The 55,441-nt window shown below is 73.9% G+C and carries 53 protein-coding genes and 1 pseudogene (2 of these 54 only partly in view); 30 read left to right on the top strand and 24 right to left on the bottom strand.

Annotated features, from left to right (window positions below; genetic code table 11):
* The 5 genes from LPC08_RS14025 to LPC08_RS14005 all read left to right on the top strand — a co-directional run.
* On the top strand, positions 1-973 hold the 3' portion of the coding sequence (locus tag LPC08_RS14025; RefSeq protein WP_230448865.1) for a feruloyl-CoA synthase. The gene continues 872 nt to the left of window position 1, outside the view; the window shows 973 of its 1,845 coding nt (coding positions 873-1,845); the start codon falls outside the window, past its left edge; the stop codon is at positions 971-973.
* Positions 970-2,589, top strand: a complete 1,620-nt coding sequence (locus LPC08_RS14020) for an acyl-CoA dehydrogenase family protein (RefSeq protein ID WP_230448864.1) — start codon at positions 970-972, stop codon at positions 2,587-2,589. Before LPC08_RS14025 ends, LPC08_RS14020 begins: the two co-directional genes overlap by 4 nt.
* Before the next feature lie 21 nt (positions 2,590-2,610).
* Positions 2,611-3,369 (top strand): SDR family NAD(P)-dependent oxidoreductase, encoded by a 759-nt coding sequence (locus LPC08_RS14015; protein WP_230448863.1) that lies wholly within the window; start codon positions 2,611-2,613, stop codon positions 3,367-3,369.
* Positions 3,370-3,646: 277 nt separating this feature from the next.
* The gene (locus LPC08_RS14010; RefSeq protein ID WP_230448862.1) at positions 3,647-4,678 is read left to right on the top strand and encodes a CobW family GTP-binding protein; all 1,032 of its coding nucleotides are present in this window, start codon (positions 3,647-3,649) and stop codon (positions 4,676-4,678) included.
* Positions 4,679-4,697: 19 nt separating this feature from the next.
* Entirely contained in the window at positions 4,698-5,582 is an 885-nt protein-coding gene (locus LPC08_RS14005) for an amidohydrolase family protein (RefSeq protein WP_230448861.1), read from the top strand.
* 47 nt (positions 5,583-5,629) lie between these two features.
* Here LPC08_RS14005 and LPC08_RS14000 read toward each other — a convergent pair whose 3' ends face one another.
* Together LPC08_RS14000 and LPC08_RS13995 are read right to left on the bottom strand one after the other, a co-directional pair.
* Positions 5,630-6,244: a hypothetical protein gene (locus LPC08_RS14000; RefSeq protein WP_230448860.1), complete on the bottom strand. Its 615-nt coding sequence runs from the start codon at positions 6,242-6,244 to the stop codon at positions 5,630-5,632.
* Between the two features lie 80 nt (positions 6,245-6,324).
* Entirely contained in the window at positions 6,325-7,035 is a 711-nt protein-coding gene (locus tag LPC08_RS13995) for a class I SAM-dependent methyltransferase (protein ID WP_230448859.1), read from the bottom strand.
* Positions 7,036-7,417: 382 nt separating this feature from the next.
* Here LPC08_RS13995 and LPC08_RS13990 point away from each other — a divergent pair, with 382 nt between their 5' ends.
* On the top strand, positions 7,418-8,506 hold the full coding sequence (locus LPC08_RS13990; RefSeq protein WP_230448858.1) for a glycosyltransferase family 4 protein: 1,089 nt from the start codon (positions 7,418-7,420) through the stop codon (positions 8,504-8,506).
* A gap of 8 nt (positions 8,507-8,514) precedes the next feature.
* Here the strand turns inward: LPC08_RS13990 and asd are convergent, their stop codons facing one another.
* On the bottom strand, positions 8,515-9,387 hold the full coding sequence (asd, locus tag LPC08_RS13985) for an archaetidylserine decarboxylase (protein WP_230448857.1): 873 nt from the start codon (positions 9,385-9,387) through the stop codon (positions 8,515-8,517).
* A gap of 41 nt (positions 9,388-9,428) precedes the next feature.
* Here asd and LPC08_RS13980 point away from each other — a divergent pair, with 41 nt between their 5' ends.
* The gene (locus tag LPC08_RS13980; RefSeq protein ID WP_230448856.1) at positions 9,429-11,138 is read left to right on the top strand and encodes an aminotransferase class III-fold pyridoxal phosphate-dependent enzyme; all 1,710 of its coding nucleotides are present in this window, start codon (positions 9,429-9,431) and stop codon (positions 11,136-11,138) included.
* 18 nt (positions 11,139-11,156) lie between these two features.
* On the opposite strand, the gene LPC08_RS13975 is transcribed toward LPC08_RS13980, so the two are convergent.
* Entirely contained in the window at positions 11,157-11,390 is a 234-nt protein-coding gene (locus LPC08_RS13975) for a hypothetical protein (RefSeq protein WP_230448855.1), read from the bottom strand.
* Between the two features lie 151 nt (positions 11,391-11,541).
* On the opposite strand from LPC08_RS13975, the gene LPC08_RS13970 reads away from it, so the two are divergent.
* Entirely contained in the window at positions 11,542-12,552 is a 1,011-nt protein-coding gene (locus tag LPC08_RS13970) for an NAD(P)-dependent oxidoreductase (protein ID WP_230448854.1), read from the top strand.
* Between the two features lie 89 nt (positions 12,553-12,641).
* Here the strand turns inward: LPC08_RS13970 and LPC08_RS13965 are convergent, their stop codons facing one another.
* A complete protein-coding gene (locus tag LPC08_RS13965; RefSeq protein WP_230448853.1) occupies positions 12,642-13,220 on the bottom strand; it encodes a nucleotide exchange factor GrpE in 579 nt (192 codons plus the stop codon).
* 203 nt (positions 13,221-13,423) lie between these two features.
* Between LPC08_RS13965 and hemH the strand changes: the two genes are divergently transcribed.
* The 4 genes from hemH (at position 13,424) to LPC08_RS13945 (ending at position 16,684) form a co-directional block, all read left to right on the top strand.
* The gene (gene hemH / locus LPC08_RS13960) at positions 13,424-14,629 is read left to right on the top strand and encodes a ferrochelatase (protein ID WP_255702273.1); all 1,206 of its coding nucleotides are present in this window, start codon (positions 13,424-13,426) and stop codon (positions 14,627-14,629) included.
* Complete coding sequence (locus LPC08_RS13955; RefSeq protein ID WP_230448852.1) at positions 14,626-15,324, top strand: HAD family hydrolase; 699 nt, start codon at positions 14,626-14,628, stop codon at positions 15,322-15,324. The genes hemH and LPC08_RS13955 overlap by 4 nt, the downstream gene beginning before the upstream one ends.
* The gene (gene hemJ, locus LPC08_RS13950) at positions 15,321-15,767 is read left to right on the top strand and encodes a protoporphyrinogen oxidase HemJ (protein WP_230448851.1); all 447 of its coding nucleotides are present in this window, start codon (positions 15,321-15,323) and stop codon (positions 15,765-15,767) included. The genes LPC08_RS13955 and hemJ overlap by 4 nt, the downstream gene beginning before the upstream one ends.
* An 86-nt stretch (positions 15,768-15,853) precedes the next feature.
* Positions 15,854-16,684, top strand: a complete 831-nt coding sequence (locus LPC08_RS13945; RefSeq protein ID WP_230448850.1) for an aldo/keto reductase — start codon at positions 15,854-15,856, stop codon at positions 16,682-16,684.
* Positions 16,685-17,101: 417 nt separating this feature from the next.
* On the opposite strand, the gene LPC08_RS13940 is transcribed toward LPC08_RS13945, so the two are convergent.
* The 3 genes from LPC08_RS13940 to LPC08_RS13930 are packed head-to-tail and all read right to left on the bottom strand — an operon-like array spanning position 17,102 to position 21,916.
* Positions 17,102-18,208, bottom strand: a complete 1,107-nt coding sequence (locus LPC08_RS13940) for an ABC transporter permease (RefSeq protein ID WP_230448849.1) — start codon at positions 18,206-18,208, stop codon at positions 17,102-17,104.
* 4 nt (positions 18,209-18,212) lie between these two features.
* The gene (rbbA, locus tag LPC08_RS13935; protein WP_230448848.1) at positions 18,213-20,933 is read right to left on the bottom strand and encodes a ribosome-associated ATPase/putative transporter RbbA; all 2,721 of its coding nucleotides are present in this window, start codon (positions 20,931-20,933) and stop codon (positions 18,213-18,215) included.
* Positions 20,930-21,916, bottom strand: a complete 987-nt coding sequence (locus LPC08_RS13930; protein WP_230448847.1) for an HlyD family secretion protein — start codon at positions 21,914-21,916, stop codon at positions 20,930-20,932. Before LPC08_RS13930 ends, rbbA begins: the two co-directional genes overlap by 4 nt.
* A gap of 237 nt (positions 21,917-22,153) precedes the next feature.
* Between LPC08_RS13930 and LPC08_RS13925 the strand changes: the two genes are divergently transcribed.
* The 4 genes from LPC08_RS13925 (at position 22,154) to LPC08_RS13910 (ending at position 25,900) form a co-directional block, all read left to right on the top strand.
* Positions 22,154-23,401, top strand: a complete 1,248-nt coding sequence (locus LPC08_RS13925) for an NAD(P)/FAD-dependent oxidoreductase (RefSeq protein ID WP_230448846.1) — start codon at positions 22,154-22,156, stop codon at positions 23,399-23,401.
* Positions 23,402-23,413: 12 nt separating this feature from the next.
* Positions 23,414-24,415, top strand: coding sequence for a 4-hydroxyproline epimerase (locus LPC08_RS13920; protein ID WP_230448845.1), 1,002 nt, complete (start codon positions 23,414-23,416; stop codon positions 24,413-24,415).
* A gap of 119 nt (positions 24,416-24,534) precedes the next feature.
* Positions 24,535-24,933 (top strand): GFA family protein, encoded by a 399-nt coding sequence (locus tag LPC08_RS13915; protein WP_230448844.1) that lies wholly within the window; start codon positions 24,535-24,537, stop codon positions 24,931-24,933.
* A 76-nt stretch (positions 24,934-25,009) separates the two neighbouring features.
* A complete protein-coding gene (locus tag LPC08_RS13910; protein WP_230448843.1) occupies positions 25,010-25,900 on the top strand; it encodes a hypothetical protein in 891 nt (296 codons plus the stop codon).
* A 587-nt stretch (positions 25,901-26,487) separates the two neighbouring features.
* Here the strand turns inward: LPC08_RS13910 and LPC08_RS13905 are convergent.
* The 9 genes and pseudogenes from LPC08_RS13905 to LPC08_RS13870 form a co-directional block, all read right to left on the bottom strand.
* Positions 26,488-27,372, bottom strand: coding sequence for an ABC transporter permease (locus LPC08_RS13905; RefSeq protein ID WP_230448842.1), 885 nt, complete (start codon positions 27,370-27,372; stop codon positions 26,488-26,490).
* Positions 27,369-28,316, bottom strand: coding sequence for an ABC transporter permease (locus LPC08_RS13900; protein WP_230448841.1), 948 nt, complete (start codon positions 28,314-28,316; stop codon positions 27,369-27,371). The genes LPC08_RS13905 and LPC08_RS13900 overlap by 4 nt, the downstream gene beginning before the upstream one ends.
* A gap of 7 nt (positions 28,317-28,323) precedes the next feature.
* Positions 28,324-29,850, bottom strand: coding sequence for an ABC transporter substrate-binding protein (locus LPC08_RS13895; protein ID WP_230448840.1), 1,527 nt, complete (start codon positions 29,848-29,850; stop codon positions 28,324-28,326).
* Positions 29,847-30,236 (bottom strand): oligopeptide/dipeptide ABC transporter ATP-binding protein, encoded by a 390-nt coding sequence (locus LPC08_RS26365; RefSeq protein ID WP_441295842.1) that lies wholly within the window; start codon positions 30,234-30,236, stop codon positions 29,847-29,849. The genes LPC08_RS13895 and LPC08_RS26365 overlap by 4 nt, the downstream gene beginning before the upstream one ends.
* Positions 30,237-30,431: 195 nt before the next feature.
* A pseudogene (locus LPC08_RS26360) lies at positions 30,432-30,797 on the bottom strand (ATP-binding cassette domain-containing protein); the annotation flags it as partial.
* 154 nt (positions 30,798-30,951) lie between these two features.
* A complete protein-coding gene (locus tag LPC08_RS13885) occupies positions 30,952-31,956 on the bottom strand; it encodes an ABC transporter ATP-binding protein (RefSeq protein ID WP_230448838.1) in 1,005 nt (334 codons plus the stop codon).
* Entirely contained in the window at positions 31,953-32,666 is a 714-nt protein-coding gene (locus tag LPC08_RS13880; protein WP_230448837.1) for a DUF1028 domain-containing protein, read from the bottom strand. Before LPC08_RS13880 ends, LPC08_RS13885 begins: the two co-directional genes overlap by 4 nt.
* A 118-nt stretch (positions 32,667-32,784) precedes the next feature.
* Positions 32,785-33,243, bottom strand: a complete 459-nt coding sequence (locus LPC08_RS13875; RefSeq protein WP_230448836.1) for a DUF3237 domain-containing protein — start codon at positions 33,241-33,243, stop codon at positions 32,785-32,787.
* Complete coding sequence (locus LPC08_RS13870) at positions 33,240-33,737, bottom strand: HugZ family pyridoxamine 5'-phosphate oxidase (RefSeq protein WP_230448835.1); 498 nt, start codon at positions 33,735-33,737, stop codon at positions 33,240-33,242. The genes LPC08_RS13875 and LPC08_RS13870 overlap by 4 nt, the downstream gene beginning before the upstream one ends.
* Positions 33,738-33,794: 57 nt before the next feature.
* Here LPC08_RS13870 and LPC08_RS13865 point away from each other — a divergent pair, with 57 nt between their 5' ends.
* The 7 genes from LPC08_RS13865 to LPC08_RS13835 all read left to right on the top strand — a co-directional run bounded on the left by LPC08_RS13865 (position 33,795) and on the right by LPC08_RS13835 (position 40,534).
* Positions 33,795-34,496, top strand: coding sequence for a response regulator transcription factor (locus LPC08_RS13865; protein ID WP_230448834.1), 702 nt, complete (start codon positions 33,795-33,797; stop codon positions 34,494-34,496).
* Between the two features lies 1 nt (position 34,497).
* Positions 34,498-35,301, top strand: coding sequence for a GntR family transcriptional regulator (locus LPC08_RS13860; RefSeq protein WP_255702351.1), 804 nt, complete (start codon positions 34,498-34,500; stop codon positions 35,299-35,301).
* A 562-nt stretch (positions 35,302-35,863) separates the two neighbouring features.
* Positions 35,864-36,826, top strand: coding sequence for a Bug family tripartite tricarboxylate transporter substrate binding protein (locus tag LPC08_RS13855; protein ID WP_230448832.1), 963 nt, complete (start codon positions 35,864-35,866; stop codon positions 36,824-36,826).
* Positions 36,827-36,843: 17 nt separating this feature from the next.
* Positions 36,844-38,214 (top strand): acyclic terpene utilization AtuA family protein, encoded by a 1,371-nt coding sequence (locus LPC08_RS13850; RefSeq protein ID WP_230448831.1) that lies wholly within the window; start codon positions 36,844-36,846, stop codon positions 38,212-38,214.
* 3 nt (positions 38,215-38,217) lie between these two features.
* A complete protein-coding gene (locus LPC08_RS13845; RefSeq protein ID WP_230448830.1) occupies positions 38,218-38,535 on the top strand; it encodes a DUF4387 domain-containing protein in 318 nt (105 codons plus the stop codon).
* Positions 38,536-38,607: 72 nt separating this feature from the next.
* Positions 38,608-39,357 (top strand): SDR family NAD(P)-dependent oxidoreductase, encoded by a 750-nt coding sequence (locus LPC08_RS13840; protein WP_230448829.1) that lies wholly within the window; start codon positions 38,608-38,610, stop codon positions 39,355-39,357.
* Positions 39,358-39,691: 334 nt separating this feature from the next.
* The gene (locus LPC08_RS13835; protein WP_230448828.1) at positions 39,692-40,534 is read left to right on the top strand and encodes a TerC family protein; all 843 of its coding nucleotides are present in this window, start codon (positions 39,692-39,694) and stop codon (positions 40,532-40,534) included.
* Here LPC08_RS13835 and LPC08_RS13830 read toward each other — a convergent pair.
* The gene (locus tag LPC08_RS13830; protein ID WP_230448827.1) at positions 40,485-41,276 is read right to left on the bottom strand and encodes an SDR family NAD(P)-dependent oxidoreductase; all 792 of its coding nucleotides are present in this window, start codon (positions 41,274-41,276) and stop codon (positions 40,485-40,487) included. The genes LPC08_RS13835 and LPC08_RS13830 overlap by 50 nt on opposite strands.
* 386 nt (positions 41,277-41,662) lie before the next feature.
* On the opposite strand from LPC08_RS13830, the gene LPC08_RS13825 reads away from it, so the two are divergent.
* Entirely contained in the window at positions 41,663-43,183 is a 1,521-nt protein-coding gene (locus tag LPC08_RS13825) for an ABC1 kinase family protein (RefSeq protein WP_230448826.1), read from the top strand.
* 64 nt (positions 43,184-43,247) lie between these two features.
* On the opposite strand, the gene LPC08_RS13820 is transcribed toward LPC08_RS13825, so the two are convergent.
* Positions 43,248-44,210 (bottom strand): D-2-hydroxyacid dehydrogenase family protein, encoded by a 963-nt coding sequence (locus LPC08_RS13820; protein ID WP_230448825.1) that lies wholly within the window; start codon positions 44,208-44,210, stop codon positions 43,248-43,250.
* A gap of 372 nt (positions 44,211-44,582) precedes the next feature.
* Between LPC08_RS13820 and LPC08_RS13815 the strand changes: the two genes are divergently transcribed.
* The gene (locus LPC08_RS13815) at positions 44,583-45,833 is read left to right on the top strand and encodes an MFS transporter (RefSeq protein WP_230448824.1); all 1,251 of its coding nucleotides are present in this window, start codon (positions 44,583-44,585) and stop codon (positions 45,831-45,833) included.
* A 274-nt stretch (positions 45,834-46,107) separates the two neighbouring features.
* Positions 46,108-46,893, top strand: a complete 786-nt coding sequence (locus tag LPC08_RS13810) for an SH3 domain-containing protein (protein ID WP_230448823.1) — start codon at positions 46,108-46,110, stop codon at positions 46,891-46,893.
* Positions 46,894-46,965: 72 nt separating this feature from the next.
* Here LPC08_RS13810 and LPC08_RS13805 read toward each other — a convergent pair whose 3' ends face one another.
* The 3 genes from LPC08_RS13805 to alr form a co-directional block, all read right to left on the bottom strand.
* Complete coding sequence (locus LPC08_RS13805; RefSeq protein WP_230448822.1) at positions 46,966-48,660, bottom strand: hypothetical protein; 1,695 nt, start codon at positions 48,658-48,660, stop codon at positions 46,966-46,968.
* Positions 48,661-48,760: 100 nt separating this feature from the next.
* Complete coding sequence (locus LPC08_RS13800; protein ID WP_370643357.1) at positions 48,761-50,059, bottom strand: D-amino acid dehydrogenase; 1,299 nt, start codon at positions 50,057-50,059, stop codon at positions 48,761-48,763.
* Positions 50,032-51,183 (bottom strand): alanine racemase, encoded by a 1,152-nt coding sequence (gene alr, locus LPC08_RS13795; RefSeq protein WP_230448820.1) that lies wholly within the window; start codon positions 51,181-51,183, stop codon positions 50,032-50,034. Before alr ends, LPC08_RS13800 begins: the two co-directional genes overlap by 28 nt.
* Before the next feature lie 153 nt (positions 51,184-51,336).
* On the opposite strand from alr, the gene LPC08_RS13790 reads away from it, so the two are divergent.
* The 3 genes from LPC08_RS13790 (at position 51,337) to LPC08_RS13780 (ending at position 53,745) form a co-directional block, all read left to right on the top strand.
* A complete protein-coding gene (locus LPC08_RS13790; RefSeq protein WP_230448819.1) occupies positions 51,337-51,819 on the top strand; it encodes a YybH family protein in 483 nt (160 codons plus the stop codon).
* 94 nt (positions 51,820-51,913) lie between these two features.
* Positions 51,914-52,918, top strand: coding sequence for a glutathione S-transferase family protein (locus tag LPC08_RS13785; RefSeq protein WP_230448818.1), 1,005 nt, complete (start codon positions 51,914-51,916; stop codon positions 52,916-52,918).
* Between the two features lie 86 nt (positions 52,919-53,004).
* Positions 53,005-53,745, top strand: a complete 741-nt coding sequence (locus LPC08_RS13780; RefSeq protein ID WP_230448817.1) for an MlaA family lipoprotein — start codon at positions 53,005-53,007, stop codon at positions 53,743-53,745.
* A 46-nt stretch (positions 53,746-53,791) separates the two neighbouring features.
* Here the strand turns inward: LPC08_RS13780 and LPC08_RS13775 are convergent, their stop codons facing one another.
* Both LPC08_RS13775 and LPC08_RS13770 read right to left on the bottom strand, forming a co-directional pair.
* Entirely contained in the window at positions 53,792-54,004 is a 213-nt protein-coding gene (locus LPC08_RS13775) for a hypothetical protein (RefSeq protein ID WP_230448816.1), read from the bottom strand.
* Between the two features lie 70 nt (positions 54,005-54,074).
* Positions 54,075-54,623 (bottom strand): NADH-quinone oxidoreductase subunit B family protein, encoded by a 549-nt coding sequence (locus LPC08_RS13770; protein WP_230448815.1) that lies wholly within the window; start codon positions 54,621-54,623, stop codon positions 54,075-54,077.
* 122 nt (positions 54,624-54,745) lie between these two features.
* On the opposite strand from LPC08_RS13770, the gene LPC08_RS13765 reads away from it, so the two are divergent.
* On the top strand, positions 54,746-55,441 hold the 5' portion of the coding sequence (locus tag LPC08_RS13765) for an ArsR/SmtB family transcription factor (protein WP_230448814.1). 243 nt of this gene lie beyond the right edge of the window; only the first 696 of its 939 coding nucleotides appear in the window; the start codon lies at positions 54,746-54,748; its stop codon lies beyond the right edge, outside the window.

The following is a 55,441-nucleotide window of genomic DNA, read 5'->3' as shown; positions in this document are numbered from 1 at the left end:
GCTGTGGATCGACGACGGCCGCCCGATCCCGGGCGAGTTCGAGCGGACACTGGAGAACCTGCGCGAGGTCTCTCCCACCATCAGCTTCAACGTGCCCAAGGGCTACGAGCTGCTGATCCCCCGGCTGGAGGCGGACGCGGCGCTCGCGCGCTCCTTCTTCGCGCGGCTGCGGCTGATGTTCTATGCCGGCGCCGCCCTGCCGCCGCCGCTCTGGCGCCGGCTGGAGGCGCTGGCGGCGACGCACGGGGCGCAGGGCGGGGTGCACATGGTCTCCTCCTGGGGACTGACCGAGACGGCGCCGGCCATCCTCATGGCGCATGCCGCCGGTGCCGCGGTGGGCTGCATCGGCACGCCGCTGCCGGGGGTGGAGCTGCGCCTGGTCCCGGAGGGCGACAAGCTGGAGGCACGGGTGCGCGGCCCCAACATCACCCCGGGCTACTGGCGCGAGCCGGAGGCGACGGCGGCGGCCTTCGACGAGGACGGGTGGTTCCGCACGGGCGACGCGCTGCGCTGGGTCGATCCCGCGCATCCGGAGCAGGGCTTCCTGTTCGACGGAAGGCTGACGGAGGACTTCAAGCTCTCCACCGGCACGCGGGTGAATGCGGGGGCGGTGAAGATCCGGGCGCTGGCCGCCCTGGCCGGGGCGGTGCGCGACCTGCTGGTGGTGGGCGAGAACCGCGAGGAGATCGGCCTCCTCCTCGTGCCGCACGAGCACCACCGTGCGGAACTGCGCGACCCCGACACCGCCGCCGCGCTGGGGCGCGAGGTGGGCCGGGCGCTGCACGCGATGAACGAGGGGGAGCCCTCCTCGCGCCGCATCGGCCGGGCGCTGTTCCTGGTGGAGCCGCCCTCCCTGGCGAAGGGCGAGATCACCGACAAGGGCTCGCTGAACGCGCGCGCCATCCTGCGCCACCGGCCGGAGGTGCTGGCCGCGCTCTACGGCGACGCCGACCCGGCGGTGATCCGGCCGTGAGCCAGGCCGCGACCCTGGCGCTGCTGCTCGACCGCGTCGTGGACGGGGTAGAGGCGCGGCCGGATGCGGAGACGACCGCCGCCGTGCTGGAGGAGGCGGAGCGCTTCGCCCGCGACCGGCTGGCGCCGCTGGCCGCCGTCGCCGACCGCGAGGGCTGCCGGCTGGAGGGCGGCCGCGTCCGCACCGCCACGGGCCACGCGGCCACCTGGCGCGACTTCGCCGGGGGCGGCTGGGCCGGGCTGGCCTCGCCCGAGACGGCCGGCGGCGCCGGGCTGCCTCTGGCGGTGGCGAGCGCGGCGCAGGAGGTCTTCGACGCCGCCAATCCGGCCTTCGGCATGCTGGCGATCAACGCCCGCTGCGCCAGCCGCCTGCTGGTGCAGCAGGGCGGGGCGCTCGCGGGGGCGTGGCTGCCGCGCCTCGCCGACGGGTCCTGGACCGCGAGCATCTGCATCTCCGAGCCGCAGGCGGGCTCCGATGTCGGCCGCATCCGCCTGCGCGCGGAGGAGGGGGCGGACGGCACCTGGCGCCTGACCGGCGAGAAGTGCTGGATCTCCTTCGGCGACCACGACCTGTCGGAGCGGATCGGCCATTTCGTCCTGGCCCGCCCGCGCGGCGCGCCCGCCGGGACGCGCGGCCTGTCGCTGTTCCTCGTCCCCGACACGCTGGACGACGGCGCGCGCAACGGGGTGGCGGCGCTGCGGCTGGAGGAGAAGCTGGGCCTGCACGGCTCGCCCACCTGCACCCTGGGGTTCGAGGACGCGGTGGGAATCCCCGTCGGACCGGCCGGGCGTGGCCTGCCGACGCTGTTCGCGATGATCGTGGGCATGCGCCTGGGCGTGGCGGTGCAGGGCGCGGCGGTGGCCCAGGCCGCCGCGTCGCTGGCGCTCTCCTATGCCCGCGACCGCGCCCAGGGCGGCCCGCCCGACGCGCCGCCGGTCCCGATCATGCGACATGCCGAGGTGCGCCGCCTGCTGCTGGCCGCGCAGGCCCGCGCCGAGGCGGTGCGGCTGATCGCGCTCCAGGCCGCCGCCTGGGTCGATGCGGGCGATGCCGGCGACCCCTCCGCCGCCGCGCGCGCCGCGCTGCTGCTGCCCGTCGCCAAGGCGCTGGGGGCCGAGGCGGGCTTCGCCAATGCCGATGCGGCCATCCAGGTCCTCGGCGGCGCCGGCTATGTCCGCGAATGGCCGGCCGAACGGATGCTGCGCGACGCCCGGGTCTTCTCGCTCTACGAGGGCACCACGGCGATCCAGGGGCTGGATCTGCTGCTGCGCCGGGTGCTGGGCGATGGCGGCGCCGTGCTGGGCGAGGTGCTGGATCGCCTCGCCCCCGCCGCGCCGCTGGCCGCCCGGCTGCGCGGCACCGTCGCCGCCCTGGCCGACGCGCCGGCCCGTACGCGGGAGGCCGCCGCCGTGCCCTTCCTGCGCCTGCTGGGCCTCGCCGCCGCCGACGGGCTGCTGCGCCGGGCCGCGGAGACGGCCGGGCCGCTGGCGGGACGCTACGCCGCCCTCGCCGCCTTCCACGCCGCCGAGGCGGAGGAGCGCGCCGCGCTGCTCGCCGCCCGCTGCCTGCGCGGCGACCTGGATGCGGCCTTCGACGCCGCTTTCGCCCCTGACTGAAACGAAACGGGAGAGACGCGCATGGACCTCCAGGGCATCGCCGTGCTGGTCACCGGGGGCGGCTCCGGCCTGGGCGCCGCCACCGCCGAGGCCCTGGCCGCCGCCGGGGCGCGGGTGGCCGTGCTGGACCGCAACGCCGAGGCGGCCGAGGCCGTGGCCGCACGCCTCGGCGGCGTCGCCATCGCGGGCGACGTGACGGATGAGGACGCGATGCAGGCCGCCGTGGACGCCGCCGCCGGGCTGGGCCCGCTGCGCCTCGCCGTGGCCTGCGCCGGGGTCGGCCCCGCCCGCCGCGTGGTCGGGCGCGACGGGCCGCATCCGCTGGACCCGTTCAACCGGGTCGTCGCGGTGAACCTGGGCGGCACCTTCAACCTGCTGCGCCTCGCCGCCGCGCGCATGGCGGAGACGCCGCCCGATGAGCAGGGCGAGCGTGGCCTGGTGGTCTGCACCGCCTCCGTCGCCGCCTATGACGGGCAGATCGGCCAGACGGCCTATGCCGCCAGCAAGGGCGGGATCGTCGCCATGACGCTGCCGGCCGCGCGCGAGCTGGCGCGCTTCGGCATCCGCGTGAACACCATCGCCCCCGGCCTGTTCGACACGCCGCTGATGGCCGGGCTGCCGGCCGAGGTGCGCGAATCCCTGGGCCAGCAGCCGCTCTTCCCCAAGCGCCTCGGCCGGCCGGAGGAGTTCGCGGAGCTGGTGGTCGCCATCGCGCGCAACCGCGTGCTGAACGGCGAGACCATCCGGCTGGATGGCGCGCTGCGCATGGCGCCGCAGTGAGGCGTTGCGCCGGTGCCCGGGGAGAAGGCTCTGCCTTCTCCCCGATACCTCTCATCCGCCAGGAGCAGAGCCCCTGGACCCGCATTCACGGGGCGTGGTCGCGCCGGGGAGCATGGCTCCCCGGCGACGGCGGCCGCCTCGCTCGCGGCCCTGAAAACCTGCTGTCGCCACCCCTGGCCGATGGCGGACTCCCGCCGGGGTCCGGGGGCCGGCTCGCCCCCGGCGGAGGGGGGTATCGGGGGGAGGCAGCGCCTCACCCCGGGGGGCGGCACGACGCATGACCCGCTTCACCCCCGAGGCGCAGGATGCCGCGCGGCTGCCCGTGGCGTTGTTGGGCGGCTTCCTGGGCAGCGGCAAGACGACGCTGGTGAACGCGCTGCTGCGGCGCCCGGAGATGGCGGGCACGGCGGTGGCGATCAACGAGTTCGGCGCGGTGCCGATCGACCAGCACCTGATCGGCGAGGAGGGCGACCGCAGCGTGGTGCTGGCCAATGGCTGCCTGTGCTGCAACCTCTCCGGCGACTGGGAGGCGGGGGTGATGCGCCTTTTTACCCGGCGCGAGGCGGGGGCGTTGCCGCGCTTCGAGCGGCTGATCGTGGAGCCCTCGGGGCTGGCCGATCCGGCGCCGATCCTCCAGGCGATGCTGCGCAACCCGCTGCTGTCGCGCGTGCTGCGGCTGGAGGCGGTGGTGGCGACGGTGGACGCGGTCTTCGGCCAGGGGCAGCTCGCGGAGCATCCGGAGGCGCGGGCGCAGGTGGCGCTGGCGGACCGGCTGCTGCTGACCAAGACGGACCTCGCCGCGCCGGAGGCGGCGGCGCTGCGGGCGGTGCTGGCGCGGCTGAACCCGCTGGCCCCGGTGGCCGAGGTGCGGCAGGGCGAGGCCGATCCGGCGGCGATCTTCCCGGCGCGCTTCCTGGGGCGGGACGGGCCGGCGCCGGTCGCGGAATGGCTGGCGGCGCTGCCGGCCTCGCGCCTGCGGGCGGAGGCGGTGCATGGCGCGGAGACGGCGGCGCTGTCGCTGGTGTCGGAACGGGCGCCGGACTGGGGCGCCTTCGACGCCTGGCTGCGCCGCGTGCGGATCGAGGCCGGCGAGCGGCTGCTGCGGGTGAAGGGGCTGGTCGGCGTGCCCGGGCAGCCGGGGCCGGTGGTGGTGCAGGGCGTGCAGCACGTGCTGCACCCGCCGGTGGCGCTGGAGCGATGGCCGGGCGGCGACACGCGCACCCGCCTGGTGCTGATCACCCGCGACCTGCCGCACGCGCCGCTGCGCGCGGGGTGGGATGCGCTGTTCGCCGCGCGCGACGCGGCCTGAAGGAAAGGGAGAGCGCCCGATGCGCGCCATCGACGTCCACGTGCATCCGATGAACGCCGACTACGTGGCGGCCAGCGCGCCCTTCGTGCCGGCGGCGCAGCGCATGTTCGGCGACCGATTCGACGCGCGGCCCGACGAGGTGATCGCCGAGGATTTCCGGCGCGACGACACGCTGGCCATCCCCATCGCCTGGGACGCGATGGCGGGGGCGGGGGGCGCGGTCTACGGCAACGACCAGCTCGCCGCGCTCTGCGCCGCCTGGCCGGACGTGTTCCTGCCGGGCTGGGCGGTGGTCGATCCCTGGCGCGGCCGCTCGGGGCTGGAGGAGATCGAGCACGCCATCCGCGACTTGAAGCTGATGGGCGTGAAGTACCAGCCGCCGGTGCAGGGCTTCGCGCCGTCGGGCAGGCATTTCTACCCGATCTGGGACCTGTTGCAGGACCTCGGCGCGCCGGCGCTGATCCATTGCGGCACCACCGCGATCGGCTCGGGCGAGCCGGGGGGGCTGGGCTTCAAGCTGGAGCACGGGCGGCCGCTGCACATCGACGCCATCGCCGCCGACTTCCCGCGCCTCAACATCGTCGCCGCCCATCCCGGCTGGCCCTGGACGGAGGAGCTGATCGCGGTGGCGCTGCACAAGGGCAACGTCTCCATCGACGTCTCCGGCTGGGGACCGAAATACATCCCCGCGCCGCTCAAGCACGACATGCAGCGGCGGTTGCAGGACAAGGTGATGTTCGGCTCCGACTATCCCGGCTGGTCGCCGGGGCAGACGCTGGACGAGTGGGAGATGCAGGGCTTCAAGCCGCCCATCGTCGAGAAGCTGTTCCGCGCCAATGCGCGCCGCATCCTGAACCTCGACGCGGCCATCGCGAAGGCCGAGGCGGCGCGGCAGGCGGGTTGATCCGGCGGTTCCGGCACGGTGGCGAAGCGCCGCCGTGCCGGCCCGCGTCAATCGTGGCGCCCTTCCTCGACCAGGGCGTGGTCGATCAGCTTGCCCCGGAGCAGGCAGGCCGGAGCGCGGTGATACAGCTTGATGTCGTGGAAGGGGTCCGTGAGGATCTTCGTCGCCCAGACGAGGCCGGTCTGGATATCGCGGACGAAGAAGAGCTGCACCGTGCGGAACAGCAGCCCGCCCGCCGCCAGCGCCAGCCAGAGATAGCCGACGTGCCGGACCAGCTCGCCCCAGCTCTCATGCGGCTCGATGAGGCCGAACAGGGTGGGGCTGGCGACGAAGACGAGCGGGGAGAGCGCCCAGATCGTCAGCAGCACGATCTTCCGCTGGATGTTGTAGCCGACCTTGATCTCCTCCTTGTACTCGTCCGTCGCCTGGTTCACGACGTCGTAGCCGCGCGGCTCGAAGAACAGGTGCCCGATCTGGCGGCTGGTCATCGACACCAGCCAGCCGACGAGGGCGGCCATCGCCGGATCCTTGAACAGCAGCGCATAGGCACAGAGGAAGCTGATCGCGCTGACGAGGTGCAGTGCCTGGTTGACGTGGCTGTGGTGGTAGTAGCGATGGTCGTCCCAGCGTTGCAGGCGGAGGTGTTCGAGGAAGCCGTTCATCACCGGTCGTTCTCCAGCAGGCGTCGGGGCGGCGAGGGGGAAGGGCCCCGGCCGCCGGGTCCGGAAGGGAGGTGGGGAGGTCAGCCGCGTGCCACGGCGGGATACCTGGCTTGCGCCGCCCCGGACCGCGGCGCGGGCATGGCCGCCGCGGCCGCCGGCTTCGCGACACGCAGCAGCGAGAAGTGGCCGAGCGGCGGCAGCGGCCGGCGCTCGGCCAGCCGCAGCGCGGGGTTGGCCGCCAGCCAGCGGCCGTAGCGTTCCCAGGGGAAGTCGGTGCGCCAGCCGAGCTGGGTGGTCAGCGGCATCAGCCGCTTCTCGATCACGCTGCGGAGACCCGTCTCCGCGCCGATCCGCGTGGTGATGACGATCTCGCCGCCCGGCCGCAGCACGCGGACGAACTCGTCCAGCGCCCGCTCCGGATTCGGCACGGCGGTGACGACGTACTGCGCGACGACGACGTCGAAGGAATCGTCCGGGAAGTCCAGCCGCTCCGCATCCATGACCGCGAGGCGCCCGACATGGGCCAGCCCGAGCCGTTCGCGGCGCTGGCGCGCCTTCTCCAGCATCGAGGCGGAGATGTCGATGCCGACGATGTCGAGGCGCCGGTCGTACCCCGCCAATGACAGGCCGGTGCCGACGCCGACCTCCAGCACCCGCCCGCCGATCGCGTTCGCGGCGGCGATGGCGGCCCCGCGTCCGGCACGGAAGACGGGGCCGAACACGAGATCGTAGACCACGGCCCAGCGGTCATAGGCGTCGGCGACCTGCCGTGTCTTCAGCTCTGTCGTCATGCAGCCTGTCTCTGACCTGCCTTGTGCGAAGCGACGTCGGGCCGGGGGAACGGAGCGGCCGCGGCACGCGCCGCCGGCGGACGCCCAGGCCCGGCTTCCCCAGGACGGCATCCGAACCGTCACCATGCTGCCACCATAGCCGGGGCGATGCCCGAATCCAGCGAGCGGATCGCCGAAAACCCTGATGTCATCGGAACTTCACGTGCGTGGACCGAAGCGTGCGGGCATCACCGCGCCACGACTTCGAGGGCGTTTCCCACCGTGACCGGCCCACTCCGTTGAAGGTCGCCGCAGCCCTGCCGCGACCTCCGGCGACACCGCCGGCGAAGCCCGTCCGGCATCATGGCTGGGCATGGCGTGGCGGCGGAGGCGCGTCGCCGTGATGGCGCCCGATGGCGGGATCGCGGCCCTGACGCGCGATGGCGGCGCAAGCTCGGCCGGGCTGTCGGCAGGGGCGCGCATCGTGATCGTCACCGACGCCTGGACGCCGCAGGTTAACGGCGTGGTGCGCACCCTCTCCACCGTGGCGGGCCACCTGCGCCGCCGCGGCGACGCCGTGGAGGTCATCGGTCCCGACCGGTTCCGCACGCTGCCATTGCCGGGCTACCCGGGGATACGCCTGGCCGTGGCGCCGCGACGCCGCCTGGCGCGGATGCTCGACGGCATCGCGCCGCAGGCCGTCCATATCGCCACCGAGGGGCCGCTGGGATGGGCGGCGCGGCGGCTGTGCCTGGAGCGTGGCTGGCCCTTCACCACCTCCTTCCACACGAAGTTCCCGGACTACCTGTGGGCGCGCGCCCGGGTGCCGCTGGCCTGGTCCTGGGCGATGCTGCGCCGTTTCCACGCGCCTGCGGTGGCGACGCTGGTGGCGACGCCGTCCTTGCAGCGCGAACTGGAGGCACAGGGCTTCCATGGGCTGCGCCGCTGGACGCGCGGCGTGGATCTGGAGCGCTTCCGCCCGGAGCCGCGCGATCCCTGGGAGGGGCTGCCGCGCCCGGTCTTCCTCTCCGTCGGCCGCGTCGCGGTGGAGAAGAACCTGGAAGCCTTCCTCTCGCTCGACCTGCCCGGCAGCAAGGTGGTCGTCGGCGACGGGCCGCAGCGTGCCGCGCTGGCGGCGCGCTTCCCGGGGGCCGTCTTCGTCGGCCAGCGGCAGGGCGGCAGCCTCGCGGCCTCCTATGCCGGCGCGGACGTCTTCGTCTTCCCTTCGCGCACCGACACCTTCGGCCTGGTGCTGCTGGAGGCGCTGGCCAGCGGCACGCCGGTCGCCGCCTATCCCGTCACCGGCCCGCTGGACGTGCTGGGCGGGGCAGGGGAACGGGTCGGCCTGCTGCACGAGGACCTGCGCGCCGCTTGCCTCGGCGCGCTGGAGGCCGATCGCGGCGCCTGCCGCCGCCATGCGCTGCGCTGGTCCTGGGAGGCGAGCACGGCGCAACTGCGCGACGCGCTGGTGGGCACGGGCCTGGGGGGCTGATGGCCCGGTCAGGCGGCGGGCGGAAGGTGCAGCAGCGGCTCGCCCATGCGGATGCGCGCGCCCTCGCGCACCGCGTCGCACAGCCGTAAGCCGCCCGGCGCGAAGAGGATGATGGTCGATCCGTGCTCGAACCACCCCAGTTCCTGACCCTTCCGCACGTCCTGGCCGCAGGGGATGCTGCGCCCCGCCGAGCGGCGCAGGTCGAAGCCCGTGCCCAGCGCGTGCAGCCGGATGCTGGCAACCAGGATGGCGGCCACCGGGACGAGCAGGAGCGGGTGGCCGCCCCGCTTCAGCGTCATGTCGATCAGCGCGCGCTCGTTCTTGCAGAACAGCTTCTCGATGCGCTTCAGCGCGATCGGGTTGACGTTCCAGGTGTCGCCGGATTTGTAGGTCACCGTCTCGATCCGCCCGTCATGCGGCGCGTGGAAGCGATGGTACATGGCGGCGGTCAGCCGCAGCGTCACATAGGTGCCGTCGCGGAAGCGGCGCGACCGCTCGCCCGCACCGAGCAGGTCGTCGAGCGTGTAGGGGAAGCCCTTCACCTGAAGCACGCGACCATCGTCGACGCGGCCGCAGGCGCCGACGATCGCGTCGCAGGGGCTGGCCAGCACGGCCGGGTCGGGATCGACGGGGCGGGCACCGTCCTTCAGCTCGCGGATGAAGCAGTCGTGCAGGCTGCGGAACCGCGCCGACTTCGCCTCGGACAGATCGAGGTCGGAGAAGAGCCGCCAGGTGGCGAGGGACGCCTCGCGGATGAGGGGATTCTCGATCCTGCTGAACCAGCCGATGAAGCGCGTCGCGAGGCGGCGGGGGATGCGGTTGGTGAGCAGGAAGTTCAGGTCTTCCTGCCGCGCGATCGCCGCCAGCGTCGAGCGGAGCATCAGCGGTATCCTGTCCTGATCGGCGTGGAGATCGAACGGCCATGAATCCGCTGCTCCTCGCGACCGGCGCCATCGCACTTTCCGCCGGGCTCGTCAAAGCCCGCGCGCGCCTGCGGCTGTCGCGCGCGAAGCACCCGTCGCTGACCGGACATGCGCGCATGGCGTCGCGCGTCGCCTCGCTCCTCCCTTTCTACGACTACGACGAGGCAGCGTTCTTTCGTTCGGACGACCCGCCGGAGGAGGTCGCCGCGCGCCGCCGCGACGGCTTCCATCGTCTCGCGGCGCTCTACCGCGAACGCTTCGCCCGGACGATCGCGCTGACGGACGAGATCCGGGACGGCATGGCCGACCTGCGCTTCACCAGCATCTACCGGGTGCCGTTCCAGTACAGCCGTGTCGTCCGCCGGCACCTCCCCTCCGGCGCCTGCCTCGCCGCCGCCTCCGGCGTCACGGTGACGGATCTGGACGGCAACGTCTTCCACGACCTCGCCGGCTCCTACGGCGTCAACCTGCTCGGCTACGATGCCTACAAGGACTGCATCGCCCGCGGCGCCGGGCGCGTCGCGGAGCTGGGCCCGGTGCTCGGCGCCTATCACCCGGTGGTGGCGGACAACCTGCGCCGCCTGCGCGCCCTGACCGGCTTCGACGAGTTCTCCTTCCACATGTCGGGGACGGAGGCGGTGATGCAGGCGGTGCGCCTGGCCCGTTACCACACCGGGCGGCGGCGCATCGTGCGCTTCTGCGGCGCCTATCACGGCTGGTGGGACGAGGTGCAGCCCGGCGTGGGCAATCCGATGCCGGCGCGCGCCACCTTCACCCTGTCGGAGATGTCGGAGCGCACGCTGGCCGTGCTGCGCACGCGGCGGGACATCGCCTGCGTCCTCGTCAACCCGCTCCAGGCGCTGCATCCCAATGCCGGCGCGCCGTCCGACGGCGCGCTGGTCGATGGCGGCCGCGCCGCGGGGGTGGACCGGGCGGCCTATGCCGCCTGGCTGCGGCAGCTCCGCGAGGTGTGCCGCGCGCGCGGCATCGTCCTGATCTTCGACGAGGTCTTCGTCGGCTTCCGCCTCGCCGCGGGCGGCGCGCGCGAGTATTTCGGCGTCGAGCCCGACCTCGTGACCTATGGCAAGACCCTGGGCGGGGGCCTGCCGGTCGGCGTGCTGTGCGGGCCGCGCCGGCTGATGCAGCGCTACCGCGACGACCGGCCGGCGCAGATCTGCTTCGCCCGCGGCACCTTCAACGCCCACCCCTACGTGATGGGCGCGATGAACGAGTTCCTGCGCCAGTTGGAGGAGGCGACGGCAGGGGGCCTCTACGACGGGCTGGACGAGCGCTGGAACGGGCGGGCGGCGCGGCTGAACCGGAGGCTGGCGGAGGAGGGGTTGCCCGTGCGGGTCGCCAACCTCTCGACGATCTGGACGATCTGCTACGCTGTGCCCTCCCGCTACAACTGGATGTTCCAGTACTACCTGCGCGCCGAGGGGCTGTTCCTGAGCTGGGTCGGGACGGGGCGGCTGATCTTCAGCCTGAACTACACGGAGGCGGATTTCGCCGCCGTCGCCGAGCGCTTCGTCGCGGCCGCCCGGGCGATGCAGCGGGACGGCTGGTGGTGGTCCGATCCGGCCGGCAGCAACAAAGGCATCCGGCGCCGCATCCTGCGCGAGATGCTGGCGGCGCGGCTGCGGCGCCGGACGCGCCCGGAGCGCGCCGGGCGCCCTGCCCCGGCAGGGGAGGCCGGCTCCCCGGCCTGAAGGGCCGCAGGGGCCGTTTCAGCCCGGCGCGATCCGCCGGATCGCGTTGCGGCTCGTGATGACGCGCGTCCCGTCCTCGAATTCGAGCAGGCACGAGTTCAGCGTGCCACGCGCGAGCATCCGGCAAGGCTGCCCATGCCGCTCCGGCAGGCGGGCGCGCCAGCACCAGCGGTAGAGCCGGCCCGGATCGGAGGGTGGCCGGGGCGCCGCCGCGGGCCGGGGCGGGCGGCCGAAATGCAGCAGCGGGATCACGGCGCCGGAGAGCGACCGGGCGACTGACGCGGCGCCTGGGCCGGCACGGTCATGCGGGGCTCCTTCCGGGGTTGTCCCGGTCCCGCTTCCAGCAGGGCCGGCGTCCCGACTCAAGCCTGCCCCGGCCGCGCATGGTAAGGAGGTGGCCGCCATGCGCATCCTGCTGACCCACACCCCCCGGGACCGGGACAACTACTACGGCGAGGAGGCGCTGGCGGCGCTGCGCCGGCAGGGCGAGCTCCGCCTCAACACGGACAGCCACCCGCCGGATGCCGCCCGGCTGGCGACGCTGGCGGCTGGCTGCCAGGTCATCGTCGCCGACCGGCAGGCGGCGGGCGACCCGGCGGTCTTCGCCGCCCTGCCGGATCTGGTGGCCTTCCTGCGCGTGGCGGTGGATATCCGCAACATCGACCTCGAGGCCGCAGGCCGGCATGGCGTGCTGGTCTGCCGCGCCACGCCGGGCTTCGCGGATTCGGTCGCGGAGCTGGCGGTCGGCTTCCTGGTGGACCTGGCCCGGGGCATCAGCCACTCCGTCTGCGGCTACCGCGGGGGCCAGCCCCCGGCGGCCCGGATGGGGCAGCAGCTCTCGGGCGCGACGCTCGGGATCATCGGCTATGGCGTGATCGGCCAGCGGCTGGCGGCGTTGGCCCAGGCGCTGGGCATGCGGGTGCTGGTGTCCGATCCGCACCGGCAGGCGGGGCCGGGGATGGAGCAGCTCGCCCTGCCGGATCTGCTCGCGCGCTCGCGCTTCCTGTGCTGCCTGGCCCCGGCGACGCCCGAGACGGAGGGCCTGCTGGACGCGGCGGCCTTCGCCGCCATGCCGCGGGGGAGCTGCCTGCTCAACCTCTCGCGCGGGAATCTGGTGGACGAGGCGGCGCTGGAGGCGGCGCTGGACCGTGGCCACCTGGCCGGGGCGGCGATGGATGTCGGCCGGGCGCCGGACCAGATGCCCTCGCCCCGGCTGGCCGGGCGGCCGGACGTCATCGCCACCCCGCATATCGGGGGGCTGACGCCGGAGGCGGTGCGGCACCAGGCCTTCGACACGGTGCGGCAGGTGGAGGCGCTGGCGGCCGGGCGCCTGCCCGAGGGGGCGGTGAATGCCGACCGTGCCCACCGCCTGGAGCGGTTCGGCATCGCGCGACCCGACGCCGCGCCGGGCTGAGCCGTCGCGGCCTGTGGCGGGCTCCTCCCGGGGCTGCCCGGGGGGGCGCCCAGAGGGTCCCCGAGGATTCTCCCCGGGGCCTGCAGGGATCAGCCGGCCGGCTGGCCCGCGACGACCACCATGGCGGGCTTCAGCAGCCGGCCGTTCAGGGTCCAGGCGGGGGTCCAGGCCTGGATCACCGTGCCCGGCGCCACGCCCGGCGGGGCGGGCTGCTCCGCCATCGCCTGGTGCAGCGCGGGGTCGAAGGGCTGGCCGGCGGCATCGACCCGCTTCACGCCGTTGCGCTCCAGGATTCCGAGGAAGGCGCGCTCCACCCCCTCGAAGCCGCCGCGCAGCTTGGCCAGCAGCTCCGGCTCGCCCTCGGCGGCGGGGGGCAGGCTTTCCAGCCCGCGGCGCAGGTTGTCGGCGGCCTCGGCCACGTCGGTCGCGAACTTCTGCACGGCGTAGTTGCGCGCGTCCTCCAGCTCCTTGCGGTGCCGGTTGCGGGCGTTCTGCGCCTCGGCCTCCGCGCGCAGCCACTTCTCGTTCAGCGCGGCGACCTCCGCCTCAAGCGCGGCGATCCGCTCCGGGCCGGCCACGGCCTCGGGGGAGGGGGCGGGGGTATCGTCGTTCGCGCCGGTCGCGGGCTCGGCCCCCGGCGGGGTGTGGGTACGGGCGTCGTCGCTCATCGGAAGGATTCTGTATCCCGTGCGAGGGGTGGCCCCGGCGGGCGGGGCGGTTGGCCACCACCTAGGGTCCGGCGGGGTCGGGGGCAACCCGTCGCGGGTCGGCCATGCGGCGCCGCCGGCCGCCTGGCGCGGGGCGCCCTCGCGCGGGTTTGGCGTCGGATCGCCTTGACCGGAGCGCGGCGCGTGTCATCTCCCGCCCATCCATGACTGCCACAGCCCCGACCGCCGTCTCTCCCCCCGCCCGGACCGCCCCGGCCGGGCCCGGTCCCGCCGGTTCCGCCGCCAGGCCCCGCGTCGCGATCGTCCTGATGAACCTGGGCGGGCCGGATTCGCCCGCGGCGATCCGGCCCTTCCTGGTGAACCTCTTCACCGACCCCGCCATCCTGCGTGTCCCCGGCGTGCTGCGGCCCCTGCTGGGGCGGCTGATCGCCTGGCGGCGGCTGAAGCCGGCCAGCGAGAACTACGCGATCCTGGGCGGCCGCTCGCCCCTGCTGGAGCTGACGCAGGAGCAGGGCCAGGCGCTGGAGGCCGCCCTGGCCGGCGAGGCGGAGGCGCGCTGCTTCGTCGCCATGCGCTACTGGCACCCCTTCGCGGCGCAGACGGCGCGCGAGGTCGCGGAATGGAAGCCGGACGAGGTGGTGCTGCTGCCGCTCTACCCGCAGTTCAGCACCACGACCACGGGCAGCAGCCTGGACGACTGGCACGCGGCGGCGAAGGCGGCCGGGCTGGACGTGCCGGCGGCGGCGCTGTGCTGCTGGCACTCGGACGAGGGCTACGCCGCCGCCACCGCCGCGATCGTGCGGCGGAGCTGGGAGGAGGCGCGGGCCGCCACGCCGGAGGGGACGGGGCTGCGGGTGCTGTTCTCGGCGCACGGGCTGCCGGAGAGCATCGTTGCCCACGGCGACCCCTACCAGTGGCAGGTGGAGCGCAGCGTCGCGGCCGTGGTGGAGAAGCTGGGGATCGAGGGGCTGGACGCCCGCACCTGCTACCAGTCCCGCGCCACGCCGCAGAAGTGGATCTCCCCCTCGATCGAGGAGGAGCTGGAGGCCGCGGCGCGCGACGGGGTGGCCGTGCTGGTCTGCCCCATCGCCTTCGTGTCGGAGCATTCGGAGACGCTGGTGGAACTGGACGTGGAGTACCGCGAGGTGGCGCACAGGCTGGGCATCCCCGGCTATTTCCGCGTTCCCGCGCAGAATTCCGACCCCGGCTTCATCGCCTCTCTCGCCGGGCTGGTGCGCCATGCCCGCGCGGCGGCGGGGCGTGGCGCCGCCACCCTGCGACGGGCGGACGGGGCGGGGGAGAGGCTGTGCTCCTGGGCCGGCGGGCGGCAATGCCCGAAGCGCCATGGCGACTGCCCGCATGGGCGCGCCACGGTCGCGCGGCGCGCCCCGGCGGAGGCCCCGGCATGAGCGCGCCGCACCATCCCCGCCCGGCGCCCTCCCGTCCGGCGGCGGTGCTGTTCGACTGCGACGGCGTGCTGGCGGACAGCGAGGGCATCGTGGACCGGCTGATCTCGGCCGAGATGACGGAACGCGGCTGGGCGCTGACCCCGGCGCAGTCCGGCAGGACCTTCCTGGGCCTGTCCCTGCCCGACATGGTGCCCCTGATCGAAGCCCGCACCGGCCCCCTGCCGCCTGGCTGGCTCGACGACTTCACCCGCCGCGTCACGCAGACCATGGCCCGCGAGGTGCCCCCCATGCCGGGGGCCGAGGCGCTGTTGCGCCGGCTGCGGCAGGCGGGCCTGCCGCTGGCGCTCGCCTCCAACTCCTCGCGCGAGGAGCTGCGGGTGAAGCTGGAGAAGCTGGGCTTCGCCTGGGCCTTCGAGGGGCGCGTCTTCTCCTTCCAGGACGTGGAGCGGCCCAAGCCCTGGCCCGACATCTACCGCGCCGCGGCCGCCGCCTGCGGCGCCCGGCCGGAGGATTGCGCGGTGATCGAGGACAGCGTCGTCGGCGTGCGCGCCGGCGCCGCGGCGGGCTGCCGCGTGCTGGCCTTCGCCGGGCACGGCGCCCCGGAGGCGCTGCTGGCCGCGGGCGCCCGCGAGACGGTCGGGCGGCTGGAGGAGCTGCCGGCCCGGCTGGGGCTGCTGGCGGAGGCGGGCCGATGAGCGCGCTGGCCGCCTGGTACCCCTGGATCAAGGCGCTGCACCTGATCGCGGTGATCGCCTGGATGGCCGGCATGTTCTACCTGCCGCGCCTCTACGTATACCACAGCGACGTGCCGCCCGGCTCGCCGCAGAGCGAGACCTTCAAGGTGATGGAGCGCCGCCTGCTGCGGGCCATCATCAATCCCGCGATGGGGGCGGCCTGGCTCCTCGGCCTGCTGCTGGTCTCCATCCCCGGCGTGGTGGACTGGTCCGCCGGCTGGTGGCACCTGAAGATGACCGGCTTCGTGCTGATGAGCGCGCTGCACGGCCACCTCGCCGTGGCGCGCAAGGGCTTCGCGGCCGACCGCCGCGACCACACGGCGCGCTACTGGCGCATCGTCAACGAGGTTCCGACGGTGCTGATGATCGTCATCGTGATCATGGTGATCGTGAAGCCGTTCTGACCCGCCATCATTGACCCGCCATCATTGACCGGGGCGGCATCCTGCGGAACGGTGCCGCCCCCCATCGACCGGAAGGCGGCCACCGCATGACACCGACGATCACGGAACACGGCCTGCATATGCCCAAGCTGGGACTCGGCACCTGGCCGATGCTGGGCGAGGAGTGCACGCGGGCGGTGCGGCAGGGGCTGGAACTCGGCTACCGCCACGTCGACACCGCGGCGCGCTACGAGAACGAGGCGGCGATCGGCGAGGCGCTGGCCGGCGCCCCCGTGCCGCGCGGCGAGATCCACGTCACCACCAAGGTCTGGTGGGACAGCCTCGCCCCGGAGGCCATGCGCCGCTCCATGGAGAACAGCCTGCGGGCGCTGCGCACGGAGTACGTGGACCTCTTCCTGATCCACTGGCCGGCCAAGGACTGGGACCTGCCGCGCACGATGGAGGCGCTGGTGCGTCTGAAGGAGGAGGGCAAGGCGCGGGCGATCGGCGTCGCCAACTTCCCGCTCGCGCTGCTGCGGCAGGTGGTCGAGGAACTCGGCGTCCCCGTCGCCTGCAACCAGGTCGAGTACCATGTGCTGCTGAGCCAGGCGGCGCTGCTGGGCTACATGCAGCCGCGCAAGATCGCGCTGACCGCCTACAGCCCCATCGCGCGCAACACCGTGGCCGACCTGCCGGCGATGCAGGCGATCGCGCGCAAGCACGGCGCGGCTCCGTCGCAGGTCGCGCTGGCCTGGCTGCTGGAGCAGGACGGGGTGGCAGCCGTGCCCAAGGCCAGCGGCCGGGCCAACCAGCAGTCCAACCTCGATGCGCTGAAGCTGCGCCTGGACGACGAGGATCGCGCCGCCATCGCCGCCCTGCCCAAGAACGGACGCATGGTGAACCCGGATTTCGCGCCGGACTGGGACAAGGTTGCCTGATCCGGGCGACCGGATGACCTGACCCGTCGTGCCGTCGTGGTCGGGCGGCGGCACTGGGAGGGGACGCCGTCCCCTCCCAGACCCTCCCCTGCCGGGGCCACAAGCGGGCCCCGGTCCCGCTGGGAGTCTGGCGCTGGCTGCTGCCGTCAGCCTCCGGGCTGAACCCTGACGGAGCGCGGACAGGCGGACCCCTGAAAAAGCTTCATAGGCATCAGCGAATGCTGCGGCCGTGCCTGCCGAGGAGCATGGCTCCTCGGCGCCTCGACCCCGTCGCAGGCTGTCCCGCGGCAGCGCTGATCGGGTCCAGGGCCCGCAGGGTCCTGGCGGAGTGGGGGTACGGGGGCGAGGCAGCGCCTTGCCCCCGGGCCACGGGCGCAGCCCGTGCCGGCATGGATCAGGGCATCGCACCGTCCGCGATCATCCCGCCAGGGTCGCACGCAGGCGCAGGAAGGTGACGCTCAGGAAGCCGAGGCCCAACGCCGCGAGGGCGGCCATACGCGGTGCCACCACCTCCAGCCCGGCGCCGCGGTAGAGGATGGCCTGGGCGATGGCGACGAACTGGGTCGTGGGCAGCGCCTGCACCGCGTATTGCAGCCAGTCGGGCATGCTTTCCAGCGGCGTCATGCTGCCGGAGAGCAGCATCATCAGGATGATGGCCGGCAGGGCGAGCAGGCCGAACTGTCCCGTGGTGCTGGTCATCGTCGCCAGCAGGATGCCCAGCGCCGCGACGGAGACCTGGAACAGCACGGTGCACAGCACGAAGAGGGGGATGGAGCCGGCGACCGGCACCCCCAGCAGCCCGCGCACCACGAAGAGCAGCGACAGCACGGCGGCGCCGACGATGACCAGCGCATTGGCGCCGATCTTGGCCAGCAGGATCTCCAGCGGCCCGACCGGCATGGCCAGGAGGTGCTCCAGCGTGCCGTGCTCGCGCTCGCGCAGCAGGGCGGCGCCGGGCAGGATGATGGAGAGGATCAGCGTGCTGTTCACCACCTGCATGACGGAGGTGAACCATTCCGACTGGCTGTTCGGGTTGAAGCGGGTGCGGATCACCAGGTCCAGCGGCTCCGCCGGACTGCCCAGGCGCTGCGCCACCTCCGCCTGGACGATCTGCCCGATATAGGAGGCGCCGTTGCCCGCCTGGGACATGGCCGTGGCGTCCACCTCCAGCCCCAGCGTCGCCGGATGGCCGGACAGCAGGTCCGATTCGAAGCGCGGCGGGATCTGCAGCACGAAGGTGAAGCGCCCGGCATCCAAAGCCGACCCGACCTCGGGCGCGGCAATGGGCACGGCCGGCCGGAACTGCGGCGGCAGCAGCGCGGCGGCGAGGCTGCGCGAGAGGTCGGAGCGGTCCTCGTCCACCACCGCCACGGCGGCGTTGCGGACCTCCGTCTTCATCCCCGTGGCGACGGTATAGACGGCGACGGTGAAGGTGTAGGCCAGCAGCACCAGCAGCACCGGGTCGGCGCGCAGCACCCGCAGCTCCTTCAGCCCCAGCCAGAGGATGTTGGACAGGCGGCCCAAGGCGTCAGGCCTCCTGCTTGCGCAGCAGCAGCGCGGCGGCGCCGATGAACAGCAGGGCGAAGCCCGCCAGCATCAGGTGGTTGTGCCACAGCTCGGCGAAGCGCAGCCCCTTGCTCATCGCCCCGATCGAGATCTGCTGGAACCAGCTCGCGGGGAAGGCGAGGCCGATGCCGCGCGCCGGGCCGGCGAGGGAGGCCGTGGGCACCAGCAGGCCGGAGAAGTTCACGGCCGGGACGATGGAGAGGATGGCCGCGGCGAAGATCGCCGCCACCTGGCTGGAGACGAAGGCGGAGACCAGCAGGCCGAAGCCGGTGGAGGCCAGCACGTAGAGCACCGCCCCCGCCGCCAGCGCGGCGCCGGAGCCCAGCACGGGCACGTCGAAGACCAGCCAGGCGACCAGCAGCAGCGTGACGAAGCTGGTCAGGGCGATGGCGATGTAGGGGATCTGCTTGCCGATCAGGAATTCCGGCGCCGTGACGGGGGTGGCGCGGAAGTTGGCGATGGCGCCGCTCTCCTTCTCCCGCACCACGCCGACGGCGGAGAGCATGGCGGGGACCAGCATCAGCATCAGCATGATCACGCCGGGCACGATGGCGACGGCGCTGCGGAAGGCCTGATTGTAGCGGAAGCGGGATTCGAGGGTCAGCAGCGCGGGGCTGTACGGCAGGGGCGAGAGCGCCTGCTGGTCGCGCAGCCAGGTCTGCGCCAGGCCCAGCACGTAGCTGCGCGCCGTCTCCGCGCGGAAGGGCATGGCGCCGTCGACGGCCACCGCGACCTCCGGCCGGTCGCCGCGGCGCAGGTCGTGGCCGAAGCCCGGCGGAATCTCCACCGCCAGGGCGATCCGGGCCGCCTGCAGGCGCGCCTCGGCCTCCGCCGCATCGGCGAGCGGCGGCCGCTCCGAGAAGTACCGGGAGCCGGCGAAGCTCTCCAGCAGCCCGCGGCTCTCCGGCGTGCGGTCGCCGTCCAGCACCGCATAGGGCAGGTTCTCGACATCGAAGGAGATGCCGAAGCCGAAGGCGAGCGTCAGCAGCAGCGGCCCCAGCAGCGCGAAGGCGAGGCGGATCGGGTCGCGCAGCAGCTCCAGCGATTCCCGCCAGGCGCAGGCCAGCAGGCGGCGCGGGTCGAAGACCCAGGACCCGGCCGGCCGCGCGCCGGACGGCAGCTCCGGCAGCGGGGCGTCCCCCCCGTCCTGCGACCCGGCGGCCTCCTCCAGCCAGCCGATGAAGGCCTCCTCCAGCGAGGCGGCGTGGCGCTGCGCCACCAGCTCGGCCGGCGGGCCCATGGCCAGGATGCGGCCGGCATGCTGCAACGAGATGCGGTCGCAGCGCTCCGCCTCGTTCATGAAGTGGGTGGAGATGAAGATCGTCACCCCCTGCTCCCGCGACAGGCGCAGCAGGTGTCGCCAGAACAGGTCGCGCGCCACCGGATCGACGCCCGAGGTCGGCTCGTCCAGGATCAGCAGCGCTGGCTCGTGCACCATGGCCGCCGCGAGCTGGAGCCGCTGCCGCACGCCCAGCGGCAGGGATTCCGGTGCGGCGTCGGCGACGCCCTCCAGGTCGAAATCGTGCAGCACCGCGGCGATGCGCGCGGCGGCGCGGTCGGACGGCAGGTGGAACAGGTCGGCATGCAGCTGGAGGTTCTGCCGCACCGTCAGCTCGCCATAGAGCGAGAAGGACTGGGACATGTAGCCGACCTGCCGCCGCGCGTCGCCGCCTGCGCCGGGGCGCTGGCCCAGGATGCGCGCCTCGCCCTCGCTGGCCGGCAGCAGCCCGGTCAGCATGCGCATCGTCGTGCTCTTGCCCGAGCCGTTGGAGCCCAGGAAGCCGAAGATCTCGCCCCGGCCGATGCGGAGGTTCACGTGGTCCACCGCCACGAAGTCGCCGAAGCGCTTGGTCAGGCCCTTCGCCTCGATCACCGGCGCCTCGCCGGGATGCGGGGTCGGCGGGGTGATGACCACGGGCTGGTAGCCGCGGCGCCGCTCCTCCGGCATCAGGGCGATGAAGGCCGCCTCCAGGCTGTCGGTGCTGGTGCGCGCTAGGATCTCCGCCGGGCTGCCGGTGGCGATGACCTTCCCCGCATCCATCGCCGCCAGCCAGTCGAAGCGCTGCGCCTCGTCCATGTAGGCGGTGGCGACCAGCACGTTCATCTGCGGGCGCCGCTCGCGCAGCCGGTCGATCAGGGTCCAGAACTGCCGGCGGGAGAGCGGATCGACGCCGGTGGTGGGCTCGTCCAGGATCAGCAGGTCGGGGTCGCGCACCAGCGCGCAGCAGAGGGAGAGCTTCTGCTTCATGCCGCCCGAGAGCTTGCCGGCCGGCCGGTCCAGGAAGCGGGAGAGGCCGGTGGCGCGCGTCAGCTCCGCCGCGCGCTGCTTCCGTTCCGCGGCACCCTGGCCGAAGAGCCGGGCGAAGTAGTCGATGTTCTCCGCCACCGACAGCGTCTGGTACAGGTTCCGCCCCAGCCCCTGGGGCATGTAGGCGATGCGCTGCCGCGCCCGGACCAGCACCTGCGGATCGCGCAGGTCGCCGCCGAGCGCCGTGATCTCCCCCTCCTGCGGCCGGCGCACCCCGGCGAGCAGGCCCAGCAGGGTGGACTTGCCCACCCCGTCGGGACCCACCAGACCCGCCATCACCCCGGCGGGGATGTCGAGGCTCACCCCGTCCAGCGCGGCGACGCGCCCATAGTGGTGCCGGACATCGTGCAACGTGGCGGCGGGCGCCGCGGTCACGGCAGGCGGACCTGAAGCTGCTCCGGCCAGGGCTGCGCGGTGTCCAGCCGGACGTAGCCCAGGCCGCGCACGCCACCCTTCACCTGCTCGACATGCGCCTGGAGCAGCGATTCCGGCAGGCGCAGCTTGACGCGGAACATCAGGTTGCCGCGCTCCTGCGCCGTCTCCACCTGGCGCGGGGTGAACTGCGCCTCGGGCGCGACGAAGCTGACGGTCGCCGGCAGCACGTATTGCGGGATGGGATCGAGCACGAGCCGCGCCTCCGCCCCGTAAGCGAGCTGCCCGGCCTGGGCGGCGGGGAGGAAGACGACCATCGACACGTCGGTCGGGTCGATCAGCGTGGCGATGCGGCCGCCCGCGGCCACCACCTCGCCGCTGCGGACCAGCCGGTACAGCACGCGCCCGGCGCGCGGCGCGGCCAGCACCGTGTCGTCCAGCAGGGTGCGGACCTGGGCGGCGTTGGCCTGGGCGGCGGCGAGGGTCGCCTCGGCGCGGCGGCGCCCGGCCTCGGCGGTGGCGACCGTGGCCTCCGCGACCTCCAGGGTGGAGCGGCGCTGGTCGAGCTGCTCGGTGGGGGCGAAGCCCCGCCGGGCCAGCTCCTGGGTACGCGCCAGCTCCGTCTGGGCGAGCTGCCGGGTGCTGGCGGCGCGCAGCCGCTCCGCCTCGGCCGAGGCGATGGCCTGCTGCGCCTCGGCCACCTGGGCCTCGGCGGCGCGGAGCTGGGCCTGGAGGGTCGAATCGTCCAGCCGGGCCACCACCGCCCCGGCCGCGACCATCTGGCCTTCCTCGACCGCCACCTCCACGACGCGCCCGGCGATCTTGCTGGCGATGTCGAACTGCTCCGCCTCGATGCGGCCGTTGGTCGCGACGATGTAGGAGGGCAGGGCAGGCTCGCGGCCGAAGTGGCGCCAGGCTGCGTAGCCTCCACCTGCCAGGACCCCGACGGCAGCCACCGCCAGCAGGACTTTCCGCAGAATCGCCATGCCAACCCCTCATCCGTCCGCAACCTTGCTCCCGGGGGCAGGGGAAGGGAACGAGCCGGGGCCGCCCGGGCGCGGGTGTCACAAGGGCTTGTACGGGGCGGGCCGGCCGTCCAGGTCGGGGCGGCGTCTGGCGCGCCGGGCGCAGGGCCCACATGATGAGGGGGGAACCCAGGGACCGGGCGGCGGCATGCGATGGATGGCGCGTCGGGGCAGGGGTGCGCTGCCGAGGGGATGGCGGTGAGCGAGGGCCCGGGGGAGGTCGCCGTGATCGGCGCCGGCATCGTCGGCCTGGCCGTCGCCTACCACCTCCACGCCGCCGGCCACCGGGTCCGGCTGATCGAGCGGGGCGGCATCGCCGAGGGCGCCAGCCGCGGCAATGCCGGCGCCTTCGCCTTCACCGACATCCTGCCGCTCGCCTCGCCCGGAATCATGCGCAAGGCGCCGCGCTGGCTGCTGGACCCGCTCGGCCCGCTCTCCGTGCCGCCGGCCCATGCGCCGGCCATCGCGCCCTGGCTGTGGCGCTTCTGGCGCGCCAGCCGGCCCGACCGCTACGCCGCGGCCGCGCTGGCCCAGGCGGGGCTGATGCGGGTCGCCGCGGAGGCGATGCGGGAGATGGTGGCCGGGGCCGGCCTGGGGGGACGGGTCCGCGACGACGGCAACCTGGAGCTGTTCGAGTCCGAGGCGGAGTGGCGCGCCTCCCTGCCCGGCTGGGCGGCGCGCGAGGCCGAGGGCATCCGCTTCGCGCATCTGCGCGGCGCGGAGCTGGCCGCGTCGCAGCCGGGCCTGTCGCCGCGCTTCGTGGTGGGCAGCTTCACGCCCGACTGGCAGACGGTGGACGATCCCTACCTCTTCGCCCGCTCCCTGGCCGACCACCTGCTGGCACAGGGCGTCGCGCTGACCCGCGCCGAGGTGCGACGCCTGGCCCCGGAGGGGGAGGGGGTGCGGCTGGAACTGGCGGGCGGCGGGACCCTGCGGGCGGCGCGGGCGGTGGTCGCGGGCGGCGCCTGGTCTCGCCCGCTGGCCGCCGCCCTGGGCGATCGCATCCCGCTGGAGACGGAGCGCGGCTACAACACCACCCTGCCGCCCGGTGCCTTCGACCTGCGCCGGCAGCTCACCTTCGGCGGGCACGGCTTCGTGGCGACGCCGCTCGCCACGGGCATCCGCATCGGCGGTGCGGTGGAGCTGGGCGGGCTGAAGCGGCCGCCGAACTTCGCCCGCTCGGATGCCATGCTGCGCAAGGCGGCGGCTTTCCTCCCGGGGCTGCGGACGGAGGGCGGGACGCGGTGGATGGGGTTCCGCCCCTCGCTGCCCGACAGCCTGCCGGTGATCGGCCCTTCCCGCGCCACGCCGCGCGTGGTCTATGCCTTCGGCCATGGCCATCTCGGCCTGACCCAGAGCGCGGGCACCGGACGGCTGGTCGCCGAGCTGATCGGCGGCGCCCCGCCCAGCCTGCCGCTGGAGCCCTTCCGTCCCGACCGCTTCTGAACCGGAACAGCCATGGCGAAGCACACATTCTTCTGCGTGGACGGCCATACCTGCGGCAATCCGGTGCGCCTGGTCGCCGGCGGCGGGCCGCGGCTGGAGGGCGCGACCATGATCGAGAAGCGCGCGCATTTCCTGGCCGAGTTCGACTGGATCCGCACCGCGCTGATGTTCGAGCCGCGCGGCCACGACATGATGTCCGGCTCCATCCTCTACCCGCCGACGCGGCCCGATTGCGACGCGGGCATCCTGTTCATCGAGACCTCCGGCTGCCTGCCCATGTGCGGCCACGGCACCATCGGCACGGTGACGATGGCGATCGAGCAGGGGCTGGTGACGCCGCGTACGCCGGGCGTGCTGCGCCTCGACGCCCCGGCCGGGGTGGTGGTGGCGGAATACCGGCAGGAGGGCGCGCATGTGGAGGAGGTGCGGATCACCAACGTCCCCTCCTTCCTGCACGGGCGCGGGCTGGCGGCGGAGATCCCCGGCCTCGGCGAGGTGGTGGTGGACGTCGCCTATGGCGGCAACTTCTACGCCATCGTGGAACCGCAGGAGCGCTTCCGCGACATGGCCGATTTCTCCGCGGGCGAGCTGGTGCGGATGAGCCCGCTGCTGCGCCGCGCGCTGAACGAGCGATACGAGTTCGTCCACCCGCTGGAGCCGGAGATCCGCGGGCTGAGCCACATCCTCTGGACTGGCGCGCCGACCCGCGAGGGCGCCGATGCCCGCAACGCCGTGTTCTATGGCGAGAAGGCGATCGACCGCTCCCCCTGCGGCACCGGCACCTCCGCCCGCATGGCGCAGCGCGCGGCGCTGGGACAGCTCGCGGTGGGCGAGGACTTCGTCCACGAGAGCATCATCGGCTCGCTCTTCCATGGCCGCGTCGAGGCCGCGACGACCGTCGGCGGGCGCGAGGCGATCATCCCCTCCGTCGGCGGCTGGGCGCGGATGACGGGGTACAATACCATCTTCGTGGACGATCGCGATCCCTTCGCGCATGGCTTCACCGTGATCTGACGCCGCCCGGCGAAGGACGGCGCGGTCGTCGCCCTGCCCGCCCTGGCATCGGATCGCCGCCCATGGGACGGTGCCGCCGCGCGGGGAGGTGGCCCGGCGGTCCGGGCGGAGAGATGCCGATGCTCCAGGGTGGCTGCCTGTGCGGGCAGGTGCGGTACGAGGCGGAGGGCGCGCCCTTCCACCCGACCATCTGCCACTGCGGCATGTGCCGGCGCGCGGCCGGGGCGCCGATGGTGGCCTGGTTCAGCGTGCCCCGGGAGGGCTTCCGCTGGGTGGCGGGGGAACCGGCGCGCTACGCCTCCAGCCCCGGTGCGACGCGCTGCTTCTGCCGGCGCTGCGGCACGTCGCTGACCTTCGCCGCGGCGCAGACCCCGGATGAGATCGACGTCACCACCGCCTCTCTGGACGATCCGGAGGCCGTGCCGCCGCGCGACCACACGCACGTCGCGACCAGGCTAAGCTGGGTCGCCACCGACGACGGGCTGCCGGCGTACCGGGACCGACGCCTCGGCGGATAGGCGGGCCGCGTCCGTCCCTCGACGGTCGGGCCGGCCGGCTGCCATCCTCCGCGGAACGAATCCTGGAGGAACGCCCATGTCCCAGCATCCGCCGCCCGCCTCGGGCACGGGGCGCCGCACCCTGCTCGCCGCTCCCCTGCTCGGCGGCCTGGCTGCCACCGGCCTCGCCCGGCGCGCCGCGGCCCAGGCGGCCCCGGCTCCGGCCCCAGCCCAGGCCCCGGAGCGCCGCTTCGAGACCATCGCCCGCTTCACCACCCCCGCGGCGCGGCAGGGGGTCTGTGCCGATGCCGACGCCGTCTACGCCGTCGACAACCGGCTGATCATCAAGCACGACCGGCGCAGCAACGCCGAGCTGGCCCGCTTCGAGAGCCCGCGCGAGGGGCCGATCATCCACATGAACAGCCTCTCCCTGCACGAGGGGGAGGTGATCGCCGCGCACTCGAACTATTCCGAGGAGCCGATGCTCTCCTCGGTGGAGCGCTTCGATGCGGCGACGCTGCGCCACACCGGCAGCCATTCCTTCGGCATCATGCCGGGCAGCCTGACCAGCTTCGAATGGCATGACGGCGCCTGGTGGGCGGTCTGGGCGAACTACTCGCTGGTCTTCGGCCGCAACCAGCGCCCCTATGGCAACACCTGGTGGACCCAACTGACCCGGCACGACCGCGACATGCGCCAGACCGGCGGCTGGACCTTCCCGGCGGACGTGCTGCAACGCGCGACGCCCATGTCCATCTCCGGCGCCTCCTGGGGGCCGGGCGGCTTCCTGTGGTGCACGGGGCACGACCACAAGGAGGTGTATGCCTTGCGCCTGCCGCGCATGGGCTCCGTGCTGGAACGGGTGATGACCTTGCCGATCGAGGCAGAAGGGCAGGCCATCGCCTGGGACACCTCCGCCCCGGACGTGCTGTGGCAGATCATCCGCAGCAAGCGAGAGGTGGTGGCGCAACGCCTCGTCGGACTTTGATACGGTGGGCGTGATGCGCTGATCCGTGCCGGCGCGGGGGGCGCCCGTGGCCCGGGGGCAAGGCTCTGCCTCGCCCCCGTACCCCCACTCCGCCAGGACCCTGCGGGCCCTGGACCCGATCCGCGCTGCCGCGGGACAGCTTGAGACGGGGTCGAGGCGCCGAGGAGCATGGCTCCTCGGCGGGACCGGCCGCAGCACTCGCTAACGCCTACAACTCTTTTCCAGAGTCCCGCCTGTCCGCGCTCCGTCAAGGTTCAGCCCGGAGGCTGACACCCACCGCCCCGAGCCAACTCCCAGCGGGGCCCGGGGCCCGCTTGTGGCCCCGGCAGGGGAGGGTCTGGGAGGGGACGGCGTCCCCTCCCGGTCCCCCGCCCGAACACGACAGCACGACAGGTCATCTCATCCCGCCGCCGGTGTGACGCGGGCGGCGGGGTTGTGCGATCCGGCGCCCGGTCACGGGCATTCGGGCGCGGGACAGGTAGGGGACGGCGTCCCCGCCCCGGGCCTTTCCCTGACGGGCTCCGGCGCCCGGCGTGATCCGGCCCTCGGGTCTGCCGCCGGCCTCCGGGCGGCGCCTGGGATGGGCCTCAGCGTCCGCCGGACCGCGGGTCCAGCGCATCGCGCAGCCCGTCGCCGAGCAGGTTGAAGGCGAGCACCACCAGGAAGATGGCCAGTCCGGGATAGATCGCCATCCAGGGGGCCTGCCCCAGGAAGCGCTGCGCCGCGTTCAGCATCGAGCCCCAGGAGGGCGCGGGCGGTTGCTGCCCGAGGCCGAGGAAGCTCAGCGACGCCTCGGCGATGATCGCCTCTGCCACCGCCAGCGTCCCCTGGACCAGCAGGGGCGGGACGATGTTGGGCAGGACGTGCACCAGCGCGGTGCGCCAGGGCGGGTTGCCCAGGGCCCGCGCGGCCTCGGCCCATTCCGTCGCCCTGGCTTCCAGCGCCATGCCGCGGGCGAGGCGCACGAAGATCGGCGTGGCGGAGATGGCGATGGCCAGCATCGCGTTCTCCAGCGCCGGGCCCAGGAAGGCGGCGAGCGCGATGGCCAGGATCAGGAAGGGCACGGACAGCATGGCATCCGCCAGCCGCGAGATGGCGGCATCCACCCAGCCGCCCGTCAGCCCGGCCAGCAGCCCCAGCGGCACGCCGGCCAGCAGCGCCGCGGCCACGGAGACGAAGCCCGCCATCAGCGAGGCGCGCCCGCCCCAGAGCACGCGCGAGAGCACGTCGCGCCCGTTCTCGTCCGTGCCGAACCAGTGGAGGTCCGAGGGCGGCTTGCGGATGCGCGACCAGGAGGTGGCGGCGGGATCGAAGGGCGCGATCCAGGGCGCCAGGATCGCGGCGGCCACGAAGGCCAGCACCACGACCAGCCCCAGCACGGCAAGGCGGCGGCGCAGGAAGCGCCGCAGCGCCCGGCGCCAGGGGCCCTCGCCCCGCGCGGGCACCGCGGCGGCGGTCGTCGCCGCGCTCATGCCGCGCGCAGCCTCGGGTTGATCGCCATGTAGAGCAGGTCCGCCAGCAGCGAGAGCAGCACGAAGATCAGCGCGGTGGCGACCACCACCCCCTGCACCACCGGGTAGTCGCGGTTGAACACGGCATCGACGATCAGCTTGCCGAAGCCGGGGATGGTGAAGATCTGCTCGGTCAGCACCGCGCCGGCCAGAAGCCGGCCCAGCTCGATCGTGCCCAGCGTCACCACCGGGATCAGCGCGTTGCGCAGCGCGTGCCTGGCCACGACGACGCGCTCGGCCAGCCCCTTGGCGCGGGCGGTGCGGATGTAGTCCTGCCCCAGCGCGCCCAGCATCGCGGCGCGGGTGTGGCGCATCAGCACGCCGGCGACGCCGGAGCCCAGCACGAGGGCGGGCATGATGGTGGTCTTCAGCGACTGCACCGGGTCCTCGGTCAGCGGCACGTAGCCGGAGGGCGGCAGCCAGCCGAGCTGCACGCTGAACAGCAGGATCATCATGATGCCGAGCCAGAAGTTCGGCGTGGAGATGCCGGCCAGCGCCACGCCGTTCGCCAGCCAGTCCGCCGGCCGGTCGCGCCGCACGGCGGAGATCACCCCCGCCGGCACGCCGATCAGCACGGCGATGACGAAGGCCATGCTGCCGAGCTGCAGCGTGACCGGCAGCTTCTCCAGGATCAGCTGCGCCACCGGCTGGCGGATGCGCCAGGAGAAGCCGAGGTCGCCCGTCAGGGTGCGCCCCAGCCAGGCCAGGTACTGCGCCCAGACCGGCCGGTCGAGCATCAGCTCCTCGCGGATCTGGGCCAGCACCTGCGGGTCGCCGCGCTCCTCCCCGGCCATGATCAGCGCCGGGTCGCCGGGCATCAGCTGCTGCAGGCCGAAGACCAGGGCCGAGAGGATCAGCAGCGTGGGCACCACCTGTCCCAGGCGGCGCAACAGCCAGCCCCACATCGGACGGCTACTGGAAGCGCAGGTCCTGCACGCGGATCAACCCGTCCGGCACGGGATGGTAGCCGGTCAGCCGCGCCACATGCGCCACGAAGTTCTTGCGGTGCCACAGGTACATGCGCGACCGGTCCTGGCGGATCGCGACGTCCCAGACGCGGGCGTAGAGCGCGCGGCGCTTCTCCACCTCCGTCTCGGCCCGGGCCTCGTCCAGCAGCCGGTCCACCTCCGGGCTGGCGTACCGGCCGTCGTTCTGCGGACCCTGGGAGTGGATGAAGGTCCAGGTGTTGCCGTCGGGATCGACCCGCCCCGACCAGGCGAGGATGTAGGTCTGGAAGTCCCCGCGCGCCGCCGCCTGGAGGGAGGAGGCGAACTCCATGGCGTTGATGCGCAGCTCGAACCCCGCCTCGGCCACCATGGACTGGATCACCTCCGCCATCTGGCGGATCTCCGGGCTGTTCGGCGCGGTCATCTCCACCACCACCGGCGTCTGCACCCCGGCCTCCCGCAGCAGCTGCTTCGCGCGGTTCACGTCGCGCGGCTCCGGTCGGAAGCCGGGGACGTGATAGGGGGAGGAGGGCGGCACCGGCTGCGCGGTGACGGTCTGCTGCCCCTCGTAGACCACCTGGTTCAGCGCGTCGCGGTCGATCGCCAGCTCGAAGGCGGCGCGCACGCGGGCATCGCGGCCGAAGGGGTTCTGCGACCGCGGGCCGTTGCCGACGTTGTAGGTGATGGACTGGTAGCCCAGCTCGTCCGTCTGGCTGAGGCGCAGGCGCCGGTCCTTCTGGATGATGGGCACGTCCGTCGCCGTGGTCACCTCGATCAGGTCGAGCGAGCCCGCCTGGAGGTTGGCCAGCCGCACCGTGCCGTCCGGGATGGGCTGGTAGGTGATGCGCTGGACGTGGATACGCCCGGCATCCCAATAGTCGGGGAAGCGCTCCACCACGATGCGGTCCTGCGCCACGCGCTCGACGAAGCGGAAGGGGCCGGCGCAGACGGGGCGGTTGCCGAAGTCGCGCCCGGCCGCCTCCGCCGCCTTGGGCGAGACGATCATGCCGGCGCGGTCCGTGAGCTGCGAGACGAAGGGCGCGAAGGCCACCTTGAGCCGCACGCGCACCGTCAGCGGGTCCACCACCTCCACGCCGTCCATCGCGTTGATCTCGCCTCGGCGGAAGGAGCCCTGCAGCGTCAGGTGGCGGTTCAGCGAGTAGCGCACCGCCTCCGCATCCATCCTTTCCCCGTCATGGAAGCGCACGCCGTCGCGCAGGGTGATGAGCAGCGTCCTGGGGTCCTCCCACCGGAAGCCGGTGGCGAGCTGGGGCACGATCTCCAGCTTGTCGTTGATGTCGAACAGCTTGTCGCAGAGCGAGGCGAAGACGATGCGCCCGACGAAGGTGCGGGCCAGGGTCGGGTCCATGATGTCCGGATCCTCGCGCAGCCCGATGCGCAGGTTCTGCGCCTGGGCCGGGGCGGCGAGTCCGAGAGGGACGGCGCTCGTGGCCAGGACGGCGAGGCAGGCGGCGGCCAGCGTCTTGTTCATGCGGCGTCTCCCGGTGACGGCGTGTCGAGGTTGGCAGGGATGAAGAAGCGCTGCAGCCGGCGGAGCCGTTCGCCGGCGGCGTCATGCCGGCGGCGTTCCAGCGGCGGCAGGCTGTCGCGGAAATGGCAGGCGGAGCGGTGCGCGGCGTCGCCCCCTGCCGGCGCCAGCGCCGGGTCGGCCGTGCGGCAGACCGGCTGCGCCAGCGGGCAGCGGGTGTGGAAGCGGCAGGCGGCGGGGGGCGCGATCGGGCTGGGCACGTCGCCCTCCAGCGGCGCGGCCCCGCCCTCGCCGGGCACGGAGGCCAGCAGCGCCCGGGTATAGGGATGGCGCGGATCGGCGAAGACCGCCTCGGCCGGCCCCTCCTCGACGATCTGGCCGAGGTACATCACCGCCACCCGGTCGGCGACGTGCCGCACCACGGCGAGGTCGTGCGAGATCAGGATGAAGGCCAGCCGCAGCTCGCGGATCAGCGATTGCAGCAGGTTGATCACCTGCGCCTGCACGGAGACGTCCAGCGCGCTGACCGGCTCGTCCCCCACCACCAGCCGCGGCCCGCTGGCCAGGGCGCGGGCGATGGCGATGCGCTGCCGCTGCCCGCCGGAGAATTCGTGCGGCCATCTCTGCGCCTGCTCCGGCCGCAGCCCCACCCGGGCGAGCAGCATGGCCACCCGCTCCGCCTCCCGGGCCCGCGGGACGATGCCGTGCAGGCGCAGCGGCTCCGCCACTGCCGCGCCCACCGTCATGCGGGGATCGAGGCTGGCATAGGGGTCCTGGAAGATCATCTGCGCGTCGCGCCGCCAGGCCCGCAGCGCCGCCGGGGAGAGGTCGCGCAGCTCCCGGCCCTCGAAGCGCACCGAGCCCGCATCCGGCTCGATCAGCCGCAGGGCCAGCCGCGCGAGCGTGGACTTGCCGCAGCCGCTCTCCCCCACCACCGCCAGCACCTCGCCCGGCGCCACGCGCAGCGACACGCCGTCCACCGCATGCACCGCGCCGCGCCGGCGTCCCAGCGAGTCCCGGACGGGGAAGTGCTTCACCAGCCCGTCGAGTTCCAGCAGCGGGGTCATGCGGCGCTCCCCGCCGCCCGGAGGAAGGTGCAAGGCCTCATGCCGCCAGCGCCGCGTCGAGCGGCGCCCGGATGCAGGCCGCGCGATGCCCCGGCCCCACCTCGACCAGCGGCGGCTGGGCGTCGTTGCAGGCGGCGACCGCGAAGGGGCAGCGCGGGGCGAAGCGGCAGCCGGGGGGCGGGTGCATCAGGTCGGGGACGGTGCCGTCGATGGAGGCGAGGCGGGTGCCGCGGGGGGTGTCCAGCCGGGGTGCCGCGCCGAGCAGGCCGATGGTGTAGGGGTGCTCGGGGTGGGAGAGCACGCGGCTGGCGGGGCCGGATTCCGCGACGCGGCCGGCATACATCACGACGACGTCGTCGGCATGGTCGGCGACGACGCCCAGGTCGTGCGTGACCAGGATGACCGCGGTGCCGGTGTCGCGGCGCAGCCCGTCGAGGAGGGCGAGGACCCCCGCCTGCACCGTCACGTCCAGGGCGGTGGTCGGTTCGTCCGCGATCAGCACGCGCGGGCGGCAGGCCAGCGCCATGGCGATCATCACGCGCTGCCGCATGCCGCCGGAGAGCTGGTGCGGGTACTGGCGGGCGCGGCGGGCGGCGTCGGGGATGCGGACGCGCTCCAGCATGGCGACCGCCGCGTCGAAGGCGGCGGCATGGGACAGCTTCTCGTGCAGGCGCAGCGCCTCGGCGATCTGCTCCCCGGCGGTGAAGGCGGGGTTCAGCGAGGTCATCGGCTCCTGGAAGATCATCGCCATGCGGCCGCCGCGCAGGGCGCGGCGCTCCGCCTCGGGCAGGGTGGCGATCTCCTGCCCGGCCAGGCGGATATGGCCGCCGACCGTGGCGCCGGGGGCCAGCAGCCCCATCACCGCCAGGGCGGTGGCGGACTTGCCGCAGCCGCTCTCGCCGACCACGGCCAGGGTGCGGCCGGGGGCGACGGCGAGGGAGACGCCGTCCACCGCGCGCAGCGGACCGCGATCGGTGGCGAAGGCGACCGAGACCCCGTCCAGCTCCAGGGCCCAGGGTCCGGGGTCGGGGGAATGGCTCACGGGGCGGGGTCCGCCATGGATTGCGCGATCAGCCGGTCCAGCACCGCCCGGTCGAAGACGCCGGGATGGTCGCGCCCCGCCAGGAAGCGGCGGTAGTGCACGAAGCGCTGGCGGGCGACGGCGTGCAGCCGGCGCAGCTCCGCCAGCGGATCCGGGTGGTCGTCCACCCGCAGGTCCAGGGCGGGGAAGGCATCCTCCGGCCCGGCGGTGACCAGGGCGGCGGACTGCCGGCCGCGCTTGTCGCCGCCGGCCGCCTGTCCCGCCTCCAGCGCCGCGATCAGCCGTTCGGCCATGGGGCGGCCGGCGCCGTCCAGGAAGGCGTCGCGCGTCGCCGTCACGACCGCCTGGCCCGCGAGCATGTTGCCCGCCACCGAGACGTCCCGGCCCGCCGCCTGCCCGGCCCAGCCGACGCATCCCGCCCCGGTGTGGCAGGCCGCCCGGCCCGCTGCATCCAGCAGGTGCAGCTGGCGCACCGCGGCCCCCGCATCGGCGGCAAGCGTCGCGGCCAGGGCTGCCTCGGGCGCGTCGCCGCCGCGCAGCCGGGCCAGGGCGGCGGGGGCGAGGAGCGGGTTGACCAGCGCCTGGGTGGCTGCGGCGCCGAGCCCGCCCTCGACCCGGAGGCAGAGCGCGCCCACGGCGAAGAAGCGGGTGGCGACGGCGGCGCCGAGTTCCCCGGTGTCGGGGTCGCGGGCGAGGATGCTCCAGGTCATGGCCCCGCATGCAGGCACGCGCCGTGCCATCTGTGAAGCGCCCGGAAGCGCCGGGAAGCGTCCGGAAGCGTCGTGGCGGGACACATCGTGCGGCGTGCCCTCCGCGCCGCCCGCCGGGTCACACGGCGTAGAGGCGGATGTGGACCGAATCCGGCCGGCGCTCGCCATGGCCGAGGAACAGGCGGCGCTGCATCCAGGCATGGGCGGGGGAGGGGGTCTCGAAGACCGGCGTGGTGCGGAAATAGACCCGCTCGGGCGGGACCGGCTCGCCGCGGAGCAGCCGGGCCATGTCCTCGGGGGCGGCGTCGCGCAGGCCGCGGTTGACCACGTAGACCAGGGCGCCGTCCGTCAGCCGGACGGTGTAGCGCGCCTCGATCTCGGTGACCCCGTCCGGGCGGATCAGCTGGAAATCGGCGCCGCCGGGGAGGATCTCGCCCTCCAGCCGCGGGCCGGCGACGCGGCCGCCCAGGATCGGGACGATCCGGCGCTCCCCCATCGCACCGCTCCCCACGCGCAGGGGCGGGCCGACCGAGGCTTCCACCAGGCCGATGAACTCGAATCCGGGTTCCTGGCTCATGCGCTCTCCTCCTCCGGGCCGGCCGCCGCGTCCCGGGGCCGGAAATCAGCGGCGCGGAGGCGGTGCGCCCGGGCGAAGCCCGCCACCAGCAGCCCGCCGCCCGGGTCCATGCGCCAGAGGCGGAAATCCCCGAAATCCGCATAGGGGGCGGCATAGGGGTGGCGTTCCAGCCAGAGGGCCTTCAACGCCGCGTCCTCGACCGGCGCCGCGAGGCCGGTGACGGTCACGCGCGGGGCGGTCTGCGGATTCTCCCCCTCCGCCGTCCCCTGGAACAGCAGGGCGCAGCGCGGCTCCCGTTGCAGATGCCGGGTGTGGACGGCGAGGGAGGAGAGCCAGAGCAGCACCGCCCCATCCGGCGCCACCGCCGGGGTGACCAGCGAGGCGAAGGGCTGCCCGCCTTCCGCCATGGTGGACAGGACGGCCGACGCCGCCTCCCGCATCAGCCGCCGGGCGGTCCCGGCCGGCTCCTCCGTCGCGTTCCCCGGTTGCGCCACAATTCCATCCCTATATGCGGGGGCAGACGCAGAGAAGCGCCCGGACACCCCCTGACCATGGCCCAGACCATCGCCCTCGTGGATGACGACCGCAACATCCTGACCTCCGTCTCGATGACCCTGGAGCAGGAGGGCTACCAGGTCCGCACCTACACGGACGGGGAGAGCGCCCTGCAAGGGCTGCTGGCCCGGCCGGCGGACCTTGCGGTGCTGGACATCAAGATGCCCCGGATGGACGGGATGGAGCTGCTGCAGCGGCTGCGCCAGCGCACCGCCCTGCCGGTGATCTTCCTGACCAGCAAGGATGACGAGCTGGACGAGCTGATGGGCCTGCGCCTCGGCGCGGACGACTACATCACCAAGCCCTTCAGCCAGCGCCTGCTGCTCGAGCGCATCCGCGCCCTGCTGCGCCGCAACGAGACGAGCCGCGCCGAGGGCTCCGGGGCGCCCGCCGGCGGCGTGATCGCCCGCGGCGACCTGGTGCTGGACGAGACCAAGCACACCTGCACCTGGAAGGGGAAGCCGGTGCAGCTGACGGTGACGGAGTTCCTGCTGGTCAAGGCGCTGGCGGTGCGGCCGGGCATGGTGAAGAACCGCGACCAGCTGATCGACGCCGCCTATGGCGAGAACATCTACGTGGACGACCGCACCATCGACAGCCACGTCAAGCGCGTGCGCAAGAAGTTCCGGGCGGTGGACGACGACTTCTCCCACATCGAGACGCTCTACGGCATCGGCTACCGCTACAAGGAGGCCTGAGATCTCCAACGACGCGCCGCTCGCCGGGCCGCTCGGCCCGCAGAGCGGCCGGCCCTCCCCCCGCTACTCCCGCCTGGCCCGGACGCTGATGGCCGAGATCGGCGCCGGCCGCTACGCCGTGGGCGAACAGCTTCCCACCGAGGCGGTGCTGTGCGACCGCTTCGGCGTCAGCCGCCATACGGTGCGGCAGGCGCTGCGCGAGCTGAAGGAGTTCGGGGTGGTTTCGGCCCATCCCGGCATCGGCACCTGGGTCCGCGCCCGCCAGCCCGAGCCCTCCCGCTTCGTGCATGGGGCCTCCTCGGTCGAGGACCTGCTGCAGGTCTCGCGCGCGACACGGCTGCGCCTGGTGGAGCATCAGGAGGTGGTGGCGGATGCGGCGCTGGCCGGCTTCCTGGGCTGCAGGCCCGGCAAGGCCTGGCTGCGCCTGCGCCTGTTGCGCGTCCTGCCGCAGGACGAGCGGCCGGTCGCCGTTCTGACCACCTACATCCTGCCCGAGGCAGCGGACATCCTGCCCCGGATCGCGGAATCGCCGGACCCGATCTTCGTGATGATCGAGCAGGCGCACGGGCTGCGCGTGGTGGAGATCGCCCAGGAGATCACGCCGGTCCGGCTGGAGGCCGAGCCGGCGGCACTCCTGGGTGCCGAACCCGGCGAGGCGGCCCTGCGGATGATCCGCCGCTTCCGCGACGAGCGGGACGAGGTGCTGCAGGTGGCGGACGGCCTCTACCCGGCCGGCCGTTTCATCCACAGCGCCGTGTTCCGCCTGCGCCGGGGCGGGGAGGCCGCGCCGCCAGAGGCGGGCTGATACGGACGGTGCGATGCGCCGGTCCGTGCCGGCGCGGGGTGCGTCCGTTCCCCGGGGGCAAGGCGCTGCCTCGCCCCCGATACCCCCACTCCGCCAGGACCCTGCGGGCCCTGGACCCGGGGAGTGCTACCGCGGGACAGCCTGATACGGGGTCGAGGCGCCGAGGAGCCACGCTCCTCGGCGGGTACGGCCACTGCACTGGCTGACGCCTCGTGAATCTTTTCAGAGTCCCGCCTGTCCGCGCTCCGCCAGGGTTCAGCCCGCAGGCTGACGCCCACCGCACAGAACCAACTCCCAGCGGGGACCGGGGCCCGCTTGTGGCCCCGGCAGGGGAGGGTCTGGGAGGGGACGGCGTCCCCTCCCGGTCCGACGCCCGAACACCACAGCACGATCGGTCAGGTCATCCCGCTGTCGGCATGAGAGGGCGGGGTCGTGGACCGCCCGGTGTTTGCTTTTGGTGCTTCCACCCGGGTCGGTGCTGCTTTAGAAGGTCGCTCAATTGTCCATACAATCGGACAAATAGAACGTCCTGGAGAGCGCCATGAAGACTGCTGCTTCTGCCTTGTCCCGACGCCAGGCCCTGGCCGCGGCGGCGGGCCTTGCCCTCGCCGGCGCGTCCGGGGCACGGGCCCAGGGCGGGCCGATCCGCCTGATCGTCCCCTTCACCAGCGGCACGGGCAGCGACGCGATCGCGCGCATGCTGGCCACCGAGCTCACGGGACGCATTCCGCAGCCCGTCGTGGTGGAGAACCGCGGCGGCGCCGGCGGTATCACTGGCACCGAGCAGGGGGCGCGGGCGACGCCGGACGGACAGACCCTGACGCTGGGCACCAACAGCACCTTGGTGGTGAACCCGCTGCTGAATCCGCGCGTGCAGTACAAGGTGGAGCAGGACTTCGTCCCGATCGCCGGCCTGGCGCGCACGTACTATGCCGTGGTCACCGCCAACAATGCGGAGGCGCCGGCCGACTTCGCCGCCCTGACGCGGCGCCTGAAGGCGGGGGGCGCGACCTACGGCTCCTCGGGTGTCGGCACCATCACCCACCTCGCCTCCGAGATCATGGTCCAGCGCATGGGCGGGCAGGCCATGCACGTGCCCTATCGTGGCAGCGGCCAGGTGCAGGCGGACCTGATGGGCGGGCAGATCCTGTTCTCCTGCGACACCATGGCGGCCGTGCTGCCGCTGATCCGCAGCGGCGGCCTGCGCGCCCTCGCGGTCACCTCGCCGCAGCGCCTCGCCGCGCTCCCGGAGGTGCCGACGCTGGTGGAGAGCGGGCTCGACGGGCTGGTGGTGGAGGCCTGGTATGGGCTGATGGCCCCGGCCGGCACGCCCGCGAGGGTGACCGAGGGGCTGACCAGGGCGGTCCTCGACGCGCTCCAGAGCCCGGAGATGCGCGCGCGGCTGCAGCCGCTGGAGTTCGAGGTGCTGGCCATGCCGCCCGCGGCCTTCTCCGTCCTGATCCGTGATGCCAGCCGCTTCTGGGCCGAGGTGGTGCGGCAGACCGGCGTCCGGATCGAATCCTGAGGGAAGACACACGAACCATGAGCGCAAGCGCAAGAGAACTGAGGCTGGTCTCGATCAACGGCTGCCTCGGCTACGGCTACGAGTTCAGCAGCCTGGAGGCGGGCATCGCCCAGGCGCCGCATCTGGTGGGCGGCGATGCCGGCTCGACCGACCCGGGCCCCTTCTACCTCGGCAGCGGCACCTCGCTGGTGAAGCGGGAACAGGTGCGCCGCGACCTGGGCTTCGCCCTGACCCGTGCCCGCGCGGCCGGCGTGCCGCTGATGATCGGCTCTGCCGGGATGGGCGGCGGCAACCCGAACCTGGAATTCGTGCGCGAGATGCTGGTGGGCATCGCGCGGGAGAACGGGCTGAACTTCCGCCTCGCCACCATCCGCTCCGAGATCGAGCCCACGCGGGTGCGCGACGCGCTGCGCGCCGGGAAGGTCACGCCCATGCCCGACGCGCCGGCGCTGACCGAGCAGGCGGTGATGGAGAGCAGCCGCATCGTCGGGCAGATGGGCACCGAGCCCTTCGCCGAGGCGCTGGCCCAGGGCGCCGACGTCGTCCTCACCGGCCGCTCCTGCGACACGGCGATCTACGCCGCCCTGCCGATCGCCGAGGGCTACGATCCCGGCCTGGCCCTGCACATGGCCAAGATCATGGAATGCGGCGCGCAATGCGGCCTGCCGCTGGCCGCCAACGACAGCCTGCTCGGCATCATCCGCAGCGACCACTTCCTGGTCCGCCCCCTGGCGGAGCACCGCATCTGCACGCCGGATTCCGTCGCCGCCCACACCATGTACGAGCAGGGCGACCCGCTGGTGCTCTACGAGCCGGAGGGCCGCGTCGACCTGCGCGAGGCGGTGTTCGAGCAGGTGGACCGGCAGACCGTGCGCGTCAGCGGCTCCCGCTTCATCCCCACGCCGAAGCTGCAGATCAAGCTGGAGGGCGCGCGGCTCGCGGGCTATCGCGCCTTCACCATCGCGGGCATCCGCGACGGCGCGGTGATCGGCAGCCTCCCCGTCATCGAGGAGACTGTGCGCGGCGCCGTGCGGCGCAACCTGCGCAGCGATGTCGGTGACGACCAGTTCGCGCTGGGCTTCCGCTACTACGGCCGCGATGCCGTGCTCGGCCCGCTGGAGCCGGAGCGCAGGCCGCCGCACGAGGTCGGTGTCCTGATCGAGGTGGTGGCGCGCAGCCAGGAGCTGGCGGATTACGTCCTGTCGCTGGCACGGTCCTCCTTCCTGCACTGCCCCTTCCCGGGGAGGAAGACGACGGGCGGCAACCTGGCCTTCCCCTTCTCGCCCTCCGACGTCAGCGCCGGCGAGGTCTACGAGTTCAGCGTCTATCACCTGATGGAGGTCGAGGATCAGCATGCGCTGTTCCCGATCGAGATGGAGCGTATCTGACCCATGGCCCGGTTGCAGGACCTCGCCGCCGTTCTCCGCAGCAAGAATGCCGGCCCCTTCCAGATCACCATCGACCTGATGTTCGAGGAGGAGGCGACCTATCGCCGCGTGCTGGAATCCGGCGCGCTCGCTCCCGGCCGCATCGCCGAGCTTTACGGCGTGGAGACGCAGCACGTCGCGGTCATCCCCTTCGACCGGGTGCGCGCGATCAAGGTGACGCTGCCGCGGCGCTCCGGCCAGCGCGGCAGCGGCTCCGCCTTCGACCGCGACGTCTACGGCGCGCAGCAGCACGGGCCGCTGGCGGGGATCGAGATCGCCTGAGGCTTGCCATCCGGCACCGCCCCCGCCAGCCTCCCGCCGCGCCCCGGGGGCGGGGCGGGAGGGAATGGCAAGATGATCTGGCAGGAACGCTTCCGGGGCCGCACGGCCGTCGTCACCGGCGGCGCGGCGGGGATCGGCCGTGCCGTGGCGAAGCGGCTGGCGGCGGAGGGCGCGCGGGTTGCCCTCTGGGACCTCGACGCCGGGGCGCTGGAGGCGGCGAAGGCGGAGGGCGACGTGGCGCATGTGGCGGCGCTGGACATCGCCGACGCCGCCCAGGTGGACCGCGCGATGGCATCGAGCCTGGAGGCGCTGGGCGACCGGCTGGACATCCTCGTCGCCAGCGCCGGCATCACCGGCCCCAACACCACGGTGCGCGACTATCCGGTCGAGGCGTGGAAGCGCGTCATCGACGTGAACCTGAACGGGCTGTTCTACTGCGACCGCGCGGCGATCCCGGCGATGGAGCGCAACGACTACGGCCGCATCGTCAACATCGCCTCGATCGCCGGCAAGGAGGGCAACCCCAACGCCTCCGCCTACAGCGCCTCGAAGGCCGCGGTGATCGGGTTGACCAAGTCGTTGGGCAAGGAACTGGCGAAGGGCGGCATCCGGGTGAACTGCGTCACCCCCGCCGCGGTGCGCACGGCGATCTTCGACCAGATGACGCAGCAGCACATCGACTTCATGCTGTCCAAGATCCCCATCGGCCGCTTCGGCACGATCGACGAGGTGACCGCCCTGGTCTGCTGGCTGGCGAGCGAGGAATGCTCTTTCAGCACGGGCGGCGTGTTCGACGTGTCCGGCGGCCGCGCGACCTACTGACCTCCGGCCGGGCAGGGGAGGACGGCCTCCGGCCCGTCCGCCCGCGATCCCGGGCGAGCGGACCGGATCGGCCGCCCCGGCGCGGGGGCGGGATGGCCCGGCCGCCGAAGCCCTGCCCGGCGAAGCTCCACCTGCGGGACCAGGGGCAGGCTCCCGGTAGTCTTGCCATCGGCCATGTTGCGTTGGACCGGGAATGGCACCATCCTGGCGCATTTAAAAACAATGACTTAAGCAGCAGGTCGGACGGAAGATGAAATTTCTGTAATTATCCTTTCATCTTTTCATCGTGCGGGCGATATGCGGGGTCCACAACAGCCCGGAATGCCGCCCCTCGATGGACGCTGAAGTTCTCGTTGCCCTCATCGCCCTTATCGGCATGGAGGTGGTGCTCGGCATCGACAACCTCGTCTTCATCGCAATCCTCTCCAACCGGTTGCCACCGGAGCAGAGGCGCAAGGCCCGGCTGATCGGGCTGGGCCTGGCGGTGGTGATGCGCCTGGGCATGCTGGCCGGGGTCGGCTGGCTGATGACCCTCACCACGCCGCTCTTCCAGGTGCTCGGCCAGAGCGTCTCGGGCAAGGACCTGATCCTGCTCGCCGGCGGGCTGTTCCTGATCGGCAAGGCGGTGATGGAGATCCACCACCGCGTCGACCCGGATGCCCAGGCCCAGACCCATGCCGCCAAGGCGGTGGCCGCCACCTTCGGCATGACCGTGGTCCAGATCATCCTGATCGACATGGTCTTCAGCGTGGACAGCATCCTCGCCGCCATCGGCATGACCAACGTCATGTGGGTGATCGCGGTGGCGATCCTGGTCTCGGTGACGGTGATGCTCCTCTCCATGGATGCGCTGTCCGACTTCATGGAGAAGAACCCGACGGTGGTGATGCTGGCCCTCGCCTTCCTGGTGATGATCGGCATGGTGCTGGTGGCCGAGGGCATGCACTTCGACGTGCCCAAGACCTTCGTCTACGTCGCCATGGCCTTCGCCGCGGTGGTGGAGGGGCTCAACGTCTGGGCCCGCCGCAGCCAGGGCAAGATCCAGGGCCACCGCACGACGGACCCCACCACCAGCACGCTGGCGACGGGTCCCGTGCCCGGGCACGACCCGGCGCTGGTGGGCGGCCCTACGCCTCCCGCGGGGGCCCGCCCGTCGCCTTCGCCGGCAGCCGGCTGAGCCAGCGGGGCGGGACCATCCCGCCCAGCCGCGCCATCCAGTAGAGCGGCAGGGGGTAGGCGATCCGCGCCTGCCCCCTTGCGATTCCGGCCAGCGCCCGGCGCGCGGCGGTTTCCGGCGTCATCAGGAAGGGCATCGGGAAGTCGTTCGCCGCCGTCATCGGCGTGCGGATGTAGCCGGGGCAGAGGGCGTGCAGCCGCACCCCCGCGCGCCGTGCGGTGGCGTCCGTCGCCTCCGCCCAGCGTTGCAGCGCCGCCTTGGAGGCGCAGTAGGCTGGTGCCCCCGGTGCGGCGATGAAGCTGGCGACCGACGCCACCACCGCGATCCGCCCGCGCACCCCATCCTCCCCTGGCCCCTGCTCCCGCATCCGCGCCAGGGCGGGCAGCGCCGTGTTCAGTGCGCCGGTCAGGTTCACCTCGAAGATCGTGCGCGCCTGCTCCGCCGGTTCCACCGCCCCGCCGGTCCCGGCGGAGATGCCGGCATTGGCGATCAGCAGGTCGATCCGTCCCGCCGCCTCCACCCAGGCAGCGCAGGCGGCGGCGTCGCGCACGTCGAACCGCGCCTCCCGCACCGCCGCCCCGGCCGCCCGGCACAGCGCGGCGGTATGCGCCAGCCGCGCCGCATCCCGCCCGGCCAGGTGCAGCGTGCGGCCGGGCGCCGCCAGCGCCTCGGCCAGGGCGGCGCCGAAGCCGGAGGAGGCACCCGTCAGCGCCACGACGGGCCAGGCAGGCGGGTCGGTCATGCGGTGGGCCGCGCGCCGGTCGGGGTCATCATGCCGGCCATCCTGGCCCAGCCGGTGCGGAAGGCGAAGCGGTGGCGGGGCTTGCGGGGCGTCGCCGCCCTCCGCCTCTCCGCGCCCGGCCTCGCCGCGGGACCGAGGCCCTCGCATATCCTCGCCGGGAGCGGCGGACGGCAGCTTCCTCGACGGCGACGGTGAGCGGCGCACCGACACGGGACGGCGTGCACCACGGACCCGTTGGGGCATGGCCCGGCGGGGGAGGGGCCCGGGGGAGAAGAGCGTCCTCCCCCGCTCCCGGCATGCCGGCCAATCCGGCCGTCCGCCGGCCGCAGCCGGGGCGTGGGTTCGACACGCCCGCCCGGCCGCCCTAACTCCCGGACATGCTCGACATGGCCCTCGTCGCCGCGCGCGACCGCAAGCGCATCGCCGAGATCGGCGGCGTCGTCGCCCGCTTCGGCCTCGGCGCGCTGCTCTCCCGCCTGGGCCTGGGCGGCTGGGCGCCGGGCGAGGAGGGGGAGGCGGCGGGGCCAGGGCTGCCGCATCGCTTCCGCCTGGCGCTGGAGGCGCTGGGGCCGACCTTCGTGAAGCTGGGCCAGATCCTCGGCACCCGCGCCGACCTGCTGCCGCGCGACTGGATCGCCGAGCTGGAGCAACTGCAGAGCGGCGCCCCGCGCCTGCCCTTCGAGGCGCTGCGGGCGCAGGTGGAGGAGGATCTCGGCGCCGCGCCCGAGACGGTCTTCGCCCACTTCGACACCGAGCCGCTGGCCGCCGCCTCCATCGCCCAGGTGCACCGCGCCCGGCTGGCGGATGGCACGGAGGTGGTGCTGAAGATCCGCCGCCCCGGCATCCGCCCGCGCATGGAGGCCGACCTTCGCCTCCTCGCCGCCCTGGCCGCGACGGCGGAGCAGGCGGGAGAGCGGGTCGCGCGGCACAACCCGCGCGCCCTGCTGCGCCAGCTCACCGAGGCGGTGCTGGAGGAGCTGGACTTCACCCAGGAGGGCCGCAACGCCGACCGCCTGGCCGCCAATTTCCGCGGGCGCGACGGGGTGGTGGTGCCGCGCATCCACTGGTCGCTCTCCTCCGAGCGGCTGCTGGTGCAGGACTACCTGGCGGGCACCCCGCCCACCTCCGCCGAGCGTCTGCGCGCCGCCGGGATCGACCCGCGGCGCATCGCGGCCCTGGGCGCGGAGGTGGTGCTGGACATGGTCCTGGTGGACGGGCTGTTCCACGCCGACCCGCATCCGGGGAACCTGCTCTGCCTGCCCGGGGACCGGATCGGGCTGCTCGACCTCGGCATGGTCGGCCATGTCTCGCCCCGGCGGCGGGAGGAGATGGTCGGCTTCGTCACCGCCCTCGCCACCGGCGATCCGGCGCGGCTGGCCGAGGTGCTGGCCATCTGGTCCGACGGCCGCGCCACGGCCTCCCGCCTCACCCCGGCGGCCGAGCGCCTGATCGCCCGCCACGGCAGCGGCCGGCTGGTGCTGACCCAGGTGATGGCGGACATGATGGCCCTGGTGCGGGAGGAGGGGCTGGCCATGCCGCCCGACCTGCTGCTCATCTTCAAGGCGCTGGCGACCATTGACGGGGTGCTCAACCGGATCGACCCCGGCTTCGACCTCGCCGCCGCCGCCGGGCAGGCCGGGCGCCGGGTCCTCCAGGCCCGTACCGATCCCGACGCCCTCCGCCGCCGCCTCTCCGCCCTGCTGCTCGACCTGGGCAGCGCCGGCGACGACCTGCCCCGCCTGCTGCGCGCGGCCACCCGCCGCCTGAACGAGCGCGCGGACGGGCCGGACCCGCGGGCGGCCGCGCTGGAACGCCTCGCGGCGGCGCTGCGCTGGGGCGCGGCGCTGCTCGCCGGCTCGGTCCTGGCGGGCGCCGTGCTGGTGGCGCTGGCGCTGCGCTGGGGGTAGCGGCCTGCGGGCCGGGAAGGGCTCCCGCAGGCCCGCGCCCGGCCGGTGGCGCCCGCCGGCCGGATCAGCCCGGGGAGAGGACGCGCAGCGGGGCGCCCTGCAGCCAGGCGGCGATGTCCTCCACCGCATCGGCGAAGAAGCGGCGGTAGTTGGCCTCGCTGACATAGCCGAGATGCGGCGTGGCGACGAGGTTGGGCAGGCCGCGCAGCGGGTGGCCGGGCGGCAGCGGCTCCTCGTCGAACACGTCCAGCGCGGCGCCGGCGATGCGGCCGGAGCGCAGCGCCTCGGCCAGGGCGCGCCAGTCCACCAGCGGCCCGCGCGAGGTGTTCACCAGCAGCGCCGTGGGCTGCATCAGCCCCAGCTCGCGCGCCCCGATCAGCCCGTGCGTCTCCGGCCCCAGCACCATGTGCAGCGTCACCATGTCGGCGCGCCGCAGCAGCTCGTCCAGCGAGGCCGCCCGCTCCGCCCCATGCGCCGCGGCATGCGCGTCGGTCAGGTTGCGGCTCCAGGCGAGGACGCGCATCTCGAAGGCGGCGGCGTAGCGCGCCATCCGCTGCCCGACCTTGCCGAGACCCACGATGCCAAGGGTCTTGCCCGCCAGATCGATGCCGAGGCTCGACTGCCAGGGCGTGCCGCCCGCGTGGAAGTTCGCGTCCTCGCGCGGGATCGAGCGGGCGAGGGCCATCAGCAGCCCCCAGGCCAGCTCCGGCGTGGGGGCGCCGGCGCTGCCCGTGCCGCAGACCACCACGCCCTGCGCCCCGGCGGCGGCGAGGTCGATGGCGGCGTTGCGCATGCCCGTCGTCACCAGCAGGCGCAGCGCGGGCAGGCGCGCCAGGGTGGCGGCGTCGAAGCGGCTGCGCTCGCGCATCGCCACCACCACCGCGGCGCCCTGCAACGCCTCGGCCATGGCATCCGGGTCGAGGTGGTCGCGCAGCACCTCCAGCGACACCTGGTCCGCGAGGGCGGACCAGTCGGCCATGCGGCGTGCCGCATCCTGGTAGTCGTCGAGCACGACGCAGCGGATCATGTGGACAGGCTCCCGGATGTTGGACCGGCCATCGCTATCCCGCCGATGGCGCGGCGCAGGGTAGGGCGGCCGGCGGGCCGGTGCCAGGAACCTGCCGGCGATCTCCCCGGCCTGATCCATCCGCCATGTCTCCGGTGGGCCGCCCGGGGTCCCGCCCCTGCCTGCCGCGGACGCGCGGCGACGTGTCGGAGGGGGCGCCGCCGCGCTGCCGGGCGATGTCGCCCCGCGCGGCCTGCCCCCTGGCCAGAACCGTCGGAAGCCCCGAACATGCCACGCGGCGACGGCTCCCATCCCGGCTGGCCGGGCCCGCGCGGCGTCCCCCGCGCGATCGGAGGCGCCGCCCGGCCCGATGGCATGAGCAGTCCTGGCCCGGTGCCCGTCTTGCGGCAGCGCCCCTTCCTCGCCTTCCTGCTGGCCAACGTGCTGGAGCGCTTCGCGGCGGCGGCCATGACCGTGCTGCTGGGCTTCCAGGTGTACGAGCTGACGCACGACCCGCTCGACCTGGGCTGGCTCGGGCTGGTGGAGGCGATCCCGGGCGTCACCCTGGTGCTCTACGGCGGCCACGTCGCGGACCGGCTCAGCCGCCGGCGCATCGTCATCGCCGCGCAGGTGGCGCTGACCGTGCTGGCGGCCGGGATCGCCCTGCTGTCCGCCGCGGCGCCGGCGGGGCTGCTGCCGTTGCTCTTCCTGGCCGCCTTCCTGGCCGGGGTCGCGCGCGCCTTCCAGGGCCCCGCCGCCTCGGGGCTGGAGGCGCAGGTGGTGCCGGTGGCGCAGCTGATCCGCGGTCTGGGGCTGCTCGCCACCAGCGGCCGGCTGGCGGACGTGGCCGGGCCGGTGGCGGGTGGCTTCGCCTGGTCCTGGCTGGGCGGGGCGGAGACCTATGGCGCCATCGCCGTGCTCCTCGCCGCCTCCTGCCTCACCGTCTGGCTGGGCGTGCCGGAGCGGCCGCCCCTCCATGCCGTCCCGGAGGCGGGGACGACGACCGTGTGGCGGCGGATCGCGGAGGGCGTGCGCTACGTGCTGGGCAACCCCTATCTCGGCGGGTCCATGGCGCTCGACATGTTCGCCGTCTTCTTCGGCGGCGCCACGGCGCTGCTGCCGGTCTTCGCCACGGACGTGCTGGGCGTGGGGGCGGAGGGGCTGGGGCTGCTGCGGGCCGCCAGCGGGCTGGGCGCGCTGCTGGCGGCGCTCGGCGCGGCGCGCTTCCTGCCGCAGCACCGGGCCGGGGTGGCATTGCACGCCGTCATCGCCGGCTTCGGGGTCAGCATCATCGTCTTCGGCGTCTCGACCTCGCTGCCGCTGTCGCTGGCCGCGCTCTTCGTCGCCGGTCTGTGCGACGGCACCAGCGTGGTGATCCGCCGGGCCATCCTCCGTCTTGCCTCGCCCGAGGCGATGCGCGGCCGGATCGCCGCGGTGCGCTCCGTCTTCGTCGGCTCGTCCAACGAGCTGGGCGCCTTCGAGAGCGGGCTGGCGGCGAGCCTGCTCGGCGCCCAAGCGGCGGTGTGGAGCGGCGGGTTCGTCACCCTCGCCATCGTCGCGGTCACCTTCCTCGCCATGCCGAGGCTGCGGCGGATGGATTTGGTGGAGATGGCGAAGGCGGAGGAGCGGCGCGGCCGGGCCTAGGCTGCGGCGGCCGGGGCGAAGGTCAGGCGGCGCATCGGCCAGGCCCGGCGTCCGCGGCACCCGCCGGGGCTGCCCCGGCCCCATCCGCGGGACCGTTCCGTTGTGCGGCCTGCCCGTGGCGAAGCGCTGCTGCCATGCAGCGATCTGCCCGGCCCGCCGTTGCGGGAGGGGGCGGCGGGGGCCGGCACGCCGCGCGCCGTGCTTCCCATGGCGCGGCACGGTGACCTCACCGTGAAGTGACGCCACGGCGCCGGGGGCGTATCGCGAGGAGAGGATGAAGGCGTACCGGATCGCCGCGCTGGCGGGGCTTTGCCTGCTCGCGGCCTGCAAGGAGAAGAAGGAGGAGGCGGAGACGCCGGACGGGAATCGCGTGGCGCGGGCCCGGCAGCTCGCGGAGGCGCGGCTGCAGTCCTCGCTCCGGGTCGATGGCAGCCAGCTCCGGGGCGTGCAGGTCTACCGCCAGGCCATCGCCGGCACCTACGCCGTCTGTGGCCAGGTCAATCCCGGCGGGGCGGACCGCCCCTTCCTGCCCTTCGTCAGCGTCGTCTCCTTTCCTGACGCCTCCAAGGGCGGCGGGGGCGGCGACGCCCCGTCGGTCGATCAGTTCGTCTCCATGAGCGCGATCGAGGCGACCCGGGTCTATGTCGAGATGACCTCGCGGTGCGGCGAGGACGGCGGCCCGCGCCAGAGCGGGAACCGCGTCGTCCCGGCACCGCTGCCGCCCGTGCCCGGCAACCTGCCCTATGCCGGGCAGCCCGCCGCCGCGCCGGCGGCCGGTGCCGCGGCGGCATCGCCTGCCGCCCCCACGCCCGCCGCCCCTTCGACTGCCCCCCCGGCGACGCCCCAGGCGGCGGAGCGGGGCACGCCGGCGTCGGGCACGGTCACGATGCGGCAGAACGGCAATCTACGCGCGCATCCGAGCGGGGGCGGCGAGGTCCTGCGGGTGCTGCCCCGCGGCGCCGCGTTGCGCGTCTTCGCCGAGGCGCCGGGCGGCTGGTACCAGGTGGGCGAAGGTGGCGCGCCCGCCGGCTGGGTCCACGGCTCCATGCTGGATCGCTGAGGCGGGGTCAGGCGGCCGCCTGACCCTGGCGCCCCGCGCCGTCGGAAGGAAAGGGGCGCCCTCGCTCCGCCGCTACTGCGACGACTTCACCAGCCCCGAGAAGCCGGCGAAGGCCAGCAGGCCCAGGCCGAAGCCGGCGATCATCTGGATGTACTCGAAGATCTTCCCGGCATGGCCCAGGCCGTGGCGGGTATCGGGGGACCAGTAGTTGCGCTGCCCCGCCTCCAGGCCCGGGATCAGCGCCTCCAGCGAGTACATCCACTTGTTGAACTTCGGGTAGGACTGCGCCTCCGGCTGCGCCAGGAAGCAGTCGATCTGCCGCTGCCCCGGCCGCGCCAGCCCCGCGCGCTGCTGGTCGAGCGAGGGGAGCCACAGGCTCCGCTCCGGCGGCGTGCCGCACAGCACCCATTCCGGCGAGCGCAGGGTGACGGCGACGTTGGGCCGCATCTGCCCCTGCGACTGGATCGTGGCCAGCAGCCCCACCCCCGTCAGCCAGAACAGCACCAGCCATACGAAGGCCAGCAGGGGTTGCAGCCCGTAGCCGACGGTGAGCCAGAGCAGCGTGTCCTGGACCGCCAGCCCCGCGCGGGTGCTGGGCCAGCGCGCGCGGGCGCGGCGGGCGCGGCGTTGCAGCCGCTCCTTCTCGAACAGGACGGTCCGCGCTTCCTCCTGGTGCCCCATCTGGCTCAGCACGGCGCTGAGCTGCTCGTAGGGCTGCGGCCAGAAATCCTCGCCCCAGCGGGAGGGCGACTGGCGGGAGAGCCAGTCGAGCCGGCTGCGCGCATCCACCGGCCCGCCGATGAAGCCGCCGTAGCGGAAGCGGTTCATCAGCAGGTCGCCCGGCGCCGGCCAGCTCGCCGGCTCGTCCATGACGATGCCGAGCTGGGTGCCGTTCAGGCTCAGCGCCCCCTTCACCTGGGCGCCGTGCCGCAGGAACAGCGCCCCCTCCACCACGGCGCGGTTCAGGGTCAGGGCGATCGCCCCGGGGGCCTCAAAGGTGCCGCCCTCCAGCTGCACGTCGCCGCTGACCCGCGCGCCGATGAAGCTCGCCTCGCCCAGGATGCGGGCGGAGCGGAGCACCGCGTCGCCGCCGATCCGGATGCCGTCGGCCGAGAGGGCGGTCTCGCCGGCATGCTCGATGACGGCGCCGGTCAGGGCCAGGTCGCCGCCGAGCTTCGCGCCCGACACCTTCACCCCGCCCTGGAACTGCGTGCCGCGCAGCGTCAGGTCGCCCCGGGTGGAGACATAGGCGCCGTTGAAGGCCAGGGCGCCGGGCTGCGCGACGGTGGAGCCGTCCAGCACGAACTCCCCGTCGAGCCGCGCGCCCAGGATGTCGATGGCGCCGTCGATCCGGGTGGCGCGGAGGTAGACCCCGCCCCGGGCCACCAGCCCGCGCGCCAGCAGCCCCGGCAGGACGGAGCCGTCGAGCACCAGGTTGTCGATGGCGGCGGAGCGCAGCACCAGCGCGGCCTCGAAGCGGCAATCGGCCAGGGCGATGCTGCGCGCCACGGCACAGCCTTCCAGGTCGAGCGCCCCCGCCACCCAGGCGCCGCGCAGCCGCAGCCCCTTCTCGTGCAGGCGCGGCAGTCCGGGCGCGCCCAGCAGCAGCAGGCGCAGGAACGTAGCGCGGATGGTCCGGGTCTCGTCCCCCGCCGCCGGCAGCCGGCCGTCGCCGCACTGGTGATAGGCGCCGCTGTCGAGGTCGGCGACGAGCCGCTCCTCGGCCGGGGTGAGGGTGCCGAACTCGGGCAGGGTCTGGGCCGTCATGCGTCTCGCGGGGCGGGTGGGGGGGCCTGGCTGGCGGGCCGCCCGGGAGGGCAGGGGTCATAGCACCCCGCCCCGCCCGCGCCACCCGCGCGGGCGGGCGTCACGCCGCCGCCTGGCGCCCCTCGTCGTAGCGCGACAGCGCCAGGTCGTCCGCCTTGATCTCCGGCGCCCGGCCCGAGACCAGGTCGGCCAGCAGCCGCCCCGATCCGCAGGACATGGTCCAGCCCAGCGTTCCGTGCCCCGTGTTCAGCCACAGGTTCGGCCAGGCCGTCGCCCCGATCACCGGCGTGCCGTCCGGCGTCATCGGCCGCAGCCCCGTCCAGAACATCGCCTTCGACAGGTCGCCGCCGCGCGGGAACAGGTCGCCCACCGAATGCTCCAGCGTCGCGCGGCGCGGCCCGCGCAGGGTCTTGCTGTAGCCGGCGAGCTCCGCCGTGCCGCCGACGCGGATGCGCTCGCCCAGCCGGGTGATGCCGACCTTGTAGGTCTCGTCCATCACGGTGGAGACGGGCGCCATGTCGGGATCGGTGATCGGGATGGTGATGGAATAGCCCTTCACCGGATAGACCGGCAGGTCGATGTCCAACGGCTTCACCAATGCGGGCGAGTAGCTGCCCAGCGCGACCACGTAGGCATCGGCCGTCATCGTCCCGGCATCCGTCTCGACGGCGGCGACGCGCCCCGCCTCGGTGGCGAGCGAGCGGACATTCACGCCGTAGCGGAAGGTCACGCCGCGATCCGCGCAGAGCGCCGCGAGGCGCTGGGTGAAGAGGTGCGCATCCCCCGTCTCGTCGCCCGGCAGGCGCAGCCCGCCCACGATCTTCTCCTGCACCAGGGCGAGCGCCGGTTCGGCGGCGATGCAGCCCGAGGGGTCGAGGATCTCGTAGGGCACGCCGTACTCGTCCAGCACGGAGGTGTCCTCGCCGACATGGTCCAGCTGCTTCTGCGTGCGGAAGAGCTGGAGCGTGCCGCGCTCGCGGTGGTCGTACTCGATCCCCGTCTCGGCGCGCAGCTCGGCCAGCGCGGTGCGGGAATACTCGGCGACGCGGACCATGCGGCCCTTGTTGACGTGGTAGGCCTCCTCCGTGCAGTTCGCGAGCATCTGCACCAGCCAGTGCGCCAGCGCGGCGTCGGGGCGCGGCCAGATCACGAAGGGGCGGTGGCGCATCAGCAGCCACTTGATCGCCTTGATCGGCACGCCCGGCCCGGCCCAGGGGGCGGAGTAGCCGAAGGAGACCTGGCCCGCATTGGCGAAGCTGGTCTCCAGCCCCGCGCCCGGCTGGCGTTCGACCACCGTGACCTCGTGCCCCGCCCGGGACAGGTACCAGGCGGAGGTGACGCCGATCACCCCGCCGCCGAGGATGAGGACCTTCATGCCATGTCTCCGCCGTCGAGGTATTCGCGATGGTAGCGTGCGCCGAGGCTGGTCAGCACCTCGTAGCCGATGGTGCCCTCCGCCAGCGCCGCCTCGTCCACCCCGTGCTCCGGGTCGAGCAGGTCGACCAGCGTGCCGGGGCGCAGCGTGCCGGGGGGCAGGGCGGTGACGTCGAGGATGATGCTGTCCATCGACACCCGCCCGAGGAAGGGCAGCCGCACGCCGCCGAACCAGGCGGCGCCGCGGCCGCTGGCGGCGCGGTGCACCCCGTCGGCATAGCCGGCGACGATGGTGGCGAGCCGCGTCGGCGCCGTGGTGGTGGCGGTATGGCCGTAGCCGACGGGGGTGCCGGCCGGCACCTCGCGCGTCTGCACCACCCGGGCCTGGAGCCGCACCACGGGGCGCATCGGGTTGGGCCGGCCGGGGGTGGGGTTGATGCCGTAATGCGCGGCGCCCGGGCGCACCAGGTCGAAGCGGTAGGCGGGCCCCAGGAACACGCCCGAGGAGGCGGCGAGGCTGGCCGGGGCAGGGGGCAGCCGCCGGCGCAGCGCCTCGAAGACCGCGAGCTGGGCGGCATTGGCCGGGTGCTCCGGCTCGTCGGCGCAGGCGAGGTGGCTCATCACCCCGGCCAGGGCGAAGGTGTCCAGCGCCTCGTCCTCCGCGAGCGCCGCGACCTCGGCCGGGGCGAGTCCCAGCCGCGCCATGCCGCTGTCCACCTGCACCCAGGCGGGCAGGCGCTCGCCCCGGGCGCGGCACAGCGCGGCCCAGGCGGCGATCTCGCAGGGGTCGTTCAGCACCGGCACCAGCCCGTGCGCGGCGCACTCCGCCTCCGTCCCCGGCAGCGGCCCGTGCAGCACCAGGATGCGCGGCGCCCGGCCGAGCGCCGCGCGCAGGGCGATGCCCTCCTCCAGATGCGCCACGAAGAGGTCGCGGCAGCCTTCCGCCAGCAGGGCCCGGGCGACCGGCGCGGCGCCCAGCCCATAGGCGTCCGCCTTCACCACCGCGGCACAGGCGGCGGGGGCGGTGACGCGCCGCAGCAGCCGGTGGTTGGCGCGGATCGCCCCCAGGTCGATGGTGAGCACGGCCCCGGCCCGGTCCCCCGGGCGCGGCCTGGGGGCGATGGGCGGGGCGGCGGTGGCATCGGGCATGCGCGGCTCCTGGGCCAGGGGGTCCTGTCCGGGGACCCTGCCGGGGGGACCTTGCCTGGGGGGGAGCGCGCCTGGAAGGGGCCGGGTTCGGGGCCTGCCGTGCCGCGGCCGCCACCCTCGCGCCGCCGCGGCCGCGCGGGCAGGATGCGGCGCATGACGGATTCCGCAGCCCTCCCCCTCGCCGATGCCGCCACCACGGCCGCCGCGCATGACTGGCTCGCCGCCCTCTCGGCCGCGGTACAGGCGGTGGACTTCGCCGCCGGCCGCGCGCTGTGGGACCCGGCGGTGGTGATCTTCGGCACCCACCGCCGGCTGGAGCACGGGCTGGACGCCGCGGTGGCGCGGCAGTGGTCGAACGTCTGGCCGGTGACCTCGGGCTTCGCCTTCCGGATGGAGGAGGTGATCGTGATGGCCGAGCCGGGCGCCGCCCTCGCCACCGTCGTCGCGCCCTGGGACAGCACGGGCTATGGCCCGGACGGCACGCCCTTCGCCCGGCCCGGCCGCGCGACGCTGCTGCTGCGGCGCGGGGCGGACGGCACCTGGCGCTGCGTGCACTCCCACATGTCGCTGGAGCGCGGCGTGCCGCAGGACAGCTTCGGACCCGACGGGACGCGCCGGCCCGTCATCGGCGGCTGACCCGCCCCGTGGCCGCACGGGCAGCGGCCTGCATCGCGGGGGCATCCCGGGGCCCCCTGGCGCGCTGACGGCAGGAGGCGAGGAGGAGAGGGCGATGGGGCTGCTGGTGGATGGGGTCTGGCAGGACCGCTGGTACGACACCTCGGCCAGCGGCGGGCGGTTCCAGCGGCAGGCGAGTCCGTTCCGCCACTGGGTCACGCCGGATGGCAGCCCGGGTCCGTCGGGCGAGGGCGGCTTCGCGGCGGAGCCGGGGCGCTACCACCTCTATGTCGCCCGGGCCTGCCCCTGGGCGCACCGCGCCACCATCCTGCGGGCGCTGAAGGGGCTGGAGGGGATCGTGTCGCTCTCCGTCACCCACTGGCTGATGGGGGACCATGGCTGGACCTTCGAGCCGGCCGAGGGCGTCGTCCCCGATCCGGTCGGCAACGCGCGCTATCTCTACGAGGTCTATCGCCGCGCCGATCCGCGCTACACCGGCCGGGTGACGGTGCCGGTGCTGTGGGACCGGCAGCGGGACACCATCGTCAGCAACGAATCCTCCGAGATCCTGCGCATGTTCGACAGCGCCTTCGACGGCGTGGGGGCGCGGCCGGGCAGCTTCCGGCCGCCCGATCTGCGCCCGGAGATCGAGGCGCTGAACGGCCGGATCTACGACACCGTCAACAACGGCGTCTACAAGGCGGGCTTCGCCACGACGCAGGACGCCTATGAGGAGGCGGTCTTCCCGCTCTTCGACACGCTCGACTGGCTGGAGCAGCGGCTGGCGATGCGCCGATACCTCTGCGGCGACCGGATCACCGAGGCGGACTGGCGGCTCTTCCCCACGCTGCTCCGCTTCGATCCCGTCTACCAGTTCCACTTCAAGTGCAACCTGCGCCGGCTGACGGACTATCCCCATCTCTGGGCCTATACGCGCGAGCTGTACCAGTGGCCCGGCGTGCGGGAGACGGTCGATTTCGGCCATATCCGGCGGCACTACTACGAGAGCCATCCGACGGTGAATCCCAGCCGCATCGTCCCGGCCGGGCCGCTGCTGGACTTCGACGCGCCGCACGGCCGAGGGCCGGTGCCGGCGGGGGCCGTCGCGGGCGCCGCATGACCGGTGCGGGGCGCCCGGATCACGCCGCCGCGCGTGGGGGCCGGGGGCCGATAGGTGGGAAGGGGGCGATCGCCTATCCTGCCGCCATGCCGCCCCGCCCCGCTGCGTTCCTGCTCGCCGCCGTCCTCGCCACGTCCGGCTGCGCGACCCGCGGCACGGGGGCGGCCGCGACGCCCGGCGATCCGCTGGAGCCGCTGAACCGCCAGGTCTTCGACGTCAACCTGGCGCTCGACGACGCGGTGATCCGCCCGGTGGCGCTGGGGTACCGCGAGCTGGTGCCGGAATTCGCGCGCCGGCGGGTGCGCTCCGCCATCGCCAACCTGCAGGAGCCGGGCATCCTGGCGAACAACCTGCTGCAGGGCCGCTTCGTCGATGCCGGACACACGACGCTGCGCTTCGCCTTCAACTCCATCATGGGGCTGGGCGGGCTGTTCGACGTCGCCACGGAATGGGGCATCGCGCGGCGCAGCGGCGATTTCGGCCAGACGCTGCATGCCTGGGGGGTGGAGGGCGGCCCCTATCTGATGCTGCCGCTGCTCGGCCCCTCCAACGCCCGCGACACGATGGGCTGGGTCGGCGACGGCCTGATCAACCCCGTCAACTGGCTGATGCCGATCGAGGGCACGGTGGGGCGCGGTGTCGCCGACGGCATCGACCTGCGCGAGCAGAACATCGAGACGCTCGACGCGCTGCGTGGCGACTCCCTGGACTTCTACGCCCGGCTGCGCAGCGTCTGGCAGCAGCGCCGCGCGGCCCAGCTCGGCGAAGGCGGCAGCGGCGACGGCGGGGAACCCGACGTGCTGGAAGACCCCGCCACCCTGCGCTGAAGCAGGCGGCGCCGCGGCCGGGGGAAGCCGCGGCGCCGGCCGCCGGTCAGTGCCGGTCGCCGGGGTGGTCCTGCGGCGTCGCCAGGACGGTGGTGGCCAGGGCGGCGATCTCCGCCAGCACATCCCGCGTCACCGAGAGGCGCAGCAGCACGCCTTCGGCCGTCTGCAGGTGCAGCATCTCGGTGCGCTCGCTGCTCAGCAGCGCGGCGGTGACGACGGTGGGCAGGGCGGGGCGGGGAGGGGGGTGGAGCCGGGACACGCAGGGACCTCTTTTACGTCCGGGGGGGGAGCCGAGCATTCCTCGGCCCCCCAAGCCTGCGGTGCTTTCCCTAACGGGCCATGAAGCTGAGGGCCGGCGCCGGGCGCTGTGCCTCCAGCAGGGCGAGGAGCCCTTCCAGCAGCTGTGCCGGGCTTGGCGGGCAGCCGGGGATGACCAGGTCCACCGGCAGGACCGCGGCCACCCCGGCCTCCACCGCCGGCGAGCCGCGGAAGCAGCCGCCGCCCGCCGCGCAATCGCCCGCCGCCACCACCCAGCCGGGCTCCGGCATGGCCGCATGGGTGCGGCGCAGCGCCTCGGTCATGTTGCGCGTCACCGGGCCGGTCACCAGCAGCAGGTCGGCATGGCGCGGGCTGGCGACGAGGCGCAGACCGAAGCGCTCCAGGTCGTAGGCCACGCCCGACAGCGCGTTCAGCTCCAGCTCGCAGCCGTTGCAGGAGCCGGCATCGACCGCGCGTATGGCCAGGGAGCGCCCCAGCCGGGCGCGGCTTGCCTCCTCAAGCCGCAGGGCCAGCGCCTCCGCCGCGTCGGCGGGGACAGGCGGCGCCGGGTCCGTCGAGGGCCGGGAGAGCAGGTTTCGGGCAAGGCGCGGCCAGAGCATCGGCGGCAGTCCAGCATGCCCGCGCGGGAGCGTCACGGGCGGAAACGCCCGGCGTCGGGTCAGGGGTCAGAGAACCGGAAGATCGGGTATGAAACCCGCCGCCGCCGGTCCATACTGGGCGGATGACCAGCCCGGCGGCCCGCACCTTCCTCACCGTGATCCCGGAGGCGAACCCGGAGGCGGTGAAGGGCCTGGCCTCGCCCGTCCGGCTGCAGATCCTGCGCCTGCTGCGCCAGCAGGGGCCGCTGAACGTGAACCAGATCGGCGAGCGGCTGTCGCTGCCGCAATCCACCGTGGCGGCGAACGTGCTGGTGCTGGAGGAGACGGGGCTGATCGAGACGGAGGTGGTGAAGGCCACCAAGGGGCAGCAGAAGATCTGCCGGGTCCGTTTCGACGACATCGTCATCCGCCTGGACGGCCCGGCCTTCGAGCAGCGGCGCGATCTGGTGGAGGTCGCGATGCCGCTCGGCCTCTACACCTCCTGCGACGTGCGGGCGCCCTGCGGGCTGTGCTCGCCGCGCGGGGTGATCGGGCTGCTGGACGTGCCGGACTTCTTCCTCGACCCGGCCCGGGTGGAGGCGGCGCTGATCTGGTTCTCGCGCGGCTTCGTCGAGTACAAGTTCCCCAACAACGCCAAGCTGATCGGCGCCGCGGTGCGGGCGGTGGAGTTCAGCCTGGAGCTGTCGAGCGAAGTGCCGGGGACCAGCCTGGACTGGCCCTCCGACATCACCCTCTGGGTCAACGGGGTGAAGCTGGGCACCTGGACCTCGCCCGCCGACTACGGCGACAAGCGTGGCACGCATACGCCGCGCTGGTGG

Source organism: Roseomonas sp. OT10 (genome assembly GCF_020991085.1).
Classification (GTDB): Bacteria; Pseudomonadota; Alphaproteobacteria; order Acetobacterales; family Acetobacteraceae; genus Roseomonas; species Roseomonas cutis.
The sequence above is the reverse complement of the archived record's forward strand: the minus strand, read 5'-3'. Positions and strand labels throughout refer to the sequence as shown.

Excerpts from the sequence above, each read along its gene's own strand:
- LPC08_RS14015 (WP_230448863.1), top strand. The coding sequence starts at position 2,611 with ATGGACCTCCAGGGCATCGCCGTGCTGGTCACCGGGGGCGGCTCCGGC.
- LPC08_RS14010 (WP_230448862.1), top strand. The coding sequence starts at position 3,647 with ATGACCCGCTTCACCCCCGAGGCGCAGGATGCCGCGCGGCTGCCCGTG.
- LPC08_RS14005 (WP_230448861.1), top strand. The coding sequence starts at position 4,698 with ATGCGCGCCATCGACGTCCACGTGCATCCGATGAACGCCGACTACGTG.
- LPC08_RS14000 (WP_230448860.1), bottom strand. The coding sequence starts at position 6,244 with ATGAACGGCTTCCTCGAACACCTCCGCCTGCAACGCTGGGACGACCAT.
- LPC08_RS13995 (WP_230448859.1), bottom strand. The coding sequence starts at position 7,035 with ATGACGACAGAGCTGAAGACACGGCAGGTCGCCGACGCCTATGACCGC.
- LPC08_RS13990 (WP_230448858.1), top strand. The coding sequence starts at position 7,418 with ATGGCGCCCGATGGCGGGATCGCGGCCCTGACGCGCGATGGCGGCGCA.
- asd (WP_230448857.1), bottom strand. The coding sequence starts at position 9,387 with ATGCTCCGCTCGACGCTGGCGGCGATCGCGCGGCAGGAAGACCTGAAC.
- LPC08_RS13980 (WP_230448856.1), top strand. The coding sequence starts at position 9,429 with ATGAATCCGCTGCTCCTCGCGACCGGCGCCATCGCACTTTCCGCCGGG.
- LPC08_RS13970 (WP_230448854.1), top strand. The coding sequence starts at position 11,542 with ATGCGCATCCTGCTGACCCACACCCCCCGGGACCGGGACAACTACTAC.
- LPC08_RS13965 (WP_230448853.1), bottom strand. The coding sequence starts at position 13,220 with ATGAGCGACGACGCCCGTACCCACACCCCGCCGGGGGCCGAGCCCGCG.
- hemH (WP_255702273.1), top strand. The coding sequence starts at position 13,424 with ATGACTGCCACAGCCCCGACCGCCGTCTCTCCCCCCGCCCGGACCGCC.
- LPC08_RS13955 (WP_230448852.1), top strand. The coding sequence starts at position 14,626 with ATGAGCGCGCCGCACCATCCCCGCCCGGCGCCCTCCCGTCCGGCGGCG.
- hemJ (WP_230448851.1), top strand. The coding sequence starts at position 15,321 with ATGAGCGCGCTGGCCGCCTGGTACCCCTGGATCAAGGCGCTGCACCTG.
- LPC08_RS13945 (WP_230448850.1), top strand. The coding sequence starts at position 15,854 with ATGACACCGACGATCACGGAACACGGCCTGCATATGCCCAAGCTGGGA.
- LPC08_RS13930 (WP_230448847.1), bottom strand. The coding sequence starts at position 21,916 with ATGGCGATTCTGCGGAAAGTCCTGCTGGCGGTGGCTGCCGTCGGGGTC.
- LPC08_RS13920 (WP_230448845.1), top strand. The coding sequence starts at position 23,414 with ATGGCGAAGCACACATTCTTCTGCGTGGACGGCCATACCTGCGGCAAT.
- LPC08_RS13915 (WP_230448844.1), top strand. The coding sequence starts at position 24,535 with ATGCTCCAGGGTGGCTGCCTGTGCGGGCAGGTGCGGTACGAGGCGGAG.
- LPC08_RS13910 (WP_230448843.1), top strand. The coding sequence starts at position 25,010 with ATGTCCCAGCATCCGCCGCCCGCCTCGGGCACGGGGCGCCGCACCCTG.
- LPC08_RS13905 (WP_230448842.1), bottom strand. The coding sequence starts at position 27,372 with ATGAGCGCGGCGACGACCGCCGCCGCGGTGCCCGCGCGGGGCGAGGGC.
- LPC08_RS13900 (WP_230448841.1), bottom strand. The coding sequence starts at position 28,316 with ATGTGGGGCTGGCTGTTGCGCCGCCTGGGACAGGTGGTGCCCACGCTG.
- LPC08_RS13895 (WP_230448840.1), bottom strand. The coding sequence starts at position 29,850 with ATGAACAAGACGCTGGCCGCCGCCTGCCTCGCCGTCCTGGCCACGAGC.
- LPC08_RS26365 (WP_441295842.1), bottom strand. The coding sequence starts at position 30,236 with ATGTACCTCGGCCAGATCGTCGAGGAGGGGCCGGCCGAGGCGGTCTTC.
- LPC08_RS13880 (WP_230448837.1), bottom strand. The coding sequence starts at position 32,666 with ATGACCTGGAGCATCCTCGCCCGCGACCCCGACACCGGGGAACTCGGC.
- LPC08_RS13875 (WP_230448836.1), bottom strand. The coding sequence starts at position 33,243 with ATGAGCCAGGAACCCGGATTCGAGTTCATCGGCCTGGTGGAAGCCTCG.
- LPC08_RS13865 (WP_230448834.1), top strand. The coding sequence starts at position 33,795 with ATGGCCCAGACCATCGCCCTCGTGGATGACGACCGCAACATCCTGACC.
- LPC08_RS13850 (WP_230448831.1), top strand. The coding sequence starts at position 36,844 with ATGAGCGCAAGCGCAAGAGAACTGAGGCTGGTCTCGATCAACGGCTGC.
- LPC08_RS13845 (WP_230448830.1), top strand. The coding sequence starts at position 38,218 with ATGGCCCGGTTGCAGGACCTCGCCGCCGTTCTCCGCAGCAAGAATGCC.
- LPC08_RS13840 (WP_230448829.1), top strand. The coding sequence starts at position 38,608 with ATGATCTGGCAGGAACGCTTCCGGGGCCGCACGGCCGTCGTCACCGGC.
- LPC08_RS13835 (WP_230448828.1), top strand. The coding sequence starts at position 39,692 with ATGGACGCTGAAGTTCTCGTTGCCCTCATCGCCCTTATCGGCATGGAG.
- LPC08_RS13830 (WP_230448827.1), bottom strand. The coding sequence starts at position 41,276 with ATGACCGACCCGCCTGCCTGGCCCGTCGTGGCGCTGACGGGTGCCTCC.
- LPC08_RS13825 (WP_230448826.1), top strand. The coding sequence starts at position 41,663 with ATGGCCCTCGTCGCCGCGCGCGACCGCAAGCGCATCGCCGAGATCGGC.
- LPC08_RS13820 (WP_230448825.1), bottom strand. The coding sequence starts at position 44,210 with ATGATCCGCTGCGTCGTGCTCGACGACTACCAGGATGCGGCACGCCGC.
- LPC08_RS13810 (WP_230448823.1), top strand. The coding sequence starts at position 46,108 with ATGAAGGCGTACCGGATCGCCGCGCTGGCGGGGCTTTGCCTGCTCGCG.
- LPC08_RS13805 (WP_230448822.1), bottom strand. The coding sequence starts at position 48,660 with ATGACGGCCCAGACCCTGCCCGAGTTCGGCACCCTCACCCCGGCCGAG.
- alr (WP_230448820.1), bottom strand. The coding sequence starts at position 51,183 with ATGCCCGATGCCACCGCCGCCCCGCCCATCGCCCCCAGGCCGCGCCCG.
- LPC08_RS13790 (WP_230448819.1), top strand. The coding sequence starts at position 51,337 with ATGACGGATTCCGCAGCCCTCCCCCTCGCCGATGCCGCCACCACGGCC.
- LPC08_RS13785 (WP_230448818.1), top strand. The coding sequence starts at position 51,914 with ATGGGGCTGCTGGTGGATGGGGTCTGGCAGGACCGCTGGTACGACACC.
- LPC08_RS13780 (WP_230448817.1), top strand. The coding sequence starts at position 53,005 with ATGCCGCCCCGCCCCGCTGCGTTCCTGCTCGCCGCCGTCCTCGCCACG.
- LPC08_RS13770 (WP_230448815.1), bottom strand. The coding sequence starts at position 54,623 with ATGCTCTGGCCGCGCCTTGCCCGAAACCTGCTCTCCCGGCCCTCGACG.